General features: G+C 70.6%; 52 protein-coding genes (1 of these 52 cut by a window edge). 39 read left to right on the top strand and 13 right to left on the bottom strand.

The window, feature by feature from the left end:
• Positions 1-289: 289 nt before the first annotated feature.
• Positions 290-970 carry a GOLPH3/VPS74 family protein gene (locus tag EF387_RS34150; RefSeq protein ID WP_128380468.1) on the top strand — a complete coding sequence of 227 codons (681 nt, stop codon included), beginning with the start codon at positions 290-292 and terminating at the stop codon, positions 968-970.
• 155 nt (positions 971-1,125) lie between these two features.
• Here the strand turns inward: EF387_RS34150 and ssgD are convergent, their stop codons facing one another.
• On the bottom strand, positions 1,126-1,542 hold the full coding sequence (gene ssgD / locus EF387_RS34145) for a spore wall synthesis regulator SsgD (protein ID WP_128380467.1): 417 nt from the start codon (positions 1,540-1,542) through the stop codon (positions 1,126-1,128).
• 290 nt (positions 1,543-1,832) lie between these two features.
• Here ssgD and EF387_RS34140 point away from each other — a divergent pair, with 290 nt between their 5' ends.
• The 3 genes from EF387_RS34140 to mmpA all read left to right on the top strand — a co-directional run bounded on the left by EF387_RS34140 (position 1,833) and on the right by mmpA (position 3,605).
• On the top strand, positions 1,833-2,156 hold the full coding sequence (locus tag EF387_RS34140; RefSeq protein WP_128380466.1) for a plasmid stabilization protein: 324 nt from the start codon (positions 1,833-1,835) through the stop codon (positions 2,154-2,156).
• A 168-nt stretch (positions 2,157-2,324) separates the two neighbouring features.
• On the top strand, positions 2,325-3,020 hold the full coding sequence (locus tag EF387_RS34135) for an endonuclease V (RefSeq protein WP_128380465.1): 696 nt from the start codon (positions 2,325-2,327) through the stop codon (positions 3,018-3,020).
• Between the two features lie 447 nt (positions 3,021-3,467).
• Entirely contained in the window at positions 3,468-3,605 is a 138-nt protein-coding gene (mmpA, locus tag EF387_RS47605; RefSeq protein WP_202918389.1) for a morphogenic membrane protein MmpA, read from the top strand.
• Positions 3,606-3,623: 18 nt separating this feature from the next.
• Here the strand turns inward: mmpA and EF387_RS34130 are convergent, their stop codons facing one another.
• Entirely contained in the window at positions 3,624-4,814 is a 1,191-nt protein-coding gene (locus EF387_RS34130) for a saccharopine dehydrogenase family protein (protein WP_128379475.1), read from the bottom strand.
• A gap of 330 nt (positions 4,815-5,144) precedes the next feature.
• Here EF387_RS34130 and EF387_RS34125 point away from each other — a divergent pair, with 330 nt between their 5' ends.
• The 4 genes from EF387_RS34125 (at position 5,145) to EF387_RS34110 (ending at position 10,685) form a co-directional block, all read left to right on the top strand.
• On the top strand, positions 5,145-6,362 hold the full coding sequence (locus EF387_RS34125) for a CaiB/BaiF CoA transferase family protein (RefSeq protein ID WP_128379502.1): 1,218 nt from the start codon (positions 5,145-5,147) through the stop codon (positions 6,360-6,362).
• Between the two features lie 94 nt (positions 6,363-6,456).
• Entirely contained in the window at positions 6,457-7,671 is a 1,215-nt protein-coding gene (locus tag EF387_RS34120; protein WP_128379474.1) for an acetyl-CoA C-acetyltransferase, read from the top strand.
• Positions 7,672-7,699: 28 nt separating this feature from the next.
• Positions 7,700-9,874, top strand: a complete 2,175-nt coding sequence (locus EF387_RS34115; protein WP_128379473.1) for a 3-hydroxyacyl-CoA dehydrogenase NAD-binding domain-containing protein — start codon at positions 7,700-7,702, stop codon at positions 9,872-9,874.
• 304 nt (positions 9,875-10,178) lie between these two features.
• Complete coding sequence (locus EF387_RS34110) at positions 10,179-10,685, top strand: SigE family RNA polymerase sigma factor (RefSeq protein ID WP_128379472.1); 507 nt, start codon at positions 10,179-10,181, stop codon at positions 10,683-10,685.
• 231 nt (positions 10,686-10,916) lie between these two features.
• Here the strand turns inward: EF387_RS34110 and EF387_RS34105 are convergent, their stop codons facing one another.
• Entirely contained in the window at positions 10,917-11,213 is a 297-nt protein-coding gene (locus EF387_RS34105) for a hypothetical protein (protein WP_128379471.1), read from the bottom strand.
• 129 nt (positions 11,214-11,342) lie between these two features.
• Here EF387_RS34105 and EF387_RS34100 point away from each other — a divergent pair, with 129 nt between their 5' ends.
• Entirely contained in the window at positions 11,343-13,067 is a 1,725-nt protein-coding gene (locus tag EF387_RS34100; protein ID WP_162467226.1) for a dolichyl-phosphate-mannose--protein mannosyltransferase, read from the top strand.
• Positions 13,068-13,178: 111 nt separating this feature from the next.
• Here EF387_RS34100 and EF387_RS34095 read toward each other — a convergent pair whose 3' ends face one another.
• Complete coding sequence (locus EF387_RS34095; protein WP_128379470.1) at positions 13,179-14,684, bottom strand: M1 family metallopeptidase; 1,506 nt, start codon at positions 14,682-14,684, stop codon at positions 13,179-13,181.
• Positions 14,685-14,876: 192 nt separating this feature from the next.
• Here EF387_RS34095 and EF387_RS34090 point away from each other — a divergent pair, with 192 nt between their 5' ends.
• The 5 genes from EF387_RS34090 to EF387_RS34065 all read left to right on the top strand — a co-directional run bounded on the left by EF387_RS34090 (position 14,877) and on the right by EF387_RS34065 (position 23,175).
• Positions 14,877-16,850: a Xaa-Pro dipeptidyl-peptidase gene (locus EF387_RS34090; protein ID WP_128379469.1), complete on the top strand. Its 1,974-nt coding sequence runs from the start codon at positions 14,877-14,879 to the stop codon at positions 16,848-16,850.
• Positions 16,847-18,142, top strand: coding sequence for a M14 family zinc carboxypeptidase (locus tag EF387_RS34085; protein ID WP_128379468.1), 1,296 nt, complete (start codon positions 16,847-16,849; stop codon positions 18,140-18,142). The genes EF387_RS34090 and EF387_RS34085 overlap by 4 nt, the downstream gene beginning before the upstream one ends.
• A gap of 76 nt (positions 18,143-18,218) precedes the next feature.
• The gene (locus EF387_RS34080; protein WP_128379467.1) at positions 18,219-19,973 is read left to right on the top strand and encodes a BCCT family transporter; all 1,755 of its coding nucleotides are present in this window, start codon (positions 18,219-18,221) and stop codon (positions 19,971-19,973) included.
• A 158-nt stretch (positions 19,974-20,131) separates the two neighbouring features.
• The gene (locus tag EF387_RS34075) at positions 20,132-21,184 is read left to right on the top strand and encodes an oxidoreductase (RefSeq protein ID WP_128379466.1); all 1,053 of its coding nucleotides are present in this window, start codon (positions 20,132-20,134) and stop codon (positions 21,182-21,184) included.
• 344 nt (positions 21,185-21,528) lie between these two features.
• Positions 21,529-23,175, top strand: a complete 1,647-nt coding sequence (locus EF387_RS34065) for an ABC-F family ATP-binding cassette domain-containing protein (RefSeq protein WP_128379464.1) — start codon at positions 21,529-21,531, stop codon at positions 23,173-23,175.
• A gap of 239 nt (positions 23,176-23,414) precedes the next feature.
• Here EF387_RS34065 and EF387_RS34060 read toward each other — a convergent pair whose 3' ends face one another.
• From EF387_RS34060 to EF387_RS34050, 3 genes are all read right to left on the bottom strand, one after another.
• Positions 23,415-23,612: a hypothetical protein gene (locus EF387_RS34060; protein ID WP_128379463.1), complete on the bottom strand. Its 198-nt coding sequence runs from the start codon at positions 23,610-23,612 to the stop codon at positions 23,415-23,417.
• A 45-nt stretch (positions 23,613-23,657) separates the two neighbouring features.
• Positions 23,658-24,608: a sugar-binding transcriptional regulator gene (locus tag EF387_RS34055; protein ID WP_128379462.1), complete on the bottom strand. Its 951-nt coding sequence runs from the start codon at positions 24,606-24,608 to the stop codon at positions 23,658-23,660.
• A gap of 88 nt (positions 24,609-24,696) precedes the next feature.
• Complete coding sequence (locus EF387_RS34050; protein WP_128379461.1) at positions 24,697-24,969, bottom strand: HPr family phosphocarrier protein; 273 nt, start codon at positions 24,967-24,969, stop codon at positions 24,697-24,699.
• A 173-nt stretch (positions 24,970-25,142) separates the two neighbouring features.
• On the opposite strand from EF387_RS34050, the gene EF387_RS50165 reads away from it, so the two are divergent.
• A complete protein-coding gene (locus EF387_RS50165; RefSeq protein ID WP_128379460.1) occupies positions 25,143-25,601 on the top strand; it encodes a 2-oxo acid dehydrogenase subunit E2 in 459 nt (152 codons plus the stop codon).
• Positions 25,602-25,950: 349 nt separating this feature from the next.
• On the opposite strand, the gene EF387_RS34040 is transcribed toward EF387_RS50165, so the two are convergent.
• A complete protein-coding gene (locus EF387_RS34040; protein ID WP_128379459.1) occupies positions 25,951-28,317 on the bottom strand; it encodes a Tex family protein in 2,367 nt (788 codons plus the stop codon).
• A 163-nt stretch (positions 28,318-28,480) separates the two neighbouring features.
• Between EF387_RS34040 and EF387_RS34035 the strand changes: the two genes are divergently transcribed.
• Both EF387_RS34035 and EF387_RS34030 read left to right on the top strand, forming a co-directional pair.
• Positions 28,481-29,434: a GlxA family transcriptional regulator gene (locus EF387_RS34035; protein ID WP_128379458.1), complete on the top strand. Its 954-nt coding sequence runs from the start codon at positions 28,481-28,483 to the stop codon at positions 29,432-29,434.
• Positions 29,435-29,445: 11 nt separating this feature from the next.
• Complete coding sequence (locus tag EF387_RS34030) at positions 29,446-30,081, top strand: DJ-1/PfpI family protein (RefSeq protein WP_128379457.1); 636 nt, start codon at positions 29,446-29,448, stop codon at positions 30,079-30,081.
• Here EF387_RS34030 and EF387_RS34025 read toward each other — a convergent pair.
• Entirely contained in the window at positions 30,068-30,817 is a 750-nt protein-coding gene (locus EF387_RS34025) for an enoyl-CoA hydratase/isomerase family protein (protein WP_128379456.1), read from the bottom strand. The genes EF387_RS34030 and EF387_RS34025 overlap by 14 nt on opposite strands.
• A gap of 101 nt (positions 30,818-30,918) precedes the next feature.
• Here EF387_RS34025 and EF387_RS34020 point away from each other — a divergent pair, with 101 nt between their 5' ends.
• Entirely contained in the window at positions 30,919-31,548 is a 630-nt protein-coding gene (locus EF387_RS34020; protein ID WP_128379455.1) for an HdeD family acid-resistance protein, read from the top strand.
• Positions 31,549-31,722: 174 nt separating this feature from the next.
• Entirely contained in the window at positions 31,723-32,238 is a 516-nt protein-coding gene (locus EF387_RS34015) for an ATP-binding protein (protein WP_128379500.1), read from the top strand.
• An 18-nt stretch (positions 32,239-32,256) separates the two neighbouring features.
• Here the strand turns inward: EF387_RS34015 and idi are convergent, their stop codons facing one another.
• The 3 genes from idi to galE form a co-directional block, all read right to left on the bottom strand.
• Positions 32,257-32,862, bottom strand: coding sequence for an isopentenyl-diphosphate Delta-isomerase (idi, locus tag EF387_RS34010; RefSeq protein WP_128379454.1), 606 nt, complete (start codon positions 32,860-32,862; stop codon positions 32,257-32,259).
• Between the two features lie 135 nt (positions 32,863-32,997).
• Positions 32,998-33,939 (bottom strand): cation diffusion facilitator family transporter, encoded by a 942-nt coding sequence (locus EF387_RS34005; protein ID WP_128379453.1) that lies wholly within the window; start codon positions 33,937-33,939, stop codon positions 32,998-33,000.
• Between the two features lie 126 nt (positions 33,940-34,065).
• Positions 34,066-35,040, bottom strand: coding sequence for a UDP-glucose 4-epimerase GalE (galE, locus tag EF387_RS34000; RefSeq protein ID WP_128379452.1), 975 nt, complete (start codon positions 35,038-35,040; stop codon positions 34,066-34,068).
• Between the two features lie 307 nt (positions 35,041-35,347).
• Here galE and EF387_RS33995 point away from each other — a divergent pair, with 307 nt between their 5' ends.
• The 20 genes from EF387_RS33995 (at position 35,348) to EF387_RS33905 (ending at position 56,738) form a co-directional block, all read left to right on the top strand.
• A complete protein-coding gene (locus EF387_RS33995; protein WP_128379451.1) occupies positions 35,348-37,258 on the top strand; it encodes a DUF5941 domain-containing protein in 1,911 nt (636 codons plus the stop codon).
• The gene (locus EF387_RS33990) at positions 37,255-38,007 is read left to right on the top strand and encodes a phosphocholine cytidylyltransferase family protein (RefSeq protein WP_128379450.1); all 753 of its coding nucleotides are present in this window, start codon (positions 37,255-37,257) and stop codon (positions 38,005-38,007) included. The genes EF387_RS33995 and EF387_RS33990 overlap by 4 nt, the downstream gene beginning before the upstream one ends.
• Positions 37,995-39,059 carry an iron-containing alcohol dehydrogenase family protein gene (locus EF387_RS33985; RefSeq protein ID WP_128379449.1) on the top strand — a complete coding sequence of 355 codons (1,065 nt, stop codon included), beginning with the start codon at positions 37,995-37,997 and terminating at the stop codon, positions 39,057-39,059. The genes EF387_RS33990 and EF387_RS33985 overlap by 13 nt, the downstream gene beginning before the upstream one ends.
• Complete coding sequence (locus tag EF387_RS33980) at positions 39,037-39,816, top strand: CDP-alcohol phosphatidyltransferase family protein (protein ID WP_128379448.1); 780 nt, start codon at positions 39,037-39,039, stop codon at positions 39,814-39,816. The genes EF387_RS33985 and EF387_RS33980 overlap by 23 nt, the downstream gene beginning before the upstream one ends.
• An 11-nt stretch (positions 39,817-39,827) precedes the next feature.
• Positions 39,828-40,700 carry a glycosyltransferase family 2 protein gene (locus EF387_RS33975; RefSeq protein WP_128379499.1) on the top strand — a complete coding sequence of 291 codons (873 nt, stop codon included), beginning with the start codon at positions 39,828-39,830 and terminating at the stop codon, positions 40,698-40,700.
• A gap of 100 nt (positions 40,701-40,800) precedes the next feature.
• Positions 40,801-41,730, top strand: coding sequence for an ABC transporter permease (locus EF387_RS33970; protein ID WP_128379447.1), 930 nt, complete (start codon positions 40,801-40,803; stop codon positions 41,728-41,730).
• Positions 41,731-41,755: 25 nt separating this feature from the next.
• Positions 41,756-42,556, top strand: a complete 801-nt coding sequence (locus tag EF387_RS33965; protein WP_162467228.1) for an ABC transporter ATP-binding protein — start codon at positions 41,756-41,758, stop codon at positions 42,554-42,556.
• Between the two features lie 388 nt (positions 42,557-42,944).
• Entirely contained in the window at positions 42,945-43,853 is a 909-nt protein-coding gene (gene hpnC / locus EF387_RS33960; RefSeq protein ID WP_128379446.1) for a squalene synthase HpnC, read from the top strand.
• Complete coding sequence (gene hpnD, locus EF387_RS33955) at positions 43,850-44,800, top strand: presqualene diphosphate synthase HpnD (protein WP_128379445.1); 951 nt, start codon at positions 43,850-43,852, stop codon at positions 44,798-44,800. The genes hpnC and hpnD overlap by 4 nt, the downstream gene beginning before the upstream one ends.
• Positions 44,800-44,946 (top strand): DUF6380 family protein, encoded by a 147-nt coding sequence (locus EF387_RS50160; protein ID WP_420802633.1) that lies wholly within the window; start codon positions 44,800-44,802, stop codon positions 44,944-44,946. Before hpnD ends, EF387_RS50160 begins: the two co-directional genes overlap by 1 nt.
• Positions 44,943-46,394, top strand: a complete 1,452-nt coding sequence (hpnE, locus tag EF387_RS33950) for a hydroxysqualene dehydroxylase HpnE (RefSeq protein ID WP_128379444.1) — start codon at positions 44,943-44,945, stop codon at positions 46,392-46,394. The genes EF387_RS50160 and hpnE overlap by 4 nt, the downstream gene beginning before the upstream one ends.
• Positions 46,391-47,527: a polyprenyl synthetase family protein gene (locus tag EF387_RS33945; protein WP_128379443.1), complete on the top strand. Its 1,137-nt coding sequence runs from the start codon at positions 46,391-46,393 to the stop codon at positions 47,525-47,527. Before hpnE ends, EF387_RS33945 begins: the two co-directional genes overlap by 4 nt.
• A gap of 151 nt (positions 47,528-47,678) precedes the next feature.
• Positions 47,679-49,685: a squalene--hopene cyclase gene (gene shc / locus EF387_RS33940; RefSeq protein ID WP_128379442.1), complete on the top strand. Its 2,007-nt coding sequence runs from the start codon at positions 47,679-47,681 to the stop codon at positions 49,683-49,685.
• The gene (locus EF387_RS33935) at positions 49,685-50,329 is read left to right on the top strand and encodes a phosphorylase family protein (protein WP_128379441.1); all 645 of its coding nucleotides are present in this window, start codon (positions 49,685-49,687) and stop codon (positions 50,327-50,329) included. The genes shc and EF387_RS33935 overlap by 1 nt, the downstream gene beginning before the upstream one ends.
• 5 nt (positions 50,330-50,334) lie before the next feature.
• The gene (hpnH, locus tag EF387_RS33930) at positions 50,335-51,357 is read left to right on the top strand and encodes an adenosyl-hopene transferase HpnH (RefSeq protein WP_128379440.1); all 1,023 of its coding nucleotides are present in this window, start codon (positions 50,335-50,337) and stop codon (positions 51,355-51,357) included.
• A 4-nt stretch (positions 51,358-51,361) separates the two neighbouring features.
• Positions 51,362-52,519, top strand: a complete 1,158-nt coding sequence (ispG, locus tag EF387_RS33925) for a flavodoxin-dependent (E)-4-hydroxy-3-methylbut-2-enyl-diphosphate synthase (protein WP_128379439.1) — start codon at positions 51,362-51,364, stop codon at positions 52,517-52,519.
• A 28-nt stretch (positions 52,520-52,547) separates the two neighbouring features.
• Positions 52,548-54,494, top strand: a complete 1,947-nt coding sequence (gene dxs / locus EF387_RS33920) for a 1-deoxy-D-xylulose-5-phosphate synthase (RefSeq protein WP_128379438.1) — start codon at positions 52,548-52,550, stop codon at positions 54,492-54,494.
• On the top strand, positions 54,491-55,915 hold the full coding sequence (locus tag EF387_RS33915) for an aspartate aminotransferase family protein (RefSeq protein WP_128379437.1): 1,425 nt from the start codon (positions 54,491-54,493) through the stop codon (positions 55,913-55,915). Before dxs ends, EF387_RS33915 begins: the two co-directional genes overlap by 4 nt.
• A gap of 68 nt (positions 55,916-55,983) precedes the next feature.
• Complete coding sequence (locus EF387_RS33910) at positions 55,984-56,622, top strand: helix-turn-helix domain-containing protein (protein ID WP_128379436.1); 639 nt, start codon at positions 55,984-55,986, stop codon at positions 56,620-56,622.
• Complete coding sequence (locus tag EF387_RS33905; protein ID WP_128379435.1) at positions 56,619-56,738, top strand: DUF6126 family protein; 120 nt, start codon at positions 56,619-56,621, stop codon at positions 56,736-56,738. The genes EF387_RS33910 and EF387_RS33905 overlap by 4 nt, the downstream gene beginning before the upstream one ends.
• A 66-nt stretch (positions 56,739-56,804) precedes the next feature.
• Here the strand turns inward: EF387_RS33905 and EF387_RS33900 are convergent, their stop codons facing one another.
• Positions 56,805-57,288: the 3' portion of a tyrosine-protein phosphatase gene (locus EF387_RS33900; RefSeq protein WP_128379434.1), read on the bottom strand. It continues 317 nt past the right edge of the window; 484 of the gene's 801 nt are visible here — the last part of the coding sequence; its start codon lies beyond the right edge, outside the window; it ends in the stop codon at positions 56,805-56,807.

Raw genomic sequence — 57,288 nt, 5'->3', positions numbered from 1 at the left:
CTGATCCGGAAGGCACCGAAGGAGCCGGAAGGCACCGGCAGAACCGGATGGCGCCGAGAGGCACGGAAGGTACCGGGAAGCACCGGGAGGGACGGCTCGAGAACCGAGGTCGCCGACACGCGCGCAGCTGCCATGAACGGCACGACTGCGGGAAGCGGTGTCTCAGGACCTCAGTAGAGCAACGTCCTTCTCCAATCGACGGCAACAGGACCTCGTACACCGTAGGAGGGGCCCGGAAAGGCTGTCAACGCATTAACGTGACCGTGCCCGACCGCGATCAGGAGGCCAGGTGCCAGGAGACCCGCTCTCGCTCCCCGCCCGTCTTTACCTGCTGTCGTGGGACACCGGCAGCGGCAAGGTCACCGGCGCCGCCCACATCCACCACCTGGTGCGGGCCGGTGCCCTGACCGAACTGGCCCAGCGCGGACTCCTCGTCGACGACGACGGCATCGCCGAACCGGTCGACCCCGACGCCCGCACCGGTGATCTCGCCCTCGACGGACTGCTCGAACTCGTGCGGGAGTCCCGGCCACGCAGGTGGAAGACCTGGGTGACGCTTCGGGCCCGGGTCACCCTGGACGCCGTGCGGGCGCAGCTGGCCGCGAGCGGTTATGTGCGGGCGGAGAAGAAACGGGTCCTCGGACTGTTCCCGTCGGTGGAGTACGAGGTGCAGCGTCCGGCCGTCGTGGACGAGCTGAGGAAGCAGGCGCGGCTGGTGCTGGAGGGGCCGGTGCCGGTCGCGGAGGTCTCCGACCGGGACGCGGTCCTCGTCGCCCTCGCCGCGGCGGCGGAGCTGCGCACGCTCGTCCCGGCCAAGGAGCGCAAGCGCCACAAGGAGCGGATCGACCAGCTCAGCGAGCGCGGCGGGGCTGCGGCTCCGGCCCTGAAGCGGGTGATCCAGGAGGTGCGCTCGGCGGTGATCGTCGCCGTCACGACGTCGTCCATCACCAGCACGACAACGGGGTCCTGAGGCACTTTCGGCCCCTCCGCCCGGAAGGCCGCCGTCGCGCACGCCCTGGTCCGCCGCGCCGAACGGGAGCTGTTGGGCGCGGCGGACCCGCGATTCGCCGGCCGAAGGGTGGGACTACGGGGAGCGGGACGAACCGGCGGCGGGCAGGGGACGACTCAGCATGCGTCCCGCATCAGCTCAGCCAGGTCGCGGTCCAGGTCGATCTGGAGGTGCTCCGTCCCCACCGGCACGAGGTCAGCCGTGCGCTGCAGAAAGTGCCGGAGCTCGCCCGCGCGGACGTGCACCACGGCGGTGCCCTCGGGGGCGTGGAACTCCAGCACGGTGCGGTCGTACCCGTACGGGCGCACCCGTACGTCGCCCTGTCCCATCGGCACGTCCATACCGGCGCTGAGCAACTCCCGGGCGAAGGTCCAGCAGACCTCGACGCCCTCCAGGGTGGCCGGGGCCGGGAAGGTCATACGGACGGCGAACGGATCACGCCGGTCGTACTGGAGCGTCGCGGGAATGCTCGGCATCCGCGGCGCGGCGGCGACGAGACGGGCCTCAACGGGCTGCTCGATGACGGTGGACAACGCCTTGCTCCCTCGTGACGGCTGATCGGGCTCCGGGCAGAAGAGACCGGGTATTGGAAGAGACGTCGGAACGACTCAATCCGTGTACACGAATTCCGAGTGACCTCTGTCACCGAGTCCAATCCCCGAGGTGACAGCTCTCACCCCAAGGCGTGAAACAAGGTCATCTGGACGCAACCAGGGGAGTGAGTCACCTTCCCGCGCCGCCCGTGCGCTGACCGTGCACCCGCGCGCGGGCCGTGCTTGGCTGGGAGAGGGGCGCTACCAGCAACGGACGAAGGAGCGCGGCCATGCCACGCGGATCGAGCCCCAAGCGGGAACGGCAGTACGAACACATCAAGGAGAGCGCGCGGGAACGCGGTGAGAGCAGCGAGCGCGCCAAGGAGATCGCCGCCCGGACCGTGAACAAGGAACGCGCCCGGAAGGGCGAGTCCAAGACGGCGAGCCGCACCTCGACCCAGGACATCTCGTCCGGCCGCCGCGGCGGTCTGCGATCCGGCAAGGGCTCCCAGGGACGCACCTACGACCAGCTGTACGAGGAGGCCAAGAACCGCAACATCGAGGGCCGTTCGAAGATGAACAAGCAGGAACTCGAACGAGCCCTGCGGCGCTGACCGGCCATGTACGCCTACCGGCCGCGGTGTTCCCGCGGAACCTCCGGGACGGGCAGCTGCGGAGGGGGCGGGACCACCACCCTGACCGGGGACGCCGGGCGCGGGCGGGCCCGGGCGCCAGGCGAAGACGTCCGCGGAGCAACGCCGACCGGGTACGGTCGTCCCACGATGACGACCGTACCCGGACGCATTCCCGTCGACTGGCCCGCCACCGAGGACGAGGCCCGTGCCGTGCAGGACGCGCTGCGCGGGCGGGTCGTGCTGGACGAGCCGGGCCCGCCGCCCGGGACCGGCCGGGTGACCGGCGTGGACGTGGCGTACGACGACGAGCGTGACGTGGTCGCCGCGGCGGCCGTCGTGCTCGACGCGGCCACCCTCGATGTGCTCGCCGAGGCCACGAAGGTCGGCCGGATCTCCTTCCCGTACGTTCCCGGCCTGCTTGCCTTCCGGGAGATCCCGACCGTCCTGGCGGCCCTCGGTGAACTGCCCTGTGACCCGGGCCTGGTGGTCTGCGACGGCTACGGCATCGCCCACCCGCGCCGCTTCGGCCTCGCCAGCCACCTCGGCGTCCTCACCGGATGGCCCACCATCGGCGTCGCCAAGAACCCCTTCATCTTCTCGTACGAGGAACCGGGCGCCGCCCGCGGTTCCGGCACGCCCCTGCTGGCGGGCACCGAGGAGGTGGGCCGGGCGCTGCGCACCCGGGACGGCGTCAAGCCGGTGTTCGTCTCCGTCGGGCACCGGGTGAACCTCGACGTCGCCTGTGCGCACACGCTGCGCCTCACCTCCGGCTACCGGCTGCCCGAGTCGACCCGGCGCGCGGACGCGCTGTGCCGCAGGGCGCTGCGCGAGGCGACGGCCTGACCGCCTCCCCGGCACCGAGTCCGTCTTGCCGGTACCGAGTCCGCCTCCCCGGTACCGAGTCCGTCTTGCCGGTACCGAGTCCGCCTCCCCGGTACCGAGTCCGTCTTGCCGGTACCGAGTCCGCCTCCCCGGTACCGAGTCCGTCTTGCCGGTACCGAGTCCGCTTCGCCGGTACCGAGTCCGTCTTGCCGGTACCGAGTCCGCCTCCCCGGTACCGAGTCCGTCTTGCCGGTACCGAGTCCGCTTCGCCGGTACCGAGTCCGTCTTGCCGGTACCGAGTCCGCTTCGCCGGTACCGAGTCCGTCTTGCCGGTACCGAGTCCGCTTCGCCGGCACCGAGTCCGTCTTGCCGGTACCGAGTCCCCTCCCGGTAGCGAGCCCCCTGAGTACCGAATCTGAGTACCTGTACGGATGCCAGGCCCCGGCGGTGGTCGGCAGGCTGTGACGTATGACGACACACCGTGCCCCCAGGACCGCCGCCGACACCGCCCCGCCCGTCGAGCGCGCCGTCATGATCGGCCTCGTGCTCGGCGTGCTCGCCGGGTTCGCCTGGATAGGCGGGATGCTCTACACGGTCTTCGGGTGACGGTCTTTCGCCTGACCCTCAGGCCCCGGCCACGACCCGGAAGGTGATCCCCGCCCGGCGCAGCCGTTCGATCAGCGCGTCGCCCATGGCGACCGCCGTCGTGAGCTGACCGGCCCGTGCCGGAAGGTCGTCGAAGGCCAGGGACAACGCGGACTCGGCGAGCATCTTGGCCGTCTCGCCGTACCCGGGGTCGCCGCCCGTGACCTCCGTGAAGACCCTGCGGCCACCGCCCTCACCCACGAATCGCACCGTGAACCAGCTCTTGGCGCGCTTGGCCGCGTCCGGCCCCTCACCAGGCTTGAGCCGGTTGGAGAGCAGGCGCCGGGTTGCCGGCAACTGGGCCGCGGCGAAGACCGTACCCGCGAAGGCCACCCCGCCGAGGACGAACGGCAGCCGTTTGACGGCCGCGTAGTGGCGGTAGCGGAAGTCGGGCCCGTACCGGTCGAGAGCGCGGGCCGAGCGAGCCACGATCTGCGGGTCGATGGTGGGCAGCGGCACCACCCACGCACCCACCTCCTTGGCGAACCGCGGCACACCGGGTCCGGCGGAGGCACGCCGCCCCAGCAGTCGCGGCTCGTGCCTTCTGCGCTCCCGCCCCGCGGCCGCCATCTGCGGACCGCGCGAGAACTGGTTGAGCGCGGAGGCGAACGTCCCGCCGGAGAACATCCCCTGGACTCGCACGAATCCCTCCACGGTGAGGGGCACTCCCTCGGGGAGCTGCCGGACCGTGAAGTACGCCCCCAGGTCGTGCGGAACGGAGTCGAAGCCGCAGGCGTGCACCAGCCGTGCTCCGGTCTCACGCGCGCGTGCGTCGTACCGCACGTACATCAGGTCGACGAACTCCGGCTCTCCGGTCAGGTCCACGTAGTCGGTCCCCGCCTCCGCGCAGGCGGCGACCAGTTCCTCGCCGTGGTGCACGTACGGGCCGACGGTGGTGGCCACCACGCGCGCGTGCCCGGCCAGTTCGCGCATCGACTCCGCGTCGCCCGCGTCGGCGCGCAGCAGACCCAGGGTCGCGCACGCCGGGTCGATCTCCGCCAGCCGGTTCCTCAGCCGCTCCAGCTTGCCTGCGTCGCGCCCCGCGACCGCCCAGCGCAGCCCGTCCGGCGCATGCCGGGCGAGGTACTCCGCGGTGAGTTCGCCGACGAATCCCGTGGCTCCGAAGAGCACGATGTCGTACGTGCGCTCGGTGTCGTTCCGCCTGCCCATACCACCCCTTTGTCGTCTGCCAGGTCTGCGTCTTCCGGCCGCCTGCCGCCGACCTCCGCCAGTCTGCCGACCGTCCGTCCAACCGCCGGCTTCCGTCCGTCTGCCGGCCGTCGTCCGGCCGTCCGTCGACCGCCTTCGGTCCGTCTGCCGTCCACCGACCGCCGTCCGTCCCGCGCCGTTGTCGGTGGCTGAGGCTAGCGTGGGGAGCAGGCGATCAAGAAGGCACCCCGCACTTGACTGAGCGCTTGCTTGCTGAGAGCTTGTGAGGACTGGAAGGTGTTCTTGGCGTCGCCGGTGTCGCATCTGGTGTTCGACAGCGCTGGGGGCTGGATGACAGTGGCAGGGCACGGACCGCTCAGCGGGGTCCGCGTGGTCGAGCTGGCCGGCATCGGCCCCGGCCCGTTCGCGGCCATGCTCCTCGCCGACCTGGGCGCCGACGTGGTCCGCGTGGACCGGCCGGGTGTCCCGGGCCTGGTCGTCGACCCCGAGTACGACATCACCAACCGCAACAAGCGCTCGGTCCTGATCGACCTGAAGTCCGCGGACGGGCCGGACCGCGTACTCCGGCTGGCCGAACGGGCCGACGTCCTCATCGAGGGCTACCGGCCGGGCGTCGCCGAGCGTCTCGGGGTGGGCCCCGAGGTGTGTCTCGCCCGCAACCCGAAGCTGGTGTACGGGCGGATGACCGGCTGGGGCCAGGAGGGCCCGCTGGCCCACCGCGCCGGGCACGACATCGCGTACATCGCCCTCACCGGCACCCTCGGCATGATCGGCAGCCCGGACCAGCCACCCGCGGTCCCGGCGAACCTCGTCGGGGACTACGCAGGCGGCTCCCTCTACCTGGTCGTCGGCGTACTCGCCGCGCTGCACCACGCGCGCGCCACGGGCACCGGACAGGTGGTGGACGCCGCGATCGTCGACGGCACCGCGCACCTGTCCTCGATGATCCACGGCATGCTCGCGGCCGGCGGCTGGCAGGACCGGCGCGGGGCCAATCTCCTCGACGGCGGCTGCCCGTTCTACGGCACGTACGAGACCGCCGACGGCCGGTACATGGCGGTGGGCGCCCTCGAGCAGCAGTTCTACGAGGAGTTCGTGAGAATCTTCGGCATCGAGGAGGAGGCCCCGGCCCGCAAGGACAGGTCCCGCTGGGCGGAACTGCGTGAGACGGTCGCGGCCCGCTTCAAGACCCGCACCCGGGACGAGTGGGCGGCCGTCTTCGAGGGCTCCGACGCCTGCGTGGCGCCCGTGCTCTCACTGCGCGAGGCGCCCCACCACCCGCATCTGGCCGCCCGCGGCACCTTCACCGACCACGGCGGCATCACCCAGCCCGCTCCGGCCCCGCGCTTCTCGGTCACCCACACGTCCGTACGCGGCGGCCCCGCACAACCCGGCGCCGACGCGGCGGAGGTGGCCCGGGACTGGGACATACCGGACCTGACGGCCGAGCCGACGCTCCCTCGCGACGGGGCCGGTCCACCTGACAGGTCCGGGACGGCCGTCGATCCCACCGGCGGCACCGGCGGCACCGGCGGCTCCGGACGATGACCGGGCCTTCGGCGGCCGCCCGAGTCGCCCCGGTCCCTCCGCCCCTCCACCCCGCACGGCCCCGGCCGCGGCACAACGGAAAGGCTCTTCACCCGTGAGCACCGAAGCGTACGTGTACGACGCGATCCGCACCCCGCGCGGACGCGGCAAGGCGAACGGCGCCCTGCACGGCACCAAGCCCATCGACCTGGTCGTCGGGCTCATCCACGAGATGCGGGCCCGCTTCCCGGGCCTCGACCCGGCCGCGATCGACGACGTCGTGCTCGGTGTCGTCGGCCCGGTCGGCGACCAGGGCTCCGACATCGCCCGGATCGCCGCCATCGCCGCCGGCCTCCCCGACACGGTGGCCGGCGTCCAGGAGAACCGCTTCTGTGCCTCCGGCCTGGAAGCGGTCAACATGGCCGCCGTCAAGGTCCGTTCGGGCTGGGAGGACCTGGTGCTCGCGGGCGGCGTGGAGTCGATGTCCAGGGTGCCGATGGCCTCCGACGGCGGTGCCTGGTTCGCCGACCCGATGACCAACATCGCCACCAACTTCGTCCCCCAGGGCATCGGCGCCGACCTGATCGCCACGATCGAGGGATTCTCCCGGCGCGACGTCGACGAATACGCGGCGCTGTCCCAGGAGCGAGCCGCGACGGCCTGGAAGGAGGGCCGGTTCGATCGGTCCGTGGTCCCCGTGAAGGACCGCAGCGGGCTGGTGATCCTGGACCACGACGAGCACATGCGGCCGGGCACCACGGCCGATTCGCTGGCCAAGCTGAAGCCGTCGTTCGCGGACATCGGCGAACTCGGCGGGTTCGACGCGGTGGCGCTGCAGACGTACCACTGGGTGGAGAAGATCGACCACGTCCACCACGCGGGCAACTCCTCCGGCATCGTCGACGGCGCCTCCCTCGTCGCCATCGGCTCCAAGGAGGTCGGCGAGCGCCACGGCCTCAGGCCCCGCGCGCGGATCGTCTCCGCCGCGGTCTCCGGCTCCGAGCCCACCATCATGCTCACCGGCCCGGCACCCGCCACCCGCAAGGCGCTCGCCAAGGCCGGGCTGACCATCGACGACATCGACCTCGTCGAGATCAACGAGGCGTTCGCCGCGGTCGTGCTGCGCTTCGTGAAGGACATGGGCCTCACCCTGGACAAGGTCAACGTCAACGGCGGGGCGATCGCCCTCGGCCACCCGCTGGGCGCCACCGGCGCGATGATCCTGGGCTCGCTGATCGACGAACTCGAGCGGCAGGACAAGCGCTACGGACTCGCCACCCTCTGCGTCGGCGGCGGCATGGGCATCGCCACCGTCGTCGAACGCCTCTGAACGTCCCGTCCCCTACGGAGAAGCAGCCATGACCGAAAGCACGACCATCCGCTGGGAACAGGACGAGACCGGTGTCGTCACCCTCGTCCTCGACGACCCCGACCAGTCCGCCAACACCATGAACCAGGCCTTCCGGGCCTCCATCGCCGCGATCGCCGACCGCGCGGTGGCCGAGCGGGACTCCATCCGCGGCATCATCTACACCTCCGCCAAGAAGACGTTCTTCGCGGGCGGCGACCTCAAGGACATGATGAGGGTCGGCCCCGAGGACGCCCAGCTGGCCTTCGACACCTGCGCCGACATCAAGGACTCCCTGCGCCGCATCGAGACCCTCGGCAAGCCGGTCGTCGCCGCCATCAACGGCGCCGCGCTCGGCGGCGGTTACGAGATCTGCCTCGCCAGCCACCACCGCATCGCCCTCGACACCCCCGACTCCAAGATCGGCCTGCCCGAGGTCACCCTCGGTCTGCTCCCGGCCGGCGGCGGCGTCACCCGCACCGTACGCCTGATGGGCATCGCCGACGCGCTGCTGAAGGTGCTGCTCCAGGGCACCCAGTACAACCCGCGGCGCGCCCTCGAGAACGGCCTCGTGCACGACGTGGCCACCACCCGCGAGGAGATGCTCGCCAAGGCCCGCGCCTTCATCGACGCCACTCCCGAGTCCCACCAGCCCTGGGACAAGCCCGGCTACAAGATCCCCGGCGGCACACCCTCGAACCCCAGGTTCGCCGCCAACCTGCCCGCCTTCCCGGCCAATCTGCGCAAGCAGCTGAACGGCGCGCCCTATCCGGCCCCGCGCAACATCATGGCCGCGGCCGTCGAGGGCTCCCAGGTCGACTTCGAGACCGCGCTGACCATCGAGGGCCGGTACTTCACGGAGCTGGTCACCGGACAGACCGCCAAGAACATGATCCAGGCGTTCTTCTTCGACCTCCAGGCCGTCAACGCGGGCAGAAACCGCCCCCAGGGCATCGAGCCCCGCCAGGTCCGCAAGGTCGCCGTCCTCGGCGCCGGGATGATGGGCGCCGGCATCGCCTACTCCTGTGCCCGCGCCGGTATCGAGGTGATCCTCAAGGACGTCTCCTTCGAGGCCGCGGTCAAGGGCAAGGCCTACTCCGAGAAGCTCTGCGCCAAAGCCGTGGCCAGGGGACGCAGCACCCAGGAGAAGGCGGACGCGCTGCTGGCCCGCATCAAGCCCACCGCCGACCCGGCCGACGCCGCGGGCTGCGACGCCGTGATCGAGGCCGTGTTCGAGGACCCGGCGCTCAAGCACAAGGTGTTCCAGGAGATCGAGCAGGTCGTCGCGCCCGACGCGCTGCTGTGCTCCAACACCTCCACCCTGCCGATCACCGCGCTCGCCGAGGGCGTCGAGCGACAGGCAGACTTCGTCGGACTGCACTTCTTCTCGCCCGTCGACAAGATGCCGCTGGTCGAGATCATCAAGGGCGGACGAACCGGCGAGGAGGCCCTGGCCCGCGCCTTCGACCTGGTCCGCCAGATCAGGAAGACCCCGATCATCGTCAACGACTCGCGGGGGTTCTTCACCTCCCGCGTGATCGGGCACTTCATCAACGAGGGCGTGGCCATGGTCGGCGAGGGCATCGAGCCCGCCTCCGTGGAGCAGGCGGCGGCCCAGGCGGGCTACCCCGCGAAGGTCCTCTCCCTCATGGACGAACTGACCCTCACCCTGCCCCGCAAGATCCGTCAGGAGACGAAGCGGGCGGTCGAGGAGGCCGGCGGCACCTGGGCCGCCCACCCGGCCGAAGCGGTCATCGACCGCATGGTGGACGAGTTCGGCCGCACGGGGCGCAGTGCGGGCGCGGGCTTCTACGACTACGTGGACGGCAAGCGGGACAAGCTCTGGCCGGGCCTGCGCGAGCACTTCACCCGCCCGGGCACCGAGATCCCGTTCAAGGACATGCAGGAGCGCATGCTGTTCGCCGAGGCGCTGGACACCGTCCGGCTCCTCGAGGAGGGCGTGCTGACGTCCGTCGCGGACGCCAACATCGGCTCCATTTTCGGCATCGGTTTCCCCGGCTGGACCGGCGGCGTGCTGCAGTACATCAACGGCTACGAGGGCGGGTTGACCGGGTTCGTGACCCGCGCGCGCGAACTGGCCGACCGCTACGGCGATCGGTTCACGCCTCCGGCGCTGCTGGTCGCGAAGGCGGAGAAGGGGGAACGGTTCACGGACACGCCGTGAGGCGCAGACCCAAGGCGCAGACCTCGAGGAGCAGACCTCGAGGCGCTGAGCGGTACGCCTGACACATGCCGCTCCTGACGGGTTTTCGCCCCGCCGCCCCTACCCGATACGGTTTCCGGGCGCTCCGCCCCCGGGGACCGTATCGGCCTGCGGTCTCGTCCTCGAACTCGCTCAAGGCCTCAGCTCCGCTCCAGCAGGGCGTGAGCTTGTGTGAGCCAGGTCACATGGCAGGGGTGCATAGCAGGGCAGGGGCCAGTGTCTTATCTGAAGGTGTAGGGGCGTGCCGAGGTAAGGGACGACGCTGATGGGGCAGTTGCGGGCCGTTGAGTTCGACCGGTTCGTGGCGGCTCGGTGGGCCGCGTTGCTTCACCTGGCGCGGCTGCTCACCGGCGGAGACCGGCACCGGGCCGAGGATCTGCTGCAAGAGGCGCTCGTCAAGCTGTGGTTCGCCTGGCCGAAGGTGGCCGAGCAGGCGCCCGAGGCATACGTGCGCAGGGTCCTGGTCCGTGCCGCGGCTCGCTCGGCACGGCGTCGCTGGTGGGGCGAGCACCCTGTGGACCAGCTGCCCGAGCCGCCCGAGGCGGGAGACGAGACCGCCGCCGTGGATGAGCGGACCCGGTTGGAGGCCACGCTGGCGTTGCTGCCGGCGCGGCAACGGGCCGCGGTGGTGCTGCGCTACTACCAGGACCTGCCCGAGCGGCACGTCGCGGAAGTGCTGGGGTGTCCGGTGGGTACCGCCCGTTCACTCACGGCACGCGGCGTCGCGCGGTTACGGCTGCTTCTGGCTGAGGCAGTCGAGCCGGCCGAGTGAAGAAGGAGCCATGGATCACTTCGAGCAGGAGCTGGCACGGATGATGCGTGACAGCCGGGAGGACACGCCCTACGAGGACCGGCACCGGCACCGACTGCAAGCCGGTGTCCGCGCCCGACAGCGGGCCCGGACCGCCTGGATGGCCACCGGATCCGTGCTGACCGTCGCCGGACTCGGAGTCGGACTGATGGTCCTGCCGAACTCTTTCGCGCAGAGCGGGCCCACCGGCCCTCAGCCCCGCCCCGTCACCTCCGCCGAGTCGGCCCCGATGCCGTCGACGGCCCGCCCCGCCTCCACCGCGAAGGAGGCGCCGATGCCGACCTGCACGTCAACCACCGGGCCCGAGCCGATGCCGTCGACGGACGGCCCCGCCTCCCCTGTCAAGCCGATGTCGTCGACGGACGGCCCCGCCTCCCCTGCCGAGCGGATGCCGATGCAGGCCTGCACGACAGCAACCAGGCCGGTGCCGATGCCGTACCGCCCCTCGACCTCCGAGCCGGTCCCGATGCCGACACGGACCGCGACCACCAGGTAGCGCCTTGGCCGGGTTCAAGCGGCCCCGACGGGTGAGGGGAACCCGAACCGGCGTGACCACCACCACCCGCCGGGCAGCTGATCCCCGCTCGCCCTGCTCTCCACGAGTGAAAAGCAGACCACGTGATCCACGAGAACGCGCCCGCGTCGGTCGATGTACCGCGGAACGCGGCGAACAGCCGGCCGACCTCCTGGGAGCGGCGGCTGCGCCGCTTCGGGCACGTCGAGCGACCCCGTACGTCCACGCGCGACCGCCTGATGGCGCCGTTTCCCGAACCCGGGTCACGACTGTGGCGCACACTCGGGCTGTCCCCGGTAGCGGCCGACCGGCTGGTGCGCTGGTCGGGATGGGGCGGGCCGCTGCTGGTGGCGCTCCTTGCCGGGCTGACGCGCTTCTGGCGTCTGGGCAGCCCGCGAGCGGTCGTCTTCGACGAGACGTACTACGCGAAGGACGCCTGGTCCTTGCTGCGGCTCGGCTACGAGGGGACCTGGCCGGACCGCAAGGTCACCGACCCGCAGATCCTGGCCGACCCCCAGGTGATCCCGCTCTCCGACGCCGGGTCCTTCGTCGCGCACCCACCGGCGGGCAAGTGGGTGATCGCCCTCGGCGAGTGGTTGTTCGGCCTCACGCCCTTCGGCTGGCGCTTCATGACGGCGCTCCTGGGCACGCTGTCGGTGCTGATGCTGTGCCGAATCGGGCGCCGCCTGTTCCGTTCGACTGTGCTGGGCTGCACAGCCGGGGCACTGATGGCGGTGGACGGCCTGCATTACGTGATGAGCCGCACCGCTCTGCTCGACCTCGTCGTCATGTTCTTCGTCCTGGCGGCGTTCGGATGCCTGCTCATCGACCGGGACAGCGCGCGGGCCCGGCTCGCGGCAGCCTTACCCGCGGACGACGACGGCCACGTGCGACCGGACCAGGACACCGGGGCCCGCGCCGGGACGGGAGTTCGTCCGTGGCGGCTCGCGGCCGGCTTCTTCCTGGGCCTGGCGGCCTCGACCAAATGGAACGGCCTGTATTTCCTGGCCTCCTTCATCGTCCTGACCGTGCTGTGGGACGTCGGTGCCCGCCGCGTCGCGGGGGCACGCCACCCGTACCGTGCTGTGCTGCGCAGGGATGCCGGCTGGTCGGTGGTGTCCCTCGTTCCGGTTGCCGGGGTGACCTATCTGGCGACCTGGACCGGCTGGTTCCTCTCCGACAACGGTTACGGGCGGCACTGGGCGGACGGCCGCGGCGGCGCATGGTCGTGGATCCCGGCCCCGCTCCGCAGCCTGTGGCACTACGAGTACGGGGTCTACCAGTTCAATGTGGGCCTGGACGCGTTCCACAAGTACGAGTCCAACCCGTGGAGCTGGCTGGTCCTCGGCCGTCCCGTGCTGTTCTCCTACGAGTCGCCGGGGGCCGGCAAGGACGGCTGCCACGCGGCGTCCGGCTGCTCGCAGGCGGTCCTCGCACTGGGCACGCCGTTGTTGTGGTGGTCGGCATGCTGCGCGCTGGTGTATCTGCTCTATCGCTGGGCGCTGCGCCGCGACTGGCGCGCGGGAGCCGTCCTGTGCGCGGTGGGTGCCGGTTATCTTCCCTGGTTCCTGTACCAGGACCGAACGATCTTCTCCTTCTACGCCGTCGTCTTCGTGCCGTACCTGTGCCTGGCCGTGGCGATGACGCTGGGTGCGCTGCTGGGGCCGCCGGGGGCGGATGAAAAGCGCCGGATGCGGGGTGCGGTGGCGACGGGCGCGCTGGTGGTGCTCATCGCCTGGAACTTCATCTACTTCTTCCCGATCTACACGGGTCTGACGATTCCGTATCCCGGCTGGCGCACCCGCATGTGGCTCGATACCTGGATCTGAAAGCTCACACCGAGCCCGGACGGCGAGGACGTGGCGCACCGGCCCGGAAGGGCCACCCGGCCAGGGCCAGCCCCTGTCCGGGCCCCTCTCCCTTTCCGGGTCCCTCCCCGGTCAGTGCTCGTGGACGGAGTTCGTCGCAGCGATCTTCCGCCAGGACTTCGGCGGAGAGATCGCGCCACCCTTCGTGCCCAGGGCCCGCACCGCGATCGACGCCTCCCGCGCAGCCGGAGCCCCCGGCTTCGACGGCTGGTACAGCCAGGTGTCGAGCAGGGAGCCGAGCGGCTTCCCGGAGATCCGCTCCGCGTACTCCCGGAAGTCGCCGACCGTGGCGTTCCCGTGCGCGTACTCCTGCGGCCAGCCCTTCAGGACGGCGAAGAACGCCTCGTCGCCGATCTCGTTGCGCAGCGCCTGGAGGGCGAGCGCGCCCCGGTCGTAGACCGCGATGTCGAACTGGTGCTCAGGACCGGGGTCGCCGGGCTTGACGGTCCAGAAGGCGTCGTCGGCCGGGCGGGAGGCGTACACGTAGTCGGCGATCTCCTGTGCCGTGCCCTCGCCCTCGTGCTCGGACCACAGCCACTGCGCGTACCGCGCGAAGCCCTCGTTGATCCAGATGTCCTTCCAGCCGGCGACGGACACCAGGTCCCCGTACCACTGGTGGGCCAGCTCATGGACCACGACGGACACGTTGGACCCGCTCGCGAACTGCCGGGGGCTGTAGAACGGCCGCGTCTGGGTCTCCAGCGCGTACCCGGTGGTGGTGTTGGGGACGTACCCGCCGAGCGCGTTGAAGGGGTACGGCCCGAAGTGGCCGGCGAGCCAGTCGGCGACCTCCCCGGTCCGTTCGATGCTGGCCCGCGCCGCCCCGTAGTTGTCGCCCAGGTCCTTGCTGTAGGCGTTGAGGATCGGGATGCCGTCGTCGGAGGTGCTCCTGGTGATGTCGAACTTCCCGACCGCCAGCGTCGCGAGGTACGTGGCCTGCGGCTTGTTGGACCGCCAGGCGTAACGGGTCCAGCCGGTCCGTGAAGTAGTCGACTGGAGCGTGCCGTTGGAGATCGCCTGGGTGCCGTCCGGAACGGCGACCGACACGTCGTAGGTGGCCTTGTCCAGCGGGTGGTCGTTGCTGGGGAACCACCACCACGCGGCCTCGGGCTCGTTCGCGGCGACGCCGCCGTCCGGTGTGCGGTGCCAGCTCGTGAAGCCGTACGCCTTCTTCGACGAGGGCACACCGCTGTAGCGCACGACGACGGTGAGGGGCGTGCCCTTCGGCAGCGGGTTCCGCGGGGTGATCTCCAACTCGTGCTCGCCGGAGGCGGTGAAGGACGCCGCGGCGCCGTTGACCCGTACCTCGCTGACGTCCAGCAGAAAGTCCAGGTTGAAGCGGGAGAGGTCCTCGGTCGTGGTGGCCAGCAGCATCGCCGTGCCCGCCAGTTCGTCGGTCGTCGGCTGGTACTTCAGCCGCAGGTCGTAGTGGGAGACGTCGTATCCGCCGTTGCCGTACGCCGGGTAGTAGGGGTCGCCGATGCCCGGCGCCCCGGGTTCGTAGTCCGCCGCCGATGCCGGAACGGACAGCAGCAACGAGGTCGCGAGCGCGCCCGGGACGATGAGTCTGCGGTGCACGAGAATGCTCCAAGTCGTGGGGGACGGAGTTCCGTTCGGAGCCTATTCAGCCTCTCCGTTTCCGGTGATGTCCACGGCCCCGCGTGTCACACGATCGCCATTCGGCCGACATGAACCGCACCGGCACCGAACACCTCGGCAGCCACGAAAGGCCCTCTGTCGCACGGGAGTTGACCGGGGTACCTTCCGCGCATGCCGAAAGCCACGCGCTTCACGACCTGGAGAACGCTCGCGACGGCGGCCACCGCCGCCCTGCTGGCGACCGCGCTCACCCCGGCAGCCGCACAAGGCGCCCCGGCCGCCCCGGCGGCCCCCAGGGAGAGCAGACCCGTCTACTCCTACGACGACGCCGTCCGCGAATCCGTGTGGGTGGACATCGGACTCGACGGCGACTCCGACGGCCGCACCGACCGGGTCGCGGTCGACATCGTCCGCCCCCGCGAACCCGCACAACAGGGCCGCAGGATCCCGGTCATCATGGACGCCAGCCCGTACTACTCGTGCTGCGGACGCGGCAACGAGGGCCAGAAGAAGACGTACGACGCGAACGGCGACGTCGTCCAGATGCCGCTCTACTACGACAACTACTTCGTGCCGCGCGGCTACGCGTTCGTCGGCGTCGACCTGGCCGGAACCAATCGCTCCGACGGCTGTGTGGACGTCGGCGGGCGCTCCGACGTCCAGTCCGCGAAGGCCGTCGTCGACTGGCTGAACGGCCGCGCCAAGGGCTACACCACGCGTACCGGGACCGTACGGGCGAAAGCCGGCTGGACCAACGGCAAGACGGGCATGATCGGCAAGAGTTACGACGGCACCATCGCCAACGGCGTGGCCGCCACCGGCGTCGAGGGCCTGAAGACCATCGTGCCGATCGCCGCCATCTCCTCCTGGTACGACTACTACTTCGCCAAGGGCGCCCCGCTGTACGACTCCGGCCCCGACTGGCTGTCCAACTACGTCGAGAGCCCCGACGCCCGCGCCAAGTGCGCCGCCGTGCAGCGCAAGCTCGTCGACGGGGCACCGCGCAGCGGCGACTGGACCCCGCTGTGGACCGAACGCGACTACGTCAAGGACGCGCGCAAGATCAAGGCGAGCGTCTTCGCGATCCACGGCATGCAGGACCTCAACGTCCGTCCGAAGCACTTCGGCCAGTGGTGGGACGCCCTCGCGAAGAACGGTGTCGAGCGGAAGGTCTGGCTCTCCCAGACCGGCCACGTCGACCCGTTCGACTTCCGGCGCGCCACCTGGGCCGACACCCTGCACCGCTGGTTCGACCACGAACTCCTCGGCTACGACAACGGCATCGACGACGAACCGATGGCCGACATCGAGCGTGCACCGGACCAGTGGGTGACCTCCAGGCTCTGGCCGCCCCGGGGCACCGCCGCGACGACCCTGCGCCCGGGCAAGGGGGACCGGCCCGGAGTCGGCACCCTCGGTCTCCGCAAGGGCTCCGGCACCGCGACGTTCACGGACGATCCGGGGCTCGGCGAGACCGACTGGGCGGCGCGGATCGACACCTCCACGCCCGACAAGGCTGGCTTCGTCACCGGGCCGCTCACCCGCGACCTCGGGCTGTCCGGCTCCTCCGCGGTGACCGTCACCGCCACCCCGACCACCTCGACGGCCCACCTCTCCGCCGTCCTCGTCGACCTCGGCCCGGACACCATCCGCGACTACGCCGACGCCGCCGAGGGCATCACCACCCTCACCGACCGCACCTGCTGGGGCCCGAGCACCACCGGTGACAGCTCCTGCTTCAAGGAGACCAGGGCCAAGACCACCGCCGTCGACTACACCGTGGTCAGCCGAGGCTGGGCCGATCTGGGCAATCACGCCTCCGACGGGAAGGGTGCCCCGCTCACCCCGGGCAAGAAGTACACGATCACCCTCGACCTGCACGCCACCGACCACGTCGTCCCGGCCGGCCACCGGCTCGCCCTGATCGTCGCGGGCACCGACAAGGACCTCATCGACCCGCCGTCGAGCAAGCCCACGGTGACGCTGGACCTGTCGCGCACCTCGGCCCGCGTACCGCTGGTCGGCGGCGCCACCGCGTTCGCCCGCGCCACCTCGGGCTCCGCCGCGGCCAACCCCGGGGCCGCGACGCTCGACGGCGTCGCCCCGCCGCGCACCGCCGACCGTATCCCTGGAGGCAGCCTGTGATCCGCGCCCTGACCCTGACCGTGACGACGGGCGCGTTACTGGCGGGCGCGTTACTCACGGCACCGGCGCACGCGACCACCACGTCCGGCTCGGCAGCCGTGGCCGGACTGCCCCGTACCGGCTTCGAACGGTCGGGTGGCGCCCGCTGGACCGCACAGACCGAGGAGCAGGACTTCCTGGCCGCCGTCGACCGCGGCAGCGACCGGGTGTCCATCGCCCGGATCGGCACCACCAAGCAGGGCCGCCCCCTGCAACTCGTCCGGGTCGGAGGGCCGCGCCCCACCGCCAACACCGTGCTCCTCGTGTGCAGTCAGCACGGTGACGAGCCGTCCGGCCGGGAGGCATGCCTGACGACGGTCCGCGACCTGGCCCACGCCGAGGACCGGCGGACCAGGCGGTTCCTGAAGAGCACCACCGTGCTCGTCGTCCCGACCGCCAATCCCGACGGCCGGGCCGCCGACACCCGCGGCAACGGCGACGGCGTCGACATCAACCGCGACCACCTCGCCCTGGCGACCGCCGAGGCCCGCGCCATGGCCGCGGTGATCCGCGACCGAAAGCCCGACATCGTCTACGACCTCCACGAGTACGGCGCCACACCCCCGTACTACGACAAGGACCTGTTCGACCTCTGGCCGCGCAACCTCAACACCGTCGCGGCCGTGCACGACGAGGCCGAGACCCTGTCGGGCGCGTACGTAAGGCTCGCCGCCCGGGCGTCCGGGTACACGACGGGCACCTACGGCATCTGGACCGACCCCGTGACCGGCGACCCGATCAAGCAGACGGCCGGCGACGGACAGGAACGCATCCTGCGGAACATGTCCGGCGTCAAGCACTCCGTCGGACTGCTCATGGAAAGCCGCGTCGAGCCGCTGACCGCGGGCACCGACGAGGCGGCCAACAACCGGCGCCGGGTCGCCTCCCAGCGGTCGGCGCTGGGCGGCCTGTTCGACTTCGCGGCCGAACGCCGCACCCGGATCGAGACGGCCACCGGGTCCGCACGGCTCGCCGGCCTGCTCGACAGGGGCCCCGTCTATGTCGGCGGCGCGGACAACGATCCGGCCGAACCGTCCGAAATGATCCAGGACCCGCCCTGCGGCTACCGGCTGACGGACGACCAGTACGCGTCGCTGCGCGATGAACTGGCCCTGCACGGCGTCCGGGTGGAACGGGACGCCGAAGGGGTCCTCGTACCGCTGCGGCAGTCGCTGCGCGCACTGGTCCCGCTGCTGCTCGACGAGCGGGCGCCATATCACCTCGCGATCGGGGTACCGGAAACCAACTGCTGAGACGAATGAGCCGGTGGCGGCTGTGGAGGGCAGATCTGGGCAGCAGCCCCATGTGCCCTCCAGGAAAGGAGCTGCCATGACGGCTGCCATGACACATGGCGAACAACGGACGGACAGGGTGGTGTTCGGCGTATCCGCCGCACTCACCCTGGCGTTCGTGGTGTGGGGCTGGACCGCCACCGACTCACTCGAGAGCGTTTCCGACAGACTGCTCCAGGGACTGATCCACAACTTCGGCTGGGCGTTCATGCTCGCCGCGTCCGGTTTCGTGGTCTTCGCGCTGTGGCTCGCGAGCAGCCGCTACGGGAGGATCCGGCTCGGCGCGGAAGGCGAGGAACCGGAGTTCAAGACCGTGTCGTGGGTCGCGATGATGTTCAGCGCGGGCATGGGGATCGGTCTGATGTTCTACGGCGTCAGCGAGCCGCTGTCGCACTACACCTCGCCGCCGCCCGGCACCAGCCCCGCCGACTCCGCCGAGCGGATGGAGACGTCGATGGCCACCACGCTGTTCCACTGGACCCTGCATCCCTGGGCGATCTACGCGGTGGTCGGCCTGGCCATCGCCTACAGCACGTTCCGGCGCCGCAGGCCGCAGACCATCAGCGCCGTCTTCACCCCGCTGATCGGTGAGAAGCACGCGAACGGCGGACCGGGCCGGGTCATCGATATCCTCGCCATCTTCGCCACGCTGTTCGGCTCCGCCGCCTCGCTCGGCCTCGGCGCCCTGCAGATCGGGTCCGGGATCACCGTCCTGAACTGGATGGACTCGGTCGGCACCGGCCTCCTCGTCACCGTCATCGCCGTGCTGACCTTGGCGTTCGTCGCCTCGGCCGTCTCGGGAATCGAGCGGGGCATCCAGTGGCTGTCCAACATCAACATGGTGCTGGCGCTGGTCCTCGCCCTGTTCGTGTTCGTCGCAGGCCCCACGATCATCGTCCTGGACCTCCTGCCCACCTCGTTCTTCTCCTACCTGGGGGACCTGTCGCAGATGGCCGGGCGCACCGAGGCGACCGGCGGCGCCGACGTGGCGACCTGGCTGGGCGACTGGACCGTCTTCTACTGGGCGTGGTGGATCTCCTGGACGCCGTTCGTCGGCATGTTCATCGCGCGCATCAGCCGGGGTCGCACGATCCGTCAGTTCATCGGCGGGGTCATCCTGGTGCCCAGCACGGTCAGCCTGGTCTGGTTCGCCGTCTTCGGCGGCACGGCCATGAAGATGAAGCAGACCGGGCAGTTGGGCGACCTGCCGACACCGGAGGCCCAGCTCTTCGGCGTACTGCGGGAGTTCCCGATCGCCTCCGTCACCAGTCTGCTGGTCATGATCCTGGTCGGGATCTTCTTCGTGTCGGGTGCCGACGCCGCGTCCATCGTCATGGGTTCGATGTCGCAGCGTGGAACCCTCGAACCGGGCCGGTTCGTGGTGGTGTTCTGGGGCGTGGTGACCGGCGCCGTCGCGGCGGTGATGCTCCTCATCGGCAACGGCAAGGGCGACGCACTGGCCGGCCTGCAGAACCTCACCATTCTCGCCGCCGCACCCTTCGTGCTGGTGATGATCGGGATGTGCGTGGCCCTGGTACGGGACCTGCGGGCGGACCCCCTCATCGTGCGCGGCCGCATGGGTCACGAGGCGGTCGGCCAGGCGGTCATCGAGGGCCACAAGAAGTACGACGGCGAGTTCGCGATCCGCGTCGGGCCGGGCCCGGGAACGGAGACGGAGGGCGACCCGATAGGAGCCCACGCGATTGCCGCTCCTCCCGAGGAACCGGCTCCGGACGGTGAGTCGGCTCCAGACGGGGAGTCTGCGCAGCAACGCCGTCCGTCGGGCGTCTGACGCGGGCCGGGGGAGGGGCGGAGGGGCGGTGAACCACCCTCGGCCCCACCCCCGTCGGCGGGGGACCATGGAGGTAGTAGGGGTGGGGCACGGCGGAGACATCAGCGAATGTGCCAAGCCGTGGTAGCCATCACTCCCATTCAGGGAATACTCGGGGCATGTCTGCCGAGTACGCGACCTTCGGCCTGGCTCCGGCCATGCGTGCCGGTGGGGTCCTTGCCAACGGTGAGTACCAGGTGCACCGGGAATTCATGGACTTCATCGTCAACGGACGGCCGCTGCTGTTCCAGCTCTCCGACCTCGATGCCGTCTCCCCGCTCGCCTCCGACGTTCCGCCCGCCATCTTCACCGCGCAGGTGCGCAGCCTCCTTCTGGAAGCGGACGCACCCCTGGCGGGCGGCCGCTATGTGATCTACGGCTGTCCCGAGTGCGAGGGCCTCGAATGCGGGGCCGTCACCGCCGTCATCGAGAAGGCCACTACCGGTGGATCCGCCGGGGACGGCGACGGTGACGACTACGTGTGGCGCGACTTCGCCTGGCAGACGGATGAACACGCCGACCTCCAGATGAACGGCTACCACGGAATAGGCCCGTTCCGTTTCCGCGGCCGCGAGTACCGCGAAGCACTGCACGCGCTGCTGGACCAGGCGGCCGAACCACGCCGCAGGGTGCTGCTGATCGGCGCCCGGGTCGCCGTACTCGCCAAACTGGCCGCCGCGCTGCGCACCATCGGCATCGGTGCGGAGATCACCGCCGACGCCGCGGCCGTCCCGCCCGAGGAACTGCGCACCTATGGGGCCGTCGCCTTCGGACGCGCGGTCGCGGAGGACGAGCGCACCGCCGTACGGCAGGCCTTCGAACGCGCCGGAGTCGAGGTCGCCTACGTCGACGGGCTGGCGCCGATCATTCCGCTGCTCGTCGCGCAGATCGAGCACGCGCTTGACCGCAGTCCCCTGCAACAGCGCCGGCTGACCCGGCTGGTCGCCGTCGACGGGGAGGCGGGCGTGGAGGTCACCTCCACCTGCCGGGTCCGGCTCGTCGCCTATCGCCTCGACCGGCTCTACCGCACCCATACGCACGAACTCTTCGACGGGATCCTCGAGACCGGCAGCCATCGCATCCCCTTGGACGCCAAGGCGACGAAGGGCGAGTCGTTCATTGTGGCGCGGACGACGGACGGAGTGCTGGTGGAACCGATGGCGCACGGGTAGAGCGGGGACGGCACCACCCACGGGCGGTCGCTGGTGCCCCGACAGGCAACGTTTGCCCCGTCGCGACGCCCGGCACTCCGCCAAGCTCTTCGAGCAGGGGGTACCCCCACTCGCCGCACCGGCCGAAAGCCCAAGTACGTCCAGTACGAGGACTTCCGGCCGGCACTCCCCCAAGGTCTTCGAGCAGGGGGTACCCCCAGAGCACGCTCCCCCAAGCTCGCGGCTTCTCCCCCACTCTCGGCTGCGCTCGAAGCGGGGGGACCCCCATGAGCAGGGGGGACCCCCATGACGCCGCTCCTTGACGGGCAAACGTTGCCTGCCGGGGCACTAGGATCGGCGTCCTGATGACTGCCACCCTCGTCGCCAAGGACCTCGCCGCCGGCCACGGCGACCGCACGCTCTTCTCCGGGCTCGACCTCGTCGTCGCGCCCGGCGATGTCATCGGGCTCGTCGGTGCCAACGGCGCGGGCAAGTCCACCCTGCTGCGGCTGCTCGCCGGCCTGGACACCCCCGAAGAGGGCGACCTGCGGCTGTCCCCGCCCACCGCCACCGTCGGCCATCTGCCGCAGGAACCCGAGCGGCGACCGGGCGAGACCGTGGGTGAGTTCCTGGCGCGCCGCACGGGCGTGGCCGCCGCCCAGCGCGCCATGGACGAGGCCACGCAGGCGCTCGTCGACGGCGCGCCGGGAGCGGACGACGCGTACGCGGTGAGCCTGGACCGGTGGCTCGGCCTCGGCGGCGCGGACCTCGAGGACCGGGCCGGGGAGGTGGCCGACTCCCTCGGACTGGGCGTCGGCCTCGACCAGCCGATGACATCGCTCTCCGGCGGCCAGGCCGCCCGCGCCGGCCTCGCCTCCCTGCTCCTCGCCCGTTACGACGTGTTCCTCCTGGACGAGCCCACGAACGACCTCGACCTGGACGGGCTGGAACGGCTGGAGCGCTTCGTGGGCGGACTGCGCGCCGGCGTGGTGGTCGTCAGTCACGACCGGGAGTTCCTGACCCGGACGGCGACCAAGGTCCTCGAACTCGACCTGGCCCAGCGGCAGATCAATCTGTACGGCGGAGGCTACGCGGCCTATCTGGAGGAGCGGGAGGTGGCCCGGCGCCACGCCCGCGACGACTACGAGGAGTACGCCGACAAGAAGGCGGCCCTTCAGGAACGCGCCCAGATGCAGCGCTCCTGGATGGACAAAGGGGTCAAGAACGCCCGGCGCAAGGCGGGCAACGACAACGACAAGATCGGCCGCAAGTTCCGCAGCGAGGCGAGCGAGAAGCAGGCGGCGAAGGCACGGCAGACACAACGCATGATCGAACGCCTCGAAGTCGTCGAGGAGCCGCGCAAGGAGTGGGAGCTCCAGATGCGGATCGCCTCCGCGCCACGCTCCGGCGCGGTGGTCGCAACGCTCCGGGACGCCGAGGTGCGCCACGGCGACTTCGTCCTCGGACCCGTCTCGCTGCAGATCGACTGGGCGGACCGGGTCGCGGTCACCGGAGCGAACGGCGCGGGCAAGTCGACGTTGCTGGGTGCGCTGCTGGGACGGGTCCCGTTGTCCGCCGGGACCGCGGCGTTGGGCTCGGGTGTGCTGGTCGGCGAGGTCGACCAGGCCAGGGGGCTCTTCCACGGCTCCGAGTCGCTGCTGGACGCGTTCCGCGCTGCGGTTCCTCCGGAGACGGAACCGGTCGAAGTCCGCACACTCCTGGCCAAGTTCGGCCTGAAGTCCGACCACGTCCTGCGCTCGGCGACGAGCCTGTCACCGGGCGAACGCACCAGGGCCGCCCTGGCGTTGCTCCAGGGCAGAGGCGTCAACCTGCTGGTCCTGGACGAGCCGACCAACCACCTCGACCTCCCCGCGATCGAACAACTGGAGTCGGCGCTGGATGCGTATGAGGGGACGTTGTTGCTGGTCACACATGACCGCCGGATGCTGGACGCGGTACGGACGACCAGGATGCTCGAGGTGGCGTCGGGGAAGGTGACGGAGCGCACTTGAGTCTTTCGGTCCCGGCTCGGGGTGATGTCATGACGGCGCCGTGATCGGTCCGGTCCGGGCGGTGAGCGATGAACCCGTCGAGCAGTTCTTTCGGCCGGTAGTACGTTCGTTCGAGGCGAATGCGGGTCGGCCCCGGACGCGCCGCCGGAAGCGGACACCCACGCAGTCACCCGGCGCGCGGCGCGTGGTCGAGCGTGCCGTCTCGATGCCGGAGCGAGATGCCCGGCCTACCGGCCGGCTCATGCGCCGTGGGCCGCGAGTTCGCTCTCCGGTTCCGGGACGGCGGAGGTCCCGGACGGCACGAGCAGGAGCTCGTCCAGGGCGCTGCCCGCCAGGAGCAGGTCCTGGAGGCGGCGCAGGGCGGCTATCACCGTGTCCTGTCTGATCTCGACGTCCCGCGCAGACGTCGGATGCCTCGCCTTGCGAAAACGCCCCATGAGGGCACCGTGCGCGGACGGTGCCGGATCCGGTGCTGTGGCGCGTCAGCGCAGTTCGGCCACGAGTGCCTCGGCCAGTGCGGAGTCGCAGACGAGGGCGTCGAGGTAGTGACCGCGCAGGGCGCCCAGCACACCACGCGCCTTCTCCACTCCCGCGGCCAGCCCGACCACGGTCCTGATCCGGCGCAGGTCGTCGAGCGACACCGCGAGCACCCGGTCCTCGACGGCGCCGTGCACCGGGTTGCCGTCCTCGTCGAAGTAGCGGGCGCAGATGTCACCCACCGGCCTGGCCCGCTCGAACGCCGCTCGGTCGCGGCGACCGAGCCGCAGTGAGTCGATGAGTGCCGCGGAGGAGCCGACGCCCGCCGCTCCGACACCCACGAACGCCAGCGAGGCCTTGCGGCCCGCCCCCAGTACGGAGCTGATGGCGGGTTCGGTCAGCAGGGTGTCCCGGGAGGCCTTGGTCTCCAGCAGGGCGGGGGCGTGCAGCCGCCGGAACGTGGCGCCCAGCCGGTCCGCGAGGTCCCGTACCAGTTCCTCGCCCATGATCTCCGAGGCCACCGAGGACAGCCCGCCGACCAGCGGGAGCACCTCGGCGGGCAGTGGCCGCTCGGCGTGGACGGCCCGCACCATCGCCTGCAGGGTACGGCCCCAGGACAGCGCGATGCCGTCACCGGGACGTGCCATGTCCAGCAGCCAGTCCGCGGCCAGTTCACCGACCTTGGGCAGCACCTCGTCCTCCGAGCGGACGGCGGCCACCCGGCAGGCGGTGAGCCCGAAGGCGCGGCTCACCTCCTCCTCCAGATCCAGATCGCGTCCCGCGGGATCGTTGATCCGGATCTCGACGATGCCCTGCTCGCGGGCGGCGGCCAGGATGCGCGAGACGTTGGACCGGCTCACGCCGAGCGCGCTGGCGACCTCCTGCTGCGAGCAGTTGTCCTGGTAGTAGAGCCGTGCGGCCTTCACCAGCAGGTCGCGCTCACGGGACGCCGGCATTCGCCCACCCTCTCGCATCGCGGCTTCGTCACATCTGCCCAAATCCTTGCACAGCCGACCGATGAGCAGGGGTGGTCAGCCGGACGGCTTACGGGAGTTGCTCGAGCCCCGCCGTGACGAGCTCGGCAAGGCGGTCCAGGGCGGGCCCGGCGTCGTCGGCCGGCGAGGCGAGGACGATCTCCTCCCCGCCCTGCACTCCCAGGCTCAGCACGGCCAGCATGGAGGCCGCGTTGACGGGGGCGCCGCCGTCCTTGGCGACGGTGACCGGAACTCCCAGGGACGCCGTGGCGCGGACGAACAGGGAGGCCGGGCGGGCGTGCAGCCCCTCGGGCCAGCCGACGGTGACTCGGCGCTCAACCATGGTGGTGCCTTTCGACGATGTTTGTGACAACTCGTGCGACCGCTCGCCCCATCAGCTCGCACCCGCTCCTCGTGCGTCAAGCGTCTGGACAGAGCCGCGAGAAGCATGCAAGCATCATCACGTAGGTGAATAGGTGTGCACATTTGTGCAAAGGGATCGGAGGGGTTCGGGACATGCCGCTCGCTTTCCGACGCACGCACGGGGGCAGGGCCACCGCATCGCCAGGGGTGCTGTTCGACCGGGAACCGCTCGGCGCCGAACGGCTCACCGCTCCCGTCGTCCCTCCCCAGGTGGTGGTCACCATCGGTGAGATCGCCGCGCGGGCCGTCGTGTCCGGTGGCGGTGTCCACATCCGGACGGGCTGCACCGCCCGACTCACCGTCGATCACCGGATCGCCGATCACCGCGCGGCGGCCCGGCTGCGGCCCGGTGGCCGGGATCGCCGACGGCCCCGCTCTGCGACCACGAACGGCTGCTGCTCCGCTCGCCCCCGCCTCACGAGTCCCCGACCCCAAGGACCCGCCCATGATCGACAAGGAAACCGGGCAGGCCTTTCTGGACTGCTCGTGCGGCGGGGAGCAGCCCCATCGCCTGACCTATGTTCACGGCTGTCTGCTGACCATCACCTGTGAACACTGCGGCAGGACCACACACACCCGCGGGAACTGGTCCTCGGACAATACGCCCGGGACTTCCGGAGCCGGCTGGGGAACCTGCCCGCCAAGGTGTGCTCCGAAGTGACCGACCGGCCGGTGTGTTTTCTGCTCGGCCTGCCCGCGAAGGCGGTTCACAAGGTCGACCAGATACTGCGCGAGGTCAGGCTCATCGCCCGCTCCTGACCTCCTCGGCAGCCGACTCCTCGGCCCCTCCGGCCTTCGGGGACAAGGCCGTTCAGGCCGAAGCGGCAGGAGCGGTAGGAGCGGCGGGGCGGTGGGGGGTGAGGGCGAGAGAACCCACCCAAACCCCCCTGTCAGCCGGAACTCAACGCTGCTTCGGGTCCAGCAACCCCGCCTTCCGCAACGCATCCGCCATGGCACTGTTCGCCGGCGGGGGCGGCGCCTGCCGCGACCCGCCGCCCCCGCGGTTCTGCCGCTGCTGGGGAGGCCGCCCGCCGCCCCGCTGCTGCTGGCGCCCCCCGGCTGCCTGCCCCCGCGGTGCGGCCTCGTCGTCCAGCCGCAGCGTCAGCGAGATCCGCTTGCGCGGGATGTCGACGTCCAGCACCTTCACCTTCACGATGTCCCCGGGCTTGACCACGTCCCGCGGATCCTTGACGAACGTCTTCGACATGGCCGACACATGCACCAGCCCGTCCTGGTGCACCCCGACGTCCACGAACGCGCCGAACGCCGCGACGTTGGTGACGACGCCCTCCAGGACCATCCCTGACGCGAGGTCGGAGATCTTCTCGACGCCCTCCTTGAAGGTGGCCGTCTTGAAGGCCGGCCGCGGGTCACGACCCGGCTTCTCCAGCTCCTTCAGGATGTCCGACACGGTCGGCAGACCGAACGACTCGTCCACGAAGTCACCCGGCTTCAGCGACCGCAGCACCGAGGTGTTGCCGATGAGCGACGCCACCTCCTGGCCGGAGGTCTTCACCATCCGCCGCACCACCGGATATGCCTCCGGGTGCACACTGGACGCGTCCAGCGGGTCGTCCCCGCCACGGATCCGCAGGAAGCCCGCGCACTGCTCGTACGCCTTCGGCCCGAGCCGGGCCACCCCCTTCAACTCGGAGCGCGACCTGAACGGCCCGTTGGCGTCCCGGTGCGCCACGATGTTCTCCGCCAGGCCCGAGGTGATGCCGGAGACCCGGGCGAGCAGCGGCGCGGAGGCGGTGTTGACGTCGACCCCGACGCCGTTCACACAGTCCTCGACCACCGCGTCCAGCGACCGCGACAGCTTCACCTCGGACAGGTCGTGCTGGTACTGCCCGACGCCGATCGACTTCGGGTCGATCTTCACCAGTTCGGCCAGCGGATCCTGCAGTCGGCGCGCGATCGACACGGCGCCACGCAGCGAGACGTCCATGTCCGGCAGCTCCTGCGAGGCGAACGCCGACGCGGAGTACACCGAGGCGCCCGCCTCCGACACCATCACCTTGGTGAGCTTCAACTCGGGGTGCTTGGTGATGAGTTCACCGGCGAGCTTGTCCGTCTCCCGGGACGCCGTGCCGTTGCCGATGGCGATGAGCTCGACCGCGTGCTCCTTGGCGAGGCGTGCGAGCTTGGCGATCGCCTCGTCCCACCTGTTGGCCGGTACGTGCGGGTAGATCACGTCCGTGGCGACGACCTTGCCCGTCGCGTCGATCACGGCGACCTTCACACCCGTACGGAATCCGGGGTCGAGCCCGAGCGTCGCGCGCGTGCCCGCCGGGGCGGCGAGCAGCAGGTCACGAAGGTTCGCCGCGAAGACGTTCACCGCCTCGTCCTCGGCGGCCGTGCGCAGCCGCAGCCTGATGTCGATGCCGAGGTGCACCAGGATGCGGGTGCGCCAGGCCCAGCGGACCGTGTCCGTCAGCCACTTGTCGGCGGGGCGGCCGCGGTCGGCGATCCCGAAACGGTTCGCGACGATCCCCTCGTACGAGGACGGCCCCTCCGTGGGCTCCTCCGGCTCCAGGACGAGGTCCAGGACCTCCTCCTTCTCGCCGCGCAGCATGGCGAGGATGCGGTGCGAGGGCAACTCGGTGAAGGGCTCCGCGAAGTCGAAGTAGTCGGCGAACTTGGCGCCCGCCTCCTCCTTGCCCTCCCGCACCTTGGCCGCCAGCCGCCCGCGCACCCACATGCGTTCGCGCAGCTCACCGATCAGGTCGGCGTCCTCGGAGAACCGCTCGGTGAGGATCGCCCGCGCGCCGTCGAGGGCGGCCTGCGGGTCGGCCACGCCCCGGTCGGCGTCGACGAAGGCCGCGGCGGCCGCGAGCGGCTCCACCGACGGGTCGCCGAGCAGGCCCTCCGCCAGCGGCTCCAGGCCCGCCTCACGGGCGATCTGCGCCTTCGTGCGCCGCTTCGGTTTGTACGGCAGATAGATGTCCTCGAGGCGCGCCTTCGTCTCCGCGCCGCGGATCCGCGCCTCGAGCTCCTCGGTGAGCTTGCCCTGCTCGCGCACGGACTCCAGGATCGCCGTGCGCCGCTCCTCCAGCTCCCGCAGATAGCGCAGCCGCTCCTCGATCGTGCGCAGCTGCGCGTCGTCGAGCATCTCGGTCGCTTCCTTGCGGTAGCGGGCGATGAAGGGCACCGTCGAACCGCCGTCGAGCAGCTCCACCGCGGCCTTCACCTGCCGCTCCCGTACGCCGAGCTCCTCGGCGATCCTGCCTTCGATGGACCCTACTTCGATGGATCCGGGTGTCTTCACGATCCCGTACCGCCTTATCAGCTGAGGTTGCGCGGCAATTGTGGCAGGTGACACCGACAACCGTGGCCCAGGGCACCGACGTGTGGCGCGTTCGCCACCCATGGCAGAAAAGGTGGGGAGCTCGTCATTGCGGCCATCATGGGGGCGCCCAAGAATCGAAGCCATGCGAAACGTTCTGGTCGTCCTCTTCGACGGCGTGCAGAGCCTCGACGTCACCGGACCGGTCGAGGTCTTCGGGGGCGCCGAGCTCGGCCGACCCGGGACCTACGCCCTGCGCACCGCCTCGCTGGACGGCACCCCCGTGCGCACCTCCAGCGGCCTCACCCTGGTCCCCGACCACTCCCTCGCCGACGCGCCCGAACCGCACACCCTGCTCGTCCCTGGCGGCGCGGGCACCCGCCGCAGTGATCCCCGGCTGGTCGACTGGCTGCGGGTCCACGGCCCGCACGCCGAGCGGCTGGTGTCCGTGTGCACCGGCGCGATCCTGCTCGCCGAGGCGGGCCTGCTGGACGGCCGCCGGGCCACGACCCACTGGGCGTACTGCGACAAGCTCGCCCGCGACCACCCGGCGGTCGAGGTGGACCCCGACCCCATCTACATCCGCGACGGGCACGTGGCCACCTCCGCCGGCGTCACCTCCGGCATCGACCTCGCGCTCGCGATCGTGGAGGAGGACCTGGGCCGGGAGGTCGCACTGACCATCGCCCGCCACCTCGTCGTCTTCCTGCGACGGCCGGGCAACCAGGCCCAGTTCAGCGCGCAGCTCGCCGCCCAGACCGCACACCGCGAACCGCTGCGCGAGGTCCAGCAGTGGATCACCGAGCACCCCGACGGCGATCTGTCCGTCGAGTCGCTCGCCGCCCGCGCCCGCCTCTCACCCCGGCACTTCGCCCGCGCCTTCCACGCCGAGACCGGCATGACTCCCGGCCGGTACGTGGACCGCGTCCGCCTCGAACACGCCCGGCGCCTGCTGGAGGACACCACCGACGGCGTCGAGGAGATATCCCGCAGCAGCGGCTACGGCACTCCCGAGGCGATGCGCCGCGCCTTCGTCAGGGCGCTGGGCGCGGCCCCGGCCGAGTACCGCCGCCGTTTCCGTCCCGCATCCACCGCCTGAAGGGAAGACCGATGCAGATCGCGATCGTCCTCTACGACCGCTTCACCGCACTCGACGCCGTGGGACCCTACGAGACCCTCGGCCGTCTCCCGGACGCGGAGACCGTGTTCGTGGCCGAGTCGACCGGTCCCGTCCGCTCCGACACCGGAGCGCTCGCGCTGGTCGCCGACAAGACCCTCGCCGAGGTGCCGGACCCCGACATCGTGGTGGTGCCGGGCGGCCCCGGTCAGTTCGACCAGATGGACAACGAGACCCTCCTCGGCTGGCTGCGCACCGCCGACCGCACGAGCGCATGGACGACCTCCGTGTGCACCGGCTCCCTGCTCCTGGCCGCCGCCGGCCTCCTGGACGGCCGCCGCGCCACCTCGCACTGGCTGGCCCTCGACTTCCTGAAGCAGTACGGGGCCGAGCCGACGGGGGAACGGGTCGTGACCGACGGAAAGTACGTCACCGCGGCCGGGGTCTCCTCAGGGATCGACATGGGCCTCACCCTGCTCGGCAGGATCGCCGGCGACGAACACGCCCAGGCCGTCCAACTGCTCACCGAGTACGACCCGCAGCCGCCGTACGACGCGGGCTCCCCGCAGAAGGCGCCTCAGCACCTGGTCGACGAGTTCCGCACCGACAGCCGCTTCACTCTGGCGTAGGAACGCTCCACGAGAACCTCGGCGCCCTGCGTTCCAGGAAGGCGGCGACCCCCTCGGCGGTGTCGCCGCTGCCGCGCGCCTGCTCGGCCCAGTACCCGTCCCGGTCCGTACGCCCGTTCGCGAACTCCTTCGCGGCGGCCTGCGTGAGCTGGGAACGCGTGACCAGGATCCGGGTGAACTCCGCCACGCGCTTGCCGAGTTCGCCGTCGGGCAGCACCTCGTCGACCAGCCCGGTCCGCAGTGCCCGCGCGCTGTCGATCAACTCGCCGGAGAACAGCAGGTACTTGGTGGTGGCCGGACCCACCAGGGACACCAGCCGCCGGGTGGCGGACGCCGGGTAGACGATCCCCAGCTTCGCCGGAGTCACGCCGAACAGTGCCCCTTCCTCGGCGAACCGCAGATCGCACGCCACCGCGAGCTGGGCCCCGCCGCCGACGCAGTGCCCGCGCACCGCCGCCAGCGTCGGCTTGGGGAACGCCGCGAGCGCCTCCTCCGCGCGTACGGCGAGCTCTTGCGCCTCGGCCGCCGTCCTGCGCAGGGTGGAGATGTCGGCCCCCGCCGAGAAGGTGCCGCCCTCACCCGTGAGCACCAGCGCCCGTACGGCGGAGTCGGCGGCCAGGGCGTCCAGCAGCGCCGGCAGTGCCCGCCACATGCCGGCCGTCATGGCGTTGCGCTTGGCCGGATGGTGGATGACGACGGTGGCGACCCCGTCGGCGACGCCGTGCAGCAGCTCCATACGGCGGATGCTATCCGCACGCGCCGAACATACGATCAACCAGTCCACCGCGTACGCCCACCACGTACGCACCACCGGGGGGCTTCCGCGAGGAGGCGCTGATGACCAGGCTCAAGGAGAAGAGGCCGCACGACGAGCCGGCCAGGCTACGCCGGGGCTTCGGCGGGCTCGCGGTGCTGGGGGTGATCCTGGTGATCGCCGGGCTCGTCGGCCTGATCTACACCGCCGCCGCCACCCTGACCACGATGGTCCTGTTCGGCTGGCTGCTGCTGATCGGCGGTGTCGTGGGACTGCTGCACGCGGTCCTTTCCCGCGGCGACAACTTCTTCTGGCTCGCCGTCGTGGTGGCCGCCCTCAATATCGCCGCCGGAGTGGTGATCCTGCGTACCCCCGATGCCGCCGCCGAGGCGCTGACCATGTTCGCCGCGCTGCTCTTCCTGACCGGCGGGATCTTCCGGCTGGTGGGCAGCGTCGTGGTGCGCGGGCCGCAGTTCGGCTGGACGCTGGTGCAGGGCGCCTTCGGTCTGCTGCTCGGCGCACTGGTCCTGGCAACCTGGCCGAGCAGCAGCAAGTACGTGATCGGCTGCTTCGTCTCGCTCGCGCTGCTGTTCGACGGGCTCGGCCTGATCGCCACCGGCTACGGCGGGCGGCGCATCGTGCGCATGGTGTCGGAACAGCTCGCGGAGGAGGAATACCCACCGCCCGGTACCAAACCCGTACAACCCGAATAGTGTCCCGAGTCGGCACCAGAGAGGCAGGAGCTGTCGCACGGCCGACGTCGGAGTACGCCGTCGGTCAGAAGCTGTCGATAGTCGCTGACTTGTGTTCAGTCGTCCGGTATGGACCAGCTCGGAGCCAACACTCAATGTGTGGTGACAATCGAGCGCAGAGGTGGCGACCGGACGATGGACGACGAAGGGCGGGGGGCTGGCCCACGCCCTGAGAGCGGCGGAAGCGTGCCGCTCGACCCCGGACCGCCGGGTCCACTGCCGTACGAAGGGGTGTGGCGCTTCACCGCCCCCGCCGTCGACTCCTCGGTGCCGCAGGCGCGGCACACCGTTCGGGACCTGCTGGCCCGGCAGGGCGTGCCCGCCTGCGACGAGGTGGTCCACGCCCTCCTGCTGATCGTCTCGGAACTGGTCACCAACGCGGTCCGCCATGCGGCGCTGCTCTCACCGACGCTCGCCGTGGAGGTCGCCGTCGCCGCCGACTGGGTGCGCGTCTCCGTCGAGGACAACCACCCCTACCGCCCCACCGCCCTGCAGACGGACCACGGCCGGACCGGTGGCCGGGGCCTGCTGCTGGTGCACCAGGTCACTCAGGAGGCGAGCGGTGTCTGCGATGTCGAGCACACCGCGAGCGGGGGCAAGGTGATCTGGGCCGCCCTGCCGCTCAAGGGGGGCATCCCCCGGTTCCCCTGACACCGGACCCGCCCGGTCTCACCAGTCGGCCGACGGGCCCGTCAGCTCCCTGATCGCCGGCCGGGCCGCGTCCAGCACGGTCATGAACCAGGACGAGAAGCTGTCCCGTGCGTGCCGCTCCGCCAGCTCCCGCGCGGTCACGAAAACCGTATGCCCGACCTCCCCCGGGTCCGGGCTGAGCGACGCCTGCACCATCCCGACGAACAGGTGGTTGAACTCCTGCTCGACCAGACCCGAGTCCGGGTCCGGGTGGTTGTAGCGGACCGTGCCCGCCTCGGCGAGCAGCGAAGGGGAGACCCCGAGCTCCTCGTAGGTGCGCCGGGCGGCGGCGGCGAAGGGGGACTCGCCCGGGTAGGGATGACCACAGCAGGTGTTGGACCAGACACCGGGGGAGTGGTACTTGCCGAGGGCGCGCTGCTGCAGCAGCAGCCGGCCCCGCTCGTCGAAGAGGAACACCGAGAAGGCGCGGTGCAGCCGCCCGGGCGGCTGATGCGCCGAGAGCTTCTCCGCGGTGCCGATGGTGGTGCCGTCCTCGTCGACCAGTTCCAGCAGGATCGCTTCGGTGGTGCCGTTCGACGAACTGAGCGCCGAACCGTGCGTCGCGGTGGTAGGTGTGATCGGCATACCAGTCCTTCGCCTCGGTCCTCGAACCTCAAGTCTGCCGCACGAAACCGGCACTCCCGGCACTTCGCGGACCCGCATGTCCTACCCGGCCACGGGCTCGGCGCACGTTCCGAGCGCCGACGCGCCCCCCGGGTCTCAGTGACACAACCCCGCCTCGTGCACCGCGTGCCCGCTCGGCTCCAACTGGAAGGTGCAGTGCGCGACGTCGAAGTGGTCGTCCAGGCACTCCCGCAACTCGTGCAGCATCCGCTCGTACTCCGCGGTGTCCAGCGAGTCGGCGGCCACGACGACATGAGCGGAGAGGACCGGCATCCCGGAGGTGATCGTCCAGGCGTGCAGATCGTGGACGTCCTCAACGCCGGGCAGGGCCAGGATGTGCGCCCTCACCTCCGCCATGTCGACGCCCTTCGGTGCCGCCTCCAGCAGGACGTCCAGCGTCTCGCGCAGCAGCTTCCAGGCACGCGGGACGATCATGAGGCCGATGACCAGCGAGGCGATCGGGTCCGCGGCCTGCCAACCCGTGGTCAGCACGAGCAGGGCGGCCACGATCACCGCCACCGAGCCGAGCGCGTCCGCGAGCACCTCCAGAAATGCGCCGCGCACATTGAGGCTGTCCTGCTGACCGCGCGTCAGCAGGGCCAGAGAGATCACGTTCGCGAGCAGGGCCACGGCGCCGAAGGCGAGAGTGAGGCCACCCTCGGTCTCGGCGGGCGTGACGAAGCGCTGCACCGCCTCGTACAGGACGTACCCGCCGACACCGAACAGCAGCAGACAGTTGGCGAGTGCGGCGAGGATCTCGGCCCGCGCGTAACCGAAGGTGCGGTTGCCGCCGGCCGGGCGGCCCGCGAAGTGGATCGCCAGCAGCGCCATGCCCAGGCCCAGCGCGTCGGTCGCCATGTGCGCGGCGTCCGCCACCAGCGCGAGGGAGTCGGCGACGAGCGCGCCGACGATCTCGACGACCATGACCGTCACCGTGATCGTGAGCGCGATCCGCAGCCTGCCGCGATACGCGGCGGTCGCGGTGCCCCCACCCGTGGCCCCGTGCCCGTGCCCGCCGTGGTTGTGACCGGCACCCATGGAAGCCCCCTTCTGTTGCCCTCCGGCTCCGTGCCGGAGTCACAGTGAACTACGGGTGGGGGGTATGTGCAACGCGACGCTGAACACCGTTGTCATATCGCCTGACCTGCGGAAACGATGAGCAGGTCAGCCCTGGTGAAGCAGCCAGCCCTGCCACGCCGACGCGACCATGTCCCGCACCCCGCGCCGCGCCGTCCAGCCCAGTTCCCGGGCGGCCGGCTCGGCCGACGCGACCGCGCGGGGGGCGTCGCCGGGGCGGCGGGGTGCCACGACCGGCGGCCGGGTGTCGCCCGTCACCTTCGCGATGAGCGCGACGAGCTCTCGAACGGACACCCCCTCGCCCCGGCCGATGTTCACGGTCAGATCGCCCGCCGCGCCGGGCGCGCCCGACGACAGCCGGCGGGCCGCGGCGAGGTGCGCGTCCGCGAGGTCGGCGACGTGGATGTAATCACGGACACACGTCCCGTCCGGCGTCGGGTAGTCGTCGCCGAAGATGCGCGGCGCCTCGCCGCGGGTGAGGCGGTCGAAGACCATCGGGACGACGTTGAAGATCCCGGTGTCGGCGAGTTCGGCATCCGCCGCGCCGGCCACGTTGAAGTACCGCAGACAGACGGTGGAGATTCCGTGTGCCCGCCCCGCGGCCCGCACCAGCCATTCTCCGGCCAGCTTGGTCTCGCCGTAGGGGCTCATCGGGGCACAGGGGGTGTCCTCGGTGATGAGGTCGACATCCGGGTTGCCGTACACCGCCGCCGAGGAGGAGAACAGGAACCGGGTGATGCCCGCTCCGGCGACCGCGTCGAGCAGCGTCGCGAGTCCCCCGACGTTCTCCTGGTAGTAGCGCGTCGGCTGGGCCACCGACTCGCCGACCTGCTTGCGGGCGGCGAGATGCACCACACCGGTCACCCGGTGCTCGGCGAACGTGCGCTTGAGCAGTTCCCCGTCGAGTGAAGTGCCCTGGACGAGCGGGATGTGCGAGGGCAGCCGCGCGGGCACCCCGGCGGAGAGATCGTCGAGCGCGACCACGCTCTCACCCGCGGCGGACATCGCGCGCGCCACATGCGCACCGATGTATCCGGCCCCACCTGTTATCAGCCACGTCATGGACGTTCACCCTAAGCGGGGCCGTGACCGCGACGACCGGCCCGGGCGTGGCGACCGGGACCGCTGTCGTGAATGCCCCGGTCTGGGGTCGCGGTTTGTGGGGCGAAGCCCGATCCACGATGATGATCGCGTCGGTCGGACGCGGGCAGACCCCGTTGATCGGTGCGTGAACGGGCGGTGAACGTCCGCTTCTCTTCATCCGATAACCTCTGCCGACATGCCGCCCGGCCGCCCACGGACCGGTGCGCCCCCATCACGCACGTCCCCGGCGCAAGGATGCGCGCCGGTACCCAAGGAGTGAGTTCGTCTGCCGACCGCCATCCTCACCGGCCAGCCGGCCCCCGGATCGTCGATCGAGGACGATCTGCGGTCGCTGGGCTTCGACGTGCGGGTCGCCTCCGACGCCGACGAGGCCGAGACGCTCGTCGCCGCGGTGCCCTCCGAGGAGCGCGTCGCCATCGTCGACGCCCGCTTCGTGGGGCATCGGCACGCGCTCCGGCTCGGGCTCACCGACCCCCGCTTCCCGGTGGCGGCGCTGCCCGGAGCCGTCTCGGTCCAGCACGCCGCCCGCCAGGCCCTGACCCGTGCCATGGCACGCGAGGGCTCCGGACCGTTCGGCGACGGCGCGGTGCTCACGGACGGCCCCGTCGGGCTTCCGGGCGGGAACGCCGGGGCGGAGGGCTCCGCCCCGGCCGCCCGCGCGGAGACCGCCGCCCGCACGCACGACGATGGCCTGCCGGAGCGCCTGGCCACCGCCCTCGCCGCCGACGGCGTCCCGGTCCACCGCCCCGAACTCGGCACCCTGGTAGCCGCCGTCCCGGCCGACGCCCCGACCCGCGACGAGGCGCTGCGAGCCGTCGCCGCCGTGGACGACGAGGCCGTACGGCTGCGCACCGCGGTCAAGTCCCGCGACGGCTTCTTCACCACCCACTTCATCAGCCCCTACTCCCGCTACCTGGCCCGCTGGTGCGCCCGCCGCGGGCTGACCCCCAACCAGGTCACCACCGCCTCGCTCCTCACCGCCCTGATCGCCGCGGGCTGCGCGGCCACCGGCACCCGCGGCGGTTTCGTCGCGGCCGGCGTGCTGCTGCTGTTCTCCTTCGTCCTCGACTGCACCGACGGCCAGCTCGCCCGCTACTCCCTGCAGTACTCCACACTCGGCGCCTGGCTCGACGCCACCTTCGACCGGGCCAAGGAGTACGCCTACTACGCGGGCCTCGCGCTCGGAGCGGCCCGCGGCGGCGACGACGTGTGGGCGCTGGCGCTCGGCGCCATGGTGCTGCAGACCTGTCGGCACGTCGTCGACTTCGCCTTCAACGAGGCGAACGCCGGGGATCCCGCCGCGACCGCCAACACCAGCCCCACCGCGGCACTTTCGGACCGGCTCGACAGCGTCGGCTGGACGGTGTGGGTACGCCGCATGATCGTGCTGCCCATCGGCGAACGCTGGGCGATGATCGCCGTCCTGACGGCCGTCACCACGCCACGCATCACCTTCTACGCGTTGCTGATCGGCTGCGCGTTCGCGGCGACTTACACGACGGCGGGGCGGGTGCTGCGCTCGCTGAACCGCAAGGCGCCGCGCAGCGACCGCGGGGCGTGGGCGCTGCTCGCCCTCACGGACTCCGGGCCGCTCGCGGAGCTGGTGTCCAAGGCGCGCGACCCACGCGGGAGGGTCCGCCAGTACACCGCGCTCTTCCTCGCCGTTTACGGGGTGGCCTGCCTGGCCGTCGCGGTGTTGGCGTTCGGTGGGACGCGTGCGGTCGTCGGCGCCTCGCTCTACGTGGTGTTCGCCGGGTGCGTCCTGATGATGCCCTTGAAGGGCCCGTTGGACTGGCTGATTCCGCCGCTGTTCCGCTTCGCGGAGTACGGCACGGTCCTGCTGCTCGCCGCCAAATCCGATGTGAACGGAGCCCTTCCAGCGGCTTTCGGGCTGGTGGCCGCAGTCGCCTACCATCACTACGACACGGTGTACCGCATCCGCGGCGACGCCGGCGCGCCACCGCCGTGGCTGGTGCGGGCGATCGGGGGGCACGAAGGCCGGACGCTGTTGGTCACCGTGCTGGCCGCACTGTTCACCGGAACTGAGTTCAAGGTCGCGCTCACGGCTCTCGCCGTGACCGTGGCACTCGTGGTGCTCGTCGAGAGCATCCGCTTCTGGGTGACCGCCCACCGACGCGGCGCACCCGCCGTACACGATGAAGGAGAACCCGCATGATCGGCCTCGTGCTGGCGGCCGGCGCCGGACGGCGTCTGCGCCCCTACACCGACACCCTGCCGAAGGCATTGGTGCCGGTCGGCCCCGAAGGGAACGAGGAGAGCCTCACGGTCCTGGACCTCACCCTCGGCAACTTCGCCGAGATCGGTCTGACCGAGGTCGCGATCATCGTCGGGTACCGCAAGGAGGCCGTCTACGAGCGCCGCGAGGCCCTCGAGCGGAAGTACGGCCTGAAGATCACCCTCATCGACAACGACAAGGCCGAGGAGTGGAACAACGCCTACTCCCTGTGGTGCGGCCGTGACGCCATCAAGCACTCGGTGATCCTCGCCAACGGCGACACCGTGCACCCGGTCTCCGTGGAGAAGACCCTGCTCGCCGCCCGCGGCGACGGCAAGAAGATCATCCTCGCCCTCGACACGGTGAAGTCCCTCGCCGACGAGGAGATGAAGGTCGTCGTCGGCCCCGACGGCGGCATGACGAAGATCACCAAGCTGATGGACCCCGCCGAGGCCACCGGCGAGTACATCGGCGTCACCCTCATCGAGGGCGAGGCGGCGGACGAGCTCGCCGACGCGCTGAAGACCGTCTTCGAGACGGACCCGCAGCAGTTCTACGAGCACGGCTACCAGGAGCTCGTCAACCGGGGCTTCCGCATCGACGTCGCGCCGATCGGCGACGTGAAGTGGGTCGAGATCGACAACCACGACGACCTGGCCAAGGGGCGTGAGATCGCGTGCCAGTACTGACGAGGCTCATCCCGTCGCCCGTCGTCGTCGACATCAACGCCGGAGCACTGGACGATCTGGCGGGCCTGCTGGCCGACCAGCGGATCTCCAACTCCGGCAAGCTGGCCATCGCCATAAGCAGTGGTTCGGGCCAGGCACTGCGCGAGCGGCTCGCGCCGGTGCTGCCCGGCGCCGACTGGTACCCGGTCTCCGACGGCACCATCGACTCCGCGGTGAAGCTGGCCGACGACATCAAGGGCAAGCAGCGCTACGACGCGGTGGTCGGCCTCGGCGGCGGCAAGATCATCGACGTGGCGAAGTACGCCGCGGCGCGGGTCGGCCTGCCCATGGTCGCCGTGGCGACCAACCTCTCCCACGACGGACTGTGCTCGCCGGTGTCGATCCTGGACAACGACAACGGCCGCGGCTCCTACGGAGTGCCCACGCCGATCGCGATGGTCATCGACCTCGACGTGATCCGTGAGGCCCCGATCCGCTTCGTCCGCTCCGGCGTCGGCGACGCCATCTCCAACATCTCCGCCATCGCCGACTGGGAGCTGTCGCACAAGATCCACGGGGAGCCCGTGGACGGCCTCGCGGCGGCGATGGCGCGGACCGCGGGCGAGTCGGTGCTGCGGCACCCGGGCGGCGCGGGCGACGACGAGTTCCTCACGGTGCTCGCGGAGGCCCTGGTGCTCTCCGGTATCGCCATGTCGATCAGCGGCGACACCCGGCCCTCCTCCGGCGCCTGCCACGAGATCAGCCACGCCTTCGACCTGCTCTTCCCCAAGCGGGCCGCGAGCCACGGCGAGCAGGTCGGCCTCGGCGCTGCCTTCGCCATGTACCTGCGCGGTGCCCACGAGCAGTCCGGCTACTTCGCGGAGGTGCTGCGCAGGCACGGCCTGCCGGTGCTGCCGGAGGAGATCGGCTTCAGCGTGGACGAGTTCGTCAAGGCCGTCGACTACGCGCCGCAGACCCGGCCGGGCCGCTTCACGATCCTCGAGCACCTCGCCCTGTCCACCGACGAGATCAAGGACGCCTACTCCGACTATGCCAAGGCCATCGGTAGCTGAACTCCGCCCGGTCGTTCATCCTCCGGGTGTGAAGGACCGGCGGAGCGGCGAGCACTGGGGCGGCCGGCTCTACATGCGAGAGCTGTCGCTGCGCGTGGACCGGTACCTGGTGAACACGCGGGTCACGCCCAACCAGCTGACCTATCTGATGACCGTCTTCGGTGTCCTCGCCCTCCCGGCGCTGCTGGTGCCGGGGATCCCGGGTGCCGTGCTGGGTGTGCTGATGGTCCAGCTGTACCTGCTGCTGGACTGCGTCGACGGCGAGATCGCCCGCTGGAAGAAGCAGTTCTCGCTCAGTGGCGTCTACCTGGACCGGGTCGGCGCCTACCTCTGCGACGCCGCCGTGCTGGTCGGCTTCGGTCTGCGCGCCGCCGACCTGTGGGGCGAGGGACGGATCGACTGGCTGTGGGCGTTCCTCGGCACCCTCGCCGCCCTCGGCGCCGTCCTCATCAAGGCCGAGACCGACCTCGTCGGGGTCGCCCGGCACCAGGGCGGACTGCCGCCCGTGAAGGAGGCGGCGTCCGAGCCGCGCTCGTCCGGTATGGCGCTGGCCCGCAAGGCCGCCGGGGCGCTGAAGTTCCACCGGCTCATCCTGGGCATCGAGGCGTCCCTGCTGATCCTGGTCCTGGCGATCGTGGACGAGACCCGCGGCGACCTGTTCTTCGAGCGGCTCGGCGTCGCCGTGCTGGCCGGCATCGCGGTCCTGCAGACCCTGCTCCACCTCGTCTCGATCCTTGCCTCCAGCAGGCTCAAATGACCGGGACCGGCATGAAGGTCGGGGCGGTCATCATCACCATGGGCAACCGCCCCGCCGAGCTCCGCGCCCTCCTCGACTCGGTCGCCAAGCAGGACGGCGACCCGGTCGAGGTGGTCGTGGTCGGCAACGGCTCCCCGGTACCGGAGCTGCCCGAGGGCGTCCGCACCGTCGAGCTGCCCGAGAACCTCGGCATCCCCGGCGGCCGCAACATCGGCATCGAGGCCTTCGGCCCCGGCGGCCGCGACGTCGACATCCTGCTCTTCCTCGACGACGACGGTCTGCTCGCGAACAACGACACCGCGGAACTGTGCCGGCAGGCCTTCGAGGCCGACCCGCGGCTCGGCATCATCAGCTTCCGCATCGCCGATCCCGAGACCGGTGTCACCCAGCGCCGCCACGTCCCCCGGCTGAACGCCTCCGACCCGCTGCGCTCCTCCCGGGTCACCACCTTCCTGGGCGGCGCCAACGCCGTGCGCACCGAGGTCCTGGCCGAGGTCGGCGTACTGCCCGAGGCGTTCTTCTACGCCCATGAGGAGACGGATCTCGCCTGGCGGGCCCTGGACGCCGGCTGGATGATCGACTACCGCGCCGACATGGTGCTGTACCACCCCACCACCACTCCCTCGCGGCACGCGGTCTTCCACCGCATGGTGGCGCGCAACCGTGTCTGGCTCGCCCGCCGGAATCTGCCCGCGCTCCTGGTGCCCGTCTACCTCGGCGCCTGGATGCTGCTGACGCTGGTCAGACGGCCCTCGCGGCAGGCTCTGCGAGCCTGGTTCGGAGGCTTCCGCGAGGGCTGGACCACCTCCTGCGGACCACGCCGGCCCATGAAGTGGCGTACGGTGTGGCGGCTGACCCGGCTGGGCCGACCACCGGTCATCTGACAAGCTCGGTATCTGAGAGCATCGGGTCCGTACCCCGGTCCCTGGCTCGACGCCTACGCCCGACCAGGCTGCGCACTTTGAGGACGAAAGCTTTCCACTTGTGAGTGAGACAACGCACGATGGCCGAGTCGCGTTGAGCGACCGACCGTCCCCCGATGACGGGCTCTCCGCGGCGGAACTGGCCGCCAAGTACGGGCTCGCCGTGAGCGGTGCCCGGCCCGGACTCGTCGAGTACGTCCGTCAGCTCTGGGGACGGCGGCACTTCATCCTCGCCTTCTCCCAGGCCAAGCTCACCGCCCAGTACAGCCAGGCCAAGCTCGGCCAGCTGTGGCAGGTGGCGACTCCGCTGCTCAACGCGGCCGTGTACTTCCTGATCTTCGGCCTGATCCTGGAGGCGGACCGCGGGATGTCCCGCGAGGTGTACATCCCGTTCCTGGTGACGGGTGTGTTCGTCTTCACATTCACCCAGAGCTCGGTGATGGCCGGGGTCCGGGCGATCTCGAGCAATCTCGGCCTCGTCCGCGCCCTGCACTTCCCGCGTGCCTCGCTGCCGATCTCGTTCTCGTTGCAGCAGCTCCAGCAGCTGCTCTTCTCGATGATCGTGCTGTTCGCGGTGACGCTCGCCTTCGGCAGCTACCCGAAGCTGTCCTGGGTGCTGATCCTCCCGGTGCTGGTACTGCAGTTCCTCTTCAACACCGGCCTCGCGCTGATCATGGCCAGAATGGGCGCCAAGACGCCGGACCTCGCCCAGCTGATGCCGTTCGTGATGCGGACCTGGATGTACGCGTCCGGCGTGATGTTCTCGATCCCGGTGATGCTGGCGGATCACCCGAAGTGGATCGCCGACATCCTGCAGTGGAACCCGGCCGCGATCTACATGGACCTCATGCGCTTCGCACTCATCGACGGATACGGCTCGGAGAACCTGCCGCCGCACGTGTGGGCGGTGGCCGGCGGCTGGGCCGCGCTGCTGATGATCGGCGGCTTCGTCTACTTCTGGAAGGCGGAGGAGAGGTACGGCCGTGGCTGACCAGGACGACCGGCTCACCAAGCACGTGGAGGACACGGCGGACGCCGCGGACGGCGGCTCCCGCATCCCCACCGTCATCGCGGACGACCTGCACATCGTCTACCGCGTCAACGGCGCCAAGACCGGCAAGGGCAGCGCCACCGCCGCCCTCAGTCGCATCCTCAGGCGAGGCTCCGACGACTCGGCACGCGGGGTGCGCAAGGTGCACGCGGTGCGCGGTGTCTCCTTCGTCGCCTACCGCGGCGAGGCCATCGGCCTGATCGGCTCCAACGGCTCCGGCAAGTCCACCCTGCTGCGCGCCATCGCCGGACTGCTGCCCGCCGAGGAGGGCCACGTCTACACCGACGGCCAGCCCTCACTGCTCGGTGTGAACGCGGCCCTGATGAACGATCTGACGGGCGAACGCAACGTCATATTGGGCGGGCTCGCGATGGGCATGTCCCGGGAGCAGATCAGGGAGCGCTACCAGGAGATCGTCGACTTCTCCGGCATCAACGAGAAGGGCGACTTCATCACCCTGCCGATGCGGACCTACTCCTCCGGCATGGCGGCCCGGCTCCGCTTCTCCATCGCCGCCGCCAAGGACCACGACGTCCTGATGATCGACGAGGCGCTCGCCACCGGCGACCGCTCGTTCCAGCAGCGTTCCGAGGCCCGCATCCGCGAGCTGCGCAAGCACGCCGGCACGGTGTTCCTGGTCAGTCACAACAACAAGTCGATCCGGGACACCTGCGACCGGGTGCTGTGGCTGGAGCGCGGGGAACTGCGCATGGACGGCCCCACCGCGGAGGTACTCAAGGAGTACGAGAAGTTCACCGGCAGGTAGAGCACCGCGACGGGGCCCCGCCGGAACCGTTCGGCGGGGCTCCGCGTGTGCAAAGGGAAGACCAACTCTGGTCGGGCGCAGGAATCTTGTGACCAATCGGTGTGTTGTTGTGATGTCCAGGACACCTCGACGAACCCTCATGCGCTGTACAACGTAAGCTGTACCGGTGCCGATTCACGGCAAGTGGGGCGATAATCCGCGCATCGGCACACGGTGTACCAGGTCGCCGGGCCCTCCGACGGCGGCCGCGCGCCGCCGACGCCCGGGCGGCGTGTCCGAAATGGGATGTGTTGGGTCGGCAGTGTAGAACGGGAGACGTGACGGCAATGGCTACGGATACTCTCCAGCTCCCCGACGCTTCAGCCGTCCCCGCGCCGGGCAGCGAGCGGTGACGGGAGCCGGGACGCGCGCCGGCGACCCGGAGCGCGCCACGCTCGGCAAGGCCGCGGACGAGAACTTTCCGGTGGCGCCGTTCTTCCTGCCCAGGGCGTGGCGCGCCGACCTCATGGCCGTCTACGGCTTCGCCCGTCTCGTCGACGACATCGGTGACGGCGATCTCGCACCCGGTGGCGCCGACGCTCGTCTCCTCGGTGTCGCCCCCCACGAGGCCGAGGACCGGCTGGTCCTTCTGGACGCCTTCGAAACCGACCTCCGCAGGGTGTTCGAGCCGGCCGGTCCGACACCTCGTCACCCGCTGCTGCGCAGACTGGGATCCACCGTCCGCCGCGCCGGCCTCACCCCCGAGCCCTTCCTCGCCCTGATCGCGGCGAACCGTCAGGACCAGCTGGTGCGGCGGTACGAGACCTACGACGACCTGCTCGCCTACTGCGAACTGTCCGCCAACCCCGTCGGCCGGCTGGTCCTCGCCGTCACCGGCACCTCGACGCCCGAGCGTGTCCGCCGCTCCGACGCCGTCTGTACCGCGCTGCAGATCGTCGAACACCTCCAGGACGTCGCCGAGGACCTCGGCCGCGACCGCATCTATCTGCCCGCCGCGGACATGAAGCGCTTCCATGTCCAAGAGGCGGATCTCGCCACCTCCTCGGCAGGCGCATCGGTGCGCGCGCTGGTTGCATACGAAGCAGAACGCGCCCGTGACCTGCTGAATGAAGGCACCCCCCTGGTGGGTAGCGTCCACGGCAGGCTGAGGCTGCTTCTTGCGGGGTTCGTGGCGGGGGGAAGGGCGGCGATCCAGGCGATCGCCGCCGCCGAATACGACGTACTTCCCGGCCCGCCCAAGCCCGGCAAGCTCCGATTGCTGCGCGAGGCGGGCGTGACTCTGCGAGGAGAGGGGTGATCCGGACCGTGGACTCTCCATCACACGTGTCCGCACCGGTACTCGCCGCGTACAGCTATTGCGAGGCCGTCACCGGACAGCAGGCACGGAACTTCGCGTACGGCATCAGGCTGCTGCCGACGCCCAAGCGCCGCGCGATGTCGGCGCTCTACGCGTTCTCGCGGCGCGTCGACGACATCGGTGACGGCGCGCTCGACGCGGACGTCAAGGCGGCCAGGCTCGAGAGCACCCGGGCCCTGCTCGACCGGGTCCGCGCCCGTTCGGTCGACGAGGACGACACCGACCCGGTCGCGGTCGCCCTGACGCACGCCGCCGCGCACTTCCCCATCCCGCTCGACGGGCTCGACGAACTCATCGACGGCGTCCTGATGGACGTGCGCGGCGAGGCCTACGAGACCTGGGACGACCTGAAGGTGTACTGCCGGTGCGTGGCCGGCGCGATCGGCCGGCTCTCCCTCGGAGTGTTCGGTACCGAACCGGGCGCGCGCGGCGCGGAACGCGCCCCCGAGTACGCCGACACCCTGGGGATCGCCCTGCAACTCACCAACATCCTCAGAGACATCCGTGAGGACGCGCAGGGCGGGCGGACCTATCTCCCCGCCGACGACCTCGCAAAATTCGGCTGCTCGGCCGGTTTCGGAGGACCGGAACCACCCGAGGGCTCCGACTTCGCGGGCCTCGTGCACTTCGAAGTGCGACGGGCCCGCGCTCTTTTCGCCGAGGGCTACCGGCTGTTGCCCATGCTGGACCGGCGCAGCGGCGCCTGTGTCGCGGCCATGGCCGGCATCTACCGCCGGCTCCTCGACCGCATCGAACGCGAGCCCGAGGCGGTGTTGCGCGGCCGGGTCTCGCTCCCCGGACGCGAGAAGGCGTACGTCGCCGTGCGTGGCCTCTCCGGCGTCGACGCCCGGCATGTGTCCCGGCGGGTCGTCAGGAGGCGTGCCTGATGGAGGAATCGGTCAATCCGTTCCAAGGTGAACCCCTCGGTGGAAAGTGGCACGCAACCCTCCGCTCCCGGGCTGCGTCCCTGACTTCAACGGCCTGCCGCGCATCGATCACGCTCCTCGGCAAGGCCGCAGGGGAGGGCGTATGAACACCGACGCCACACAGCCGGACGGGGACGCACCGGGCGATCCGGGACGGGCCACCGCCGTGGTCGTCGGCGGGGGGCTCGCCGGTGTCACCGCCGCGCTGGCGCTCGCCGACGCCGGGGTGCGCGTCACCCTGCTCGAAGGCCGGCCCAGGCTCGGCGGGCTCGCCTTCTCCTTCCAGCGCGGCACGCTCACCGTCGACAACGGCCAGCATGTGTACCTGCGCTGCTGCACCGCCTACCGGTGGTTCCTCGACCGCATCGACGCGGCCGCGCTCGCCCCGCTGCAGGATCGTCTCGACGTGCCGGTCCTCGACGCCGCGGGCCGGCCCGGGCGCAGACTCGGCAGACTCCGGCGCGACCGACTGCCCGTGCCCCTGCATCTCGGGCGAAGCCTCGCCACCTATCCGCATCTCTCGCTCGTCGAGCGTGCCAAGGTGGGGCGTGCCGCACTGGCGCTCCAGGCCCTCGACCTCGACGATCCGGCTCTCGACACACAGGACTTCGGCAGCTGGCTGGCCGCACACGGTCAGTCGGCGCGTGCCGTCGAGGCACTGTGGGACCTCGTCGGGGTCGCCACCCTCAACGCGGTGGCCGGCGACGCCTCGCTCGGGCTCGCCGCGATGGTGTTCAAGACGGGGCTGCTCTCCGACCCGGGCGCGGCCGACATCGGGTGGGCCCGGGTACCCCTGGGCGAACTGCACGACCGGATGGCCCGCAAGGCGCTCGACTCCGCGGGTGTGCGCACCGAAGTCCGTACCCGCGTCACCTCCGTCTCCCTCCACGACAACGGGCGTTGGTCGGTCCAACTGCCCGGCGGGAGCGTCGACGCGGACGCGGTCGTCCTCGCCGTACCGCAGCGTGAGGCGTACGACCTGCTGCCCGCGGGCGCCCTCGACACCCCCGAGCGGCTCCTCGAGATCGGCACCGCACCGATCCTCAACGTCCATGTGGTCTACGACCGCACGGTGCTCAGGCGCCCGTTCTTCGCTGCGCTCGGCTCTCCCGTGCAGTGGGTCTTCGACCGCACCGAGGCCTCCGGGCTGAGCGACGGCCAGTACCTGGCCCTGTCCCAGTCGGCCGCGGGGGCCGAGATCGACAAGCCCGTCGCCGAACTGCGCGAGCGCTATCTGCCCGAGCTGGAAAGGCTGCTGCCCGCCACCCGCGGGGCGCGGGTGAAGGACTTCTTCGTGACCCGGGAGCGCACGGCGACGTTCGCTCCCGCCCCCGGCGTCGGGCGGCTGCGGCCCGGCGCGCGCACCAAGGCACCCGGCCTCTACCTGGCCGGATCGTGGACCGCCACCGGGTGGCCCGCGACCATGGAGAGTGCGGTCCGCAGCGGAGTCGGTGCGGCGGACGCCGCGCTGAGCACGCTCGGCCGGTCCCGCGACCACCTCCGCGGAGCCTTCGAGGGTTTCGCCGGTTCCGAGGCTCTCGAGGAGGCGGCATGAGGATCGATGCGCCCGGATCGGGCCCCCGCACTCCCGGTACCGCAACAAGAGGAGAGAAAGTGCCCACTGTGCCCCCGGCCTCGACGGCCGCTCGAGAGACCGCGGTGGACGTGACCGCGCTTCTGGAGCGCGGCCGGACCCTGGCCACCCCGGTGCTTAGGGCCGCCATCGACCGTCTGGCGCCGCCCATGGACACCGTCGCCGCCTATCACTTCGGCTGGATCGACGCCCAGGGCAACCCCGCGGAGGGCGACGGCGGCAAGGCCGTGCGGCCCGCGCTCGCCCTGCTGTCCGCCGAGGCCGCCGGCCGCGCCCCCGAGGTGGGCGTACCCGGCGCGGTCGCCGTGGAACTGGTGCACAACTTCTCGCTCCTGCACGACGACCTCATGGACGGCGACGAACAGCGCCGCCACCGCGACACCGTCTGGAAGGTGCACGGCCCCGCGCAGGCCATCCTCGTCGGCGACGCCCTCTTCGCGCTGGCCAACGAAATCCTGCTGGAGCTCGGCACCGTCGAGGCGGGCCGCGCCACCCGGCGCCTGACCACCGCCACCCGCGCCCTCATCGACGGCCAGGCGCAGGACATCTCCTACGAGCACCGCGACCGGGTCAGCGTCGAGGAGTGCCTGGAGATGGAGGGCAACAAGACGGGCGCCCTGCTCGCCTGCGCCTCCTCCATCGGCGCGGTGCTCGGCGGCGCCGAAGACCACACCGCGGACACCCTGGAGAAGTACGGCTACCACCTCGGCCTCGCCTTCCAGGCCGTGGACGACCTGCTGGGCATCTGGGGCGACCCGGTGGCCACCGGCAAGCAGACCTGGAGCGATCTGCGCCAGCGCAAGAAGTCGCTGCCGGTGGTGGCCGCGCTCGCGGCGGGCGGAACCGCCTCCGAGCGGCTCGGCGAACTGCTCGCCGCGGACGCCAAGGCCAGCGACTTCGAGAACTTCTCCGAAGCGGAGTTCGCCGCCCGGGCGGCGCTCATCGAGGAGGCGGGCGGCCGCGAGTGGACCGCTCAGGAGGCCCGTCGTCAGCACACGATCGCTCTCGGGGCACTGGACGCCGTTCCCATGCCGGCCCAGGTCAGAGAACGGTTCGTGGCACTCGCCGACTTCGTCGTCGTACGAAAGAGATGACCTTCATCGGGCGGACGAACCTCGCTTAGTCGCCGGCCGGTGCTTCCCCAGCTCTCGACTCCGTTCGAGCAGGGGCTACCCCCACGGTGGAACGGCACCGGCCGACGGCGGACCCACAGCAGATGACATGCCACTGCACGAAGGGGAAGCCATGACAGCGACGACCGACGGAAGCACCGGGGCACTGCCGCCCCGCGCTGCCTCGGCCAGCGAACCGAGTGAGAACACCGATCCGACTCCCCGGGCGGCGGGGACGGTCGAGACCCGAGACGCCGCCGCGCGCGCGATACAGCGCGCCACCGACTTCCTGCTCGCGCGGCAGGATGCCCAGGGCTGGTGGAAGGGCGACCTGGAGACCAACGTCACCATGGACGCCGAGGACCTGCTGCTCCGTCAGTTCCTGGGGATCCGCGACGAGAAGACCACCCGCGCCGCCGCCCTGTTCATCCGCGGCGAGCAGCGCGAGGACGGCACCTGGGTCACCTTCCACGGCGGACCCGGTGAACTCTCCACCACCGTCGAGGCGTACGTCGCCCTGCGGCTCGCCGGTGACGCGCCGGACGAGCCGCACATGGCGAAGGCGTCCGCGTGGATCCGCGAACAGGGCGGCATCGCCGCGGCGCGGGTCTTCACCCGGATCTGGCTCTCCCTGTTCGGCTGGTGGAAATGGGAGGACCTGCCCGAACTCCCGCCTGAGCTCATCTACTTCCCGCCGTGGGTGCCGCTCAACATCTACGACTTCGGATGCTGGGCCCGGCAGACCATCGTGCCGCTGACCATCGTCTCCGCGAAGCGCCCGGTGCGCCCCGCACCGTTCCCGCTCGACGAGCTGCACACCGACCCGGACGACCCGAACCCCGTGAAGCCCCTTGCCCCGGCCACGAGTTGGGACGGGGTCTTCCAGCGCCTGGACAAGGCGCTGCACCTGTACCGCAGGGTCGCGCCGCGTCGGCTGCGCAAGGCGGCGATGAACAGCGCCGCCCGCTGGATCATCGAGCGGCAGGAGAACGACGGCTGCTGGGGCGGCATCCAGCCGCCCGCGGTGTACTCGCTGATCGCGCTGCACCTGCTCGGCTACGACCTCGAGCACCCGGTGATGCGGGAGGGGCTGGCGTCGCTCGACCGGTACGCGGTGTGGCGTGCGGACGGCGCCCGGATGATCGAGGCCTGCCAGTCCCCGGTGTGGGACACCTGCCTCGCCACCATCGCGCTCGCCGACGCGGGCCTGCCCGCGGACCATCCGCAACTGGTGAAGGCCGCCGACTGGATGCTCGGCGAACAGATCGTGCGGCCCGGCGACTGGAGCGTGCGCAGACCACAACTGCCGCCGGGTGGCTGGGCGTTCGAGTTCCACAACGACAACTACCCCGACATCGACGACACCGCCGAGGTCGTCCTCGCGCTGCGCCGTGTCAAGCACCACGACCCACGGCGGGTGGACCACGCGGTCGGGCGCGGGGTGCGCTGGAACCTCGGCATGCAGTCGAAGAACGGCGCCTGGGGCGCCTTCGACGTCGACAACACCAGCCCGTTCCCCAACCGGCTGCCGTTCTGCGACTTCGGGGAGGTGATCGACCCGCCGTCCGCCGATGTCACCGCGCATGTCGTGGAGATGCTCGCCGTCGAGGGGCTGGCCCACGACCCGCGCACCCGGCGGGGCATCGAATGGCTGCTGGCCGAACAGGAGCCGGACGGCTGCTGGTTCGGCCGCTGGGGCGTCAACTACGTCTACGGAACCGGGTCGGTGGTCCCCGCACTGGTCGCCGCCGGACTCCCGGCCGCGCACCCCGCGATCCGCCGGGCGGTGGCCTGGCTGGAGCGTGTGCAGAACGACGACGGCGGCTGGGGCGAGGATCTGCGCTCCTACCGCTACGCCGGCGAGTGGAGCGGCCGGGGCGCCTCCACGGCCTCCCAGACGGCATGGGCGCTGCTCGCGCTCCTCGCGGCGGACGAGGGCGACGCCAAGTCCGTCGAGCGCGGTATCACCTGGCTGGCCCGCACCCAGCGGGAGGACGGTTCCTGGGACGAGCCGTACTTCACCGGTACGGGCTTCCCGTGGGACTTCTCGATCAACTACCACCTCTACCGACAGGTGTTCCCGCTCACCGCGCTGGGCCGGTACGTCAACGGCGAACCTGCCCTCTTCAAGAGGCATTGATGACCGCCCCGCCCGCCGCGGCCCCGCTGCTGATCGCCTGTGCGCTGGGCATCGAGCACCTCGCCCTGCGTACCGGTGGCCGCGCCGACGGGGCCGGCGGGCCGGTCACCCTGCTGCGGACCGGCATGGGGCCCAAGGCGGCCGAGCAAGCGGTCACCCGTGGGCTCGGCGTCCCGGAGCTGCGTCAGGCGGCCGTGATGGCCACCGGCTTCTGCGCCGGGCTCGCCCCCGGGATGCGCCCCGGTGACCTCGTCGTCGCGGAGGAGGCCCGGGACCCGCGCGGGAGCACGCCGTGCGACGGCACCGACGTCCTGGCCGAGGCACTGACCCGGGCGGTGCCCAGGCGCACCGTCCACGTCGGTCCGCTCATCGGCTCCGACCACATCGTGCGTGGGGCCGAACGCGCGGAACTGCTCGCGACCGGCGCGATCGCGACCGACATGGAGTCAGCCGCCACGCTCCACAGCGCCGTCCGGTCGGGTCCGCGCCCGGTTGCGGCCGTGCGGGTGATCGTGGACGCTCCAGAACATGAACTGGTCCGTATCGGCACGGTGCGCGGTGGAATATCTGCTTTCCGTGTCCTTCGTTCCGCCCTTCCCGCTTTCTTCGATTGGCACCGTTCTTTGCTGCTCCCCCGGAGGTGAGCCAGATGGCCATGCCGCTGCGCCAGTCCATCAAGGTGGCGACGTATCTCTTCGAACAGAAGCTGCGCCGGCGGGACAAGTTTCCGCTCATCGTTGAACTCGAACCGTTGTTCGCGTGCAATCTGAAGTGTGAGGGATGCGGCAAGATCCAGCACCCGGCGGGAGTGCTGAAGCAGCGCATGCCGGTGGCGCAGGCGGTGGGGGCGGTGCTGGAGTCCGGTGCGCCGATGGTCTCCATCGCGGGCGGCGAACCCCTGATGCACCCTCAGATCCACGAGATCGTGCGGCAGCTGGTGGCTCGGAAGAAGTACGTCTTCCTGTGCACCAACGCCATGCTGCTGCGCAAGAAGATGGATCAGTTCAGGCCCTCGCCGTATTTCGCGTTCGCGGTGCACATCGACGGGCTGCGCGAGCGGCACGACGAGTCCGTGGCCAAGGAGGGCGTGTTCGACGAGGCCGTGGAGGCCATCAAGGAGGCCAAGCGGCGCGGCTTCCGGGTCACCACCAACTCGACCTTCTTCAACACCGACACCCCGCAGACCGTCATCGAGGTCCTCAACTACCTCAATGACGACCTGAAGGTCGACGAGATGATGATCTCGCCCGCCTACGCCTACGAGAAGGCGCCCGACCAGGAGCACTTCCTCGGCGTCGAGCAGACCCGGGAACTGTTCAAGAAGGCCTTCTCGGGCGGCAACCGGCGCCGCTGGCGGCTCAACCACTCGCCGCTGTTCCTCGACTTCCTCGAGGGCAAGGTCGACTTCCCGTGCACCGCGTGGGCGATCCCCAACTACTCGCTCTTCGGCTGGCAGAAGCCGTGCTACCTGATGAGCGACGGGTACGTCCCGACATACCGGGAACTGATCGAGGACACCGACTGGGACGCCTACGGCCGCGGCAAGGACCCGCGCTGCGCCAACTGCATGGCGCACTGCGGTTACGAACCGACCGCCGTGCTGGCCACCATGGGCTCCCTCAAGGAGTCCCTGCGGGCGATGCGCGAGACCGTCTCCGGAAACAACGGGTGATGTCATGACCGCCGTATCCCTGGGCGTCCCCGAGGCGCCCGCGCGGCCGATCGCCGAGCGGCGCGTGTCGCGGCGGATCCAGGTCGGGCCGGTGCCCGTCGGGGGCGGGGCACCCGTATCGGTGCAGTCGATGACGACGACCCGTACCTCGGACATCGGCGCGACGCTGCAGCAGATCGCGGAACTCACCGCGTCCGGCTGCCAGATCGTCCGGGTCGCCTGCCCCACGCAGGACGACGCGGACGCGCTCGCCACGATCGCGCGCAAGTCACAGATCCCGGTCATCGCGGACATCCACTTCCAGCCCAAGTACGTCTTCGCGGCCATCGACGCGGGCTGCGCTGCCGTCCGGGTGAACCCCGGCAACATCAAGCAGTTCGACGACAAGGTCAAGGAGATCGCGCGCGCCGCCTCCGACGCGGGCACCCCGATCCGTATCGGGGTGAACGCCGGCTCGCTCGACAAGCGGCTGCTGAAGAAGTACGGGAAGGCGACGCCCGAGGCACTCGTCGAGTCGGCGCTGTGGGAGGCGTCCCTCTTCGAGGAACACGGCTTCCGGGACATCAAGATCTCGGTCAAGCACAACGACCCGGTGGTGATGATCGAGGCGTACCGGCAGCTGGCGGCGCAGTGCGACTACCCGCTGCACCTCGGTGTCACCGAGGCCGGACCGGCGTTCCAGGGCACCATCAAGTCCGCCGTCGCCTTCGGGGCGCTGCTCGCCGAGGGCATCGGCGACACCATCCGCGTCTCGCTGTCCGCGCCTCCAGTGGAGGAGGTCAAGGTCGGCATCCAGATCCTCCAGGCCCTCGGTCTGCGGCAGCGCCGACTGGAGATCGTCTCCTGTCCCTCCTGCGGACGGGCCCAGGTCGACGTCTACAAGCTGGCCGACGAGGTCACGGCCGGCCTCGAAGGCATGGAAGTGCCACTGCGCGTCGCGGTCATGGGCTGTGTCGTCAACGGGCCGGGGGAGGCGCGGGAGGCGGACCTGGGGGTCGCCTCCGGCAACGGCAAGGGGCAGATCTTCGTGAAGGGCGAGGTCATCAAGACCGTCGCTGAATCGAAGATCGTCGAGACCCTCATCGAAGAGGCCATGAAGATCGCCGAACAGATGCAGAACGACGGCGTCGGGCCGGGGGAGCCGGCCGTCACCGTGAGCTGAACAGCACGGAACGAGAGGGGGCCCGAGCGTGACGATTCTGGAGAGTATCCGGGGACCACGCGACCTGAAGGCGCTGTCCGAGGCGGAGCTCGGTGAACTGTCCGAGGAGATACGCGAGTTCCTGGTCCACGCGGTCGCCCGCACCGGCGGCCACCTGGGGCCCAACCTGGGGGTGGTGGAACTGACCGTCGCACTCCACCGGGTCTTCGAGTCACCCGTCGACCGCATCCTGTGGGACACCGGTCACCAGAGCTATGTGCACAAGCTCCTGACAGGCCGTCAGGATTTTTCCAAGCTGCGCGGCAAGGGCGGTCTGTCCGGGTACCCGTCGCGCGAGGAGTCCGAGCACGACGTCATCGAGAACAGTCACGCCTCCACCGCACTCGGCTGGGCGGACGGTCTCGCCAAGGCCCGGCAGGTGCAGGGCGAGAAGGGGCACGTCGTCGCGGTCATCGGCGACGGCGCGCTCACCGGCGGCATGGCGTGGGAGGCGCTCAACAACATCGCCGCGGCCAAGGGCCGCCCGCTGATCATCGTCGTCAACGACAACGAGCGCTCCTACGCACCTACCATCGGCGGCCTCGCCAACCACCTCGCCACCCTGCGCACGACCGACAGCTACGAGAAGGTCCTGGCCTGGGGCAAGGACGTCCTGCTGCGCACCCCGGTCGTCGGGACCACCCTGTACGAGTCCCTGCACGGCGCGAAGAAGGGCTTCAAGGACGCCTTCGCACCGCAGGGCATGTTCGAGGACCTGGGCCTCAAGTACGTCGGCCCGATCGACGGCCACGACGTGGGCGCGGTGGAGTCCGCGCTGCGGCGCGCCAAACGCTTCCACGGACCGGTGCTCGTCCACTGCCTGACGGAGAAGGGCCGCGGTTACGAACCCGCGCTCGCCCACGAGGAGGACCACTTCCACACCGTCGGCGTGATGGACCCGCTCACCTGCGAGCCGCTCGCGCCCGCCACCCGCCCCTCCTGGACCTCCGTGTTCGGCGACGAGATCGTCGCGATCGCCGAGGAGCGCGAGGACGTCGTGGCGATCACGGCCGCCATGCTGCACCCGGTCGGGCTCGGCAGGTTCGCCGAGCGGTTCCCCGACCGGGTGTGGGACGTGGGGATCGCCGAACAGCACGCGGCGGTGTCCGCAGCAGGCCTGGCCACCGGCGGCCTCCACCCCGTCGTCGCCGTGTACGCGACCTTCCTCAACCGGGCCTTCGACCAGCTGCTGATGGACGTCGCCCTGCACCGCTGCGGGGTCACGTTCGTACTGGACCGGGCCGGTGTCACCGGGGTGGACGGGCCCTCGCACAACGGCATGTGGGACATGTCGATACTCCAGGTCGTACCCGGCCTCAGGATCGCCGCACCGCGCGACGCCGACCAGCTGAAGGCGCAGCTGCGGGAGGCGGTCGCGGTCGACGACGCGCCCACCCTGATCCGCTTCCCGAAGGAGTCGGTGGGGGAGCCGGTTCCGGCGGTGGACCGTGTCGGCGGCCTGGACGTACTGCACCGCCACCCGCGCACCCCGCAGGCCCTGCTGGTGGCCGTCGGCGTCATGGCCCCGGTCTGCCTCCAAGCCGCCGAACTGCTCGAGGCGCGCGGCATCGGCTGCACGGTCGTCGACCCCCGCTGGGTCAAACCCGTCGACGCCGCGCTGCCCGGGCTCGCCGCCGAGCACCTGCTCGTCGCGGTGGTCGAGGACAACAGCCGGTCCGCAGGGGTCGGTTCGGCGGTCGAGCTGGCCCTCGGGGACGCCGACGTCGACGTGCCCGTGCGCCGGTTCGGTATTCCGGAGCAGTTCCTCCCGCACGCCAAACGCGGGGAGGTGCTCGCCGACATAGGCCTGACGCCCGTCGAGATCGCCGGGCGCGTCAGCGCGTGCCTGGCCGCCAAGGACGAGCGGTCCAAGGAACAGTCCGACGACCGGTCCAAGGCGAAACCCAAGGTGAAATCCAGGGAGAAAAAGGAATGACCACCGCGGAACCGTCGCCCCAGTCCGCTTCCTCGTCCCCCGCCGAGGGGTTCGACCTCCGCGCGCTGCTGGCCGAGCGCGGAGCCGAGCGCTATGAGCTGCACACCAAGTACCTCAACCACCAGCTCCCGCGGATGCTGCACACCATCGGCTTCGACAAGGTCTACGAGCGGGCCGAGGGCGCGCACTTCTGGGACGCGGACGGCAACGACCACCTGGACATGCTCGCCGGGTTCGGGGTGATGGGGCTGGGCCGCCACCACCCCGTCGTCCGCCAGGCACTGCACGACGTCCTCGACGCCTCGCTCGCCGACCTCACCCGTTTCGACTGCCAGCCGCTGCCCGGACTGCTGGCCGAGAAACTGCTGACCCACAGCCCGCACCTGGACCGGGTGTTCTTCGGCAACAGCGGTACCGAGGCGGTCGAGACGGCGCTGAAGTTCGCCCGGTACGCCACGGGCAGACCGCGGATCCTGTACTGCGCGCACGCCTTCCACGGCCTGACGACGGGCTCGCTCTCCGTGAACGGCGAGACCGGCTTCCGGGACGGCTTCGCGCCGCTGCTGCCCGACACCGCCGTTACGCTCGGTGATCTCGACGCTCTCGCACGGGAGGTGAGGAAGGGCGATGTGGCCGCCCTGATCGTGGAGCCCATCCAGGGCAAGGGCGTGCACGAGGCGCCGCCCGGATATCTGCGCGCGGCGCAGGAACTGCTGCACCGGCACAAGGCACTGCTGATCGCGGACGAGGTGCAGACCGGACTCGGCCGCACCGGCGACTTCTACGCCTACCAGCACGAGGACGGGGTGGAACCGGACCTGGTGTGCGTGGCGAAGGCGCTGTCGGGCGGCTATGTCCCGGTGGGCGCGACGCTCGGCAAGGAATGGATCTTCAAGAAGGTCTACTCGTCCATGGACCGGGTTCTGGTCCACTCGGCGAGCTTCGGCTCGAACGCCCAGGCGATGGCGGCCGGGCTCGCCGTGCTGTCGGTCATGGAGAACGAACAGATCGTCGCCGGCGTCCGGGCCACGGGCGAGCGGCTGAAGTCCGGGCTCTCGGCACTGATCGACAAGTACGAGCTGCTGAGTGACGTCCGCGGCCGGGGCCTGATGATCGGCATCGAGTTCGGCAAGCCGAAGTCGCTGAAGCTGCGGAGCCGCTGGACCATGCTGCAGGCGGCCCGCAAGGGCCTCTTCGCACAGATGGTCGTCGTACCGCTGCTGCAACGGCACCGGATCCTCACGCAGGTCTCCGGCGACCATCTCGAAGTGATCAAACTCATTCCGCCCCTGATCATCGACGATCAGGACGTGGACCGTTTCGTGGCGGCGTTCACCGCGGTGATGGACGACGCGCATGAGGGCGGGCTGATGTGGGACTTCGGCAAGACGCTGGTGAGGCAGGCGGTGGCGAATCGGTAGGCGTTTTGGCGTTTTGCCTCTGAGGCAAGGAATTTGCCTCTCAGGTAAGGCTCTGGCTGAATCGAGGCATGAGCCCCAGTGAGCCGGCGGCGGCCGGAGAGCCCTCCGCCGAGGTTTCCGCCGTTGCCCCTCGCCTGCGCGAACTGCGCCGCCGAGTCGGTCTCACCCTGGAGGCCGCGGCCCGAGCAGCCGCGCTCTCACCCGCACACCTCTCCCGGCTGGAGACGGGACAGCGCCAGCCCTCCCTGCCGATGCTGCTCGCGCTCGCTCGCACCTACGGTACGACGGTCTCGGAACTGCTCGGCGAGACGGTCGCCGACCGGGACGCGATCGTCCGTGCCGCGGACATGGAACCGACCCGGGCCGGCGGCTGGACCTACTGGCAGGCCGGAGCGCAGGGCCGCGGCATGCAGGCGCTGCGGGTGCACGTGCCGTACGGCGCCCAGGGCGACATCGTGCGCGTCCATCCCGGGGAGGAGTGGCTGCACGTCCTGAAGGGCCGGCTGCGGCTGCGCCTCGGCGACACCACGCACCTCCTCGCGCCGGGAGACAGCGCGCACTTCGACTCGCTGACCCCGCACCGCATCGCCGCCGCCGACCAGGACGGCGCCGATCTGCTGTTCGTCCACACCTTGCTGCAGAGCCCCGCCACCGCGCTCTGCCTGGGCCCGGTCACCGGGCACCCGACCACAGGAGAGCCGTCATGAGCGACATGGAAGAGAAGTTCCCGCGCGCCCTGTGGGTGCGGCTGATCATCTACATCGCGGTGGGCCACGTCTTCGCGGCCTTCATCTACTTCCTGTTCGAGGCGGGTGCCAAGTAGGCAAAGAGGGTGCAGCAGGACAAGTAGGGGAGTAGGGCAAGCAGGGCAAATAGGGGGAGTAGGGGGTCAGCCCTCGAGAAGCCGATCGCGCAGCGTCTCCCGTGCCTCCGGCGTGAGCCCCAGGCCCCGCTCCAGATAGGTGTCGACGCCGCCCCAGGTCTCCTCGATGGTGTCGAAGGCCGCCGAGAGGTACTCCGCGCGGGCGTCGAAGAGCGGGTCGAGGAGTTCCATCACCTCGGGGCTGTACGCCTTGGCCGCGCTGCCGTTGCGGCGGACCCGGTAGCGGCGGTGCAGGGCCGCCGACTCCAGGTAGTCGGCCAGAATCGCGTCGCGCTCCACGCCCACGGCGAGCAGCGTGATCGCTATCGACAGGCCCGCCCGGTCCTTGCCGGCCGCGCAGTGCATCAGTGCGGGCACACTGTCCTCGGTCAGCTCCCTGAGTACCTGCGCATGCTCCGCGGTGCGCTCCGTGATGATCTTGCGGTACGAGCCGATCATCCGGTTGGCCGCCTTGCCGTCGGCCAGCAGGCGGCGCAGTTGGTCCAGATCG

Origin of the sequence: Streptomyces cavernae, from assembly GCF_004023625.1 — a bacterium.
Lineage (GTDB): Bacteria > Actinomycetota > Actinomycetes > Streptomycetales > Streptomycetaceae > Streptomyces > Streptomyces cavernae.
This window is presented reverse-complemented; position numbering and strand designations above follow the sequence as displayed.

Coding starts and splice junctions, on each gene's coding strand:
- EF387_RS34055 (WP_128379462.1), bottom strand. CDS start 24,608: ATGCCGGCGTCCCGTGAGCGCGACCTGCTGGTGAAGGCCGCACGGCTC.
- hpnH (WP_128379440.1), top strand. CDS start 50,335: ATGGCCATGCCGCTGCGCCAGTCCATCAAGGTGGCGACGTATCTCTTC.
- EF387_RS34060 (WP_128379463.1), bottom strand. CDS start 23,612: ATGGGGCGTTTTCGCAAGGCGAGGCATCCGACGTCTGCGCGGGACGTC.
- EF387_RS33980 (WP_128379448.1), top strand. CDS start 39,037: ATGCCAAGGCCATCGGTAGCTGAACTCCGCCCGGTCGTTCATCCTCCG.
- EF387_RS33910 (WP_128379436.1), top strand. CDS start 55,984: ATGAGCCCCAGTGAGCCGGCGGCGGCCGGAGAGCCCTCCGCCGAGGTT.
- EF387_RS34110 (WP_128379472.1), top strand. CDS start 10,179: ATGGGGCAGTTGCGGGCCGTTGAGTTCGACCGGTTCGTGGCGGCTCGG.
- EF387_RS34125 (WP_128379502.1), top strand. CDS start 5,145: ATGACAGTGGCAGGGCACGGACCGCTCAGCGGGGTCCGCGTGGTCGAG.
- EF387_RS33990 (WP_128379450.1), top strand. CDS start 37,255: ATGATCGGCCTCGTGCTGGCGGCCGGCGCCGGACGGCGTCTGCGCCCC.
- EF387_RS34080 (WP_128379467.1), top strand. CDS start 18,219: ATGACGGCTGCCATGACACATGGCGAACAACGGACGGACAGGGTGGTG.
- EF387_RS34030 (WP_128379457.1), top strand. CDS start 29,446: ATGCAGATCGCGATCGTCCTCTACGACCGCTTCACCGCACTCGACGCC.
- EF387_RS50160 (WP_420802633.1), top strand. CDS start 44,800: ATGGAGGAATCGGTCAATCCGTTCCAAGGTGAACCCCTCGGTGGAAAG.
- mmpA (WP_202918389.1), top strand. CDS start 3,468: ATGACGACACACCGTGCCCCCAGGACCGCCGCCGACACCGCCCCGCCC.
- EF387_RS33905 (WP_128379435.1), top strand. CDS start 56,619: ATGAGCGACATGGAAGAGAAGTTCCCGCGCGCCCTGTGGGTGCGGCTG.
- EF387_RS50165 (WP_128379460.1), top strand. CDS start 25,143: ATGCCGCTCGCTTTCCGACGCACGCACGGGGGCAGGGCCACCGCATCG.
- galE (WP_128379452.1), bottom strand. CDS start 35,040: ATGACGTGGCTGATAACAGGTGGGGCCGGATACATCGGTGCGCATGTG.
- EF387_RS34015 (WP_128379500.1), top strand. CDS start 31,723: ATGGACGACGAAGGGCGGGGGGCTGGCCCACGCCCTGAGAGCGGCGGA.
- EF387_RS34140 (WP_128380466.1), top strand. CDS start 1,833: ATGCCACGCGGATCGAGCCCCAAGCGGGAACGGCAGTACGAACACATC.
- EF387_RS33945 (WP_128379443.1), top strand. CDS start 46,391: ATGAGGATCGATGCGCCCGGATCGGGCCCCCGCACTCCCGGTACCGCA.
- EF387_RS34130 (WP_128379475.1), bottom strand. CDS start 4,814: ATGGGCAGGCGGAACGACACCGAGCGCACGTACGACATCGTGCTCTTC.
- ispG (WP_128379439.1), top strand. CDS start 51,362: ATGACCGCCGTATCCCTGGGCGTCCCCGAGGCGCCCGCGCGGCCGATC.
- EF387_RS34075 (WP_128379466.1), top strand. CDS start 20,132: ATGTCTGCCGAGTACGCGACCTTCGGCCTGGCTCCGGCCATGCGTGCC.
- EF387_RS34035 (WP_128379458.1), top strand. CDS start 28,481: ATGCGAAACGTTCTGGTCGTCCTCTTCGACGGCGTGCAGAGCCTCGAC.
- EF387_RS34065 (WP_128379464.1), top strand. CDS start 21,529: ATGACTGCCACCCTCGTCGCCAAGGACCTCGCCGCCGGCCACGGCGAC.
- EF387_RS34050 (WP_128379461.1), bottom strand. CDS start 24,969: ATGGTTGAGCGCCGAGTCACCGTCGGCTGGCCCGAGGGGCTGCACGCC.
- hpnE (WP_128379444.1), top strand. CDS start 44,943: ATGAACACCGACGCCACACAGCCGGACGGGGACGCACCGGGCGATCCG.
- idi (WP_128379454.1), bottom strand. CDS start 32,862: ATGCCGATCACACCTACCACCGCGACGCACGGTTCGGCGCTCAGTTCG.
- EF387_RS34115 (WP_128379473.1), top strand. CDS start 7,700: ATGACCGAAAGCACGACCATCCGCTGGGAACAGGACGAGACCGGTGTC.
- EF387_RS33915 (WP_128379437.1), top strand. CDS start 54,491: ATGACCACCGCGGAACCGTCGCCCCAGTCCGCTTCCTCGTCCCCCGCC.
- shc (WP_128379442.1), top strand. CDS start 47,679: ATGACAGCGACGACCGACGGAAGCACCGGGGCACTGCCGCCCCGCGCT.
- EF387_RS34090 (WP_128379469.1), top strand. CDS start 14,877: ATGCCGAAAGCCACGCGCTTCACGACCTGGAGAACGCTCGCGACGGCG.
- EF387_RS34135 (WP_128380465.1), top strand. CDS start 2,325: ATGACGACCGTACCCGGACGCATTCCCGTCGACTGGCCCGCCACCGAG.
- EF387_RS33975 (WP_128379499.1), top strand. CDS start 39,828: ATGAAGGTCGGGGCGGTCATCATCACCATGGGCAACCGCCCCGCCGAG.
- EF387_RS34020 (WP_128379455.1), top strand. CDS start 30,919: ATGACCAGGCTCAAGGAGAAGAGGCCGCACGACGAGCCGGCCAGGCTA.
- EF387_RS34005 (WP_128379453.1), bottom strand. CDS start 33,939: ATGGGTGCCGGTCACAACCACGGCGGGCACGGGCACGGGGCCACGGGT.
- EF387_RS33935 (WP_128379441.1), top strand. CDS start 49,685: ATGACCGCCCCGCCCGCCGCGGCCCCGCTGCTGATCGCCTGTGCGCTG.
- EF387_RS34025 (WP_128379456.1), bottom strand. CDS start 30,817: ATGGAGCTGCTGCACGGCGTCGCCGACGGGGTCGCCACCGTCGTCATC.